At 74.2% G+C, this 56,433-nt stretch carries 47 protein-coding genes and 5 riboswitches (2 of these 52 running past the window's edge); of the genes, 31 read left to right on the plus strand and 16 right to left on the minus strand.

What is annotated here, in order from left to right; all coding sequences use genetic code 11:
* The 4 genes from ACIP4P_RS00600 to ACIP4P_RS00615 form a co-directional block, all read right to left on the minus strand.
* Positions 1 to 171 carry the 5' end (the start) of a hypothetical protein gene (locus tag ACIP4P_RS00600; RefSeq protein WP_400913239.1) on the minus strand. The gene continues 723 nt to the left of window position 1, outside the view, so the window shows 171 of its 894 coding nt (coding positions 1-171); it begins with the start codon at positions 169 to 171; its stop codon lies beyond the left edge, outside the window.
* Positions 172 to 1,641, minus strand: coding sequence for a phenylacetate--CoA ligase family protein (locus ACIP4P_RS00605; protein WP_400913241.1), 1,470 nt, complete (start codon positions 1,639 to 1,641; stop codon positions 172 to 174).
* A 317-nt stretch (positions 1,642 to 1,958) separates the two neighbouring features.
* Positions 1,959 to 3,569, minus strand: a complete 1,611-nt coding sequence (locus tag ACIP4P_RS00610) for a carboxylesterase/lipase family protein (protein WP_400913244.1) — start codon at positions 3,567 to 3,569, stop codon at positions 1,959 to 1,961.
* 169 nt (positions 3,570 to 3,738) lie between these two features.
* On the minus strand, positions 3,739 to 4,944 hold the full coding sequence (locus tag ACIP4P_RS00615; RefSeq protein WP_400913246.1) for an alpha/beta hydrolase family protein: 1,206 nt from the start codon (positions 4,942 to 4,944) through the stop codon (positions 3,739 to 3,741).
* A 111-nt stretch (positions 4,945 to 5,055) separates the two neighbouring features.
* On the opposite strand from ACIP4P_RS00615, the gene ACIP4P_RS00620 reads away from it, so the two are divergent.
* The gene (locus ACIP4P_RS00620; protein WP_400913248.1) at positions 5,056 to 5,715 is read left to right on the plus strand and encodes a TetR-like C-terminal domain-containing protein; all 660 of its coding nucleotides are present in this window, start codon (positions 5,056 to 5,058) and stop codon (positions 5,713 to 5,715) included.
* Positions 5,716 to 5,750: 35 nt separating this feature from the next.
* Here ACIP4P_RS00620 and ACIP4P_RS00625 read toward each other — a convergent pair whose 3' ends face one another.
* Positions 5,751 to 7,277 carry an FMN-binding glutamate synthase family protein gene (locus ACIP4P_RS00625; protein ID WP_400913250.1) on the minus strand — a complete coding sequence of 509 codons (1,527 nt, stop codon included), beginning with the start codon at positions 7,275 to 7,277 and terminating at the stop codon, positions 5,751 to 5,753.
* A gap of 182 nt (positions 7,278 to 7,459) precedes the next feature.
* A complete protein-coding gene (locus ACIP4P_RS00630; protein ID WP_400913252.1) occupies positions 7,460 to 8,689 on the minus strand; it encodes a hypothetical protein in 1,230 nt (409 codons plus the stop codon).
* 187 nt (positions 8,690 to 8,876) lie between these two features.
* Between ACIP4P_RS00630 and ACIP4P_RS00635 the strand changes: the two genes are divergently transcribed.
* From ACIP4P_RS00635 to ACIP4P_RS00645, 3 genes are all read left to right on the plus strand, one after another.
* The gene (locus ACIP4P_RS00635) at positions 8,877 to 10,340 is read left to right on the plus strand and encodes an MFS transporter (protein ID WP_400913255.1); all 1,464 of its coding nucleotides are present in this window, start codon (positions 8,877 to 8,879) and stop codon (positions 10,338 to 10,340) included.
* On the plus strand, positions 10,340 to 10,792 hold the full coding sequence (locus ACIP4P_RS00640) for a MarR family winged helix-turn-helix transcriptional regulator (protein ID WP_400913257.1): 453 nt from the start codon (positions 10,340 to 10,342) through the stop codon (positions 10,790 to 10,792). The genes ACIP4P_RS00635 and ACIP4P_RS00640 overlap by 1 nt, the downstream gene beginning before the upstream one ends.
* A 232-nt stretch (positions 10,793 to 11,024) precedes the next feature.
* Positions 11,025 to 13,790, plus strand: coding sequence for a M4 family metallopeptidase (locus tag ACIP4P_RS00645; protein ID WP_400913259.1), 2,766 nt, complete (start codon positions 11,025 to 11,027; stop codon positions 13,788 to 13,790).
* A 102-nt stretch (positions 13,791 to 13,892) separates the two neighbouring features.
* Here the strand turns inward: ACIP4P_RS00645 and ACIP4P_RS00650 are convergent, their stop codons facing one another.
* Both ACIP4P_RS00650 and ACIP4P_RS00655 read right to left on the minus strand, forming a co-directional pair.
* Complete coding sequence (locus ACIP4P_RS00650) at positions 13,893 to 14,768, minus strand: universal stress protein (protein ID WP_400913261.1); 876 nt, start codon at positions 14,766 to 14,768, stop codon at positions 13,893 to 13,895.
* A 39-nt stretch (positions 14,769 to 14,807) separates the two neighbouring features.
* A complete protein-coding gene (locus ACIP4P_RS00655; RefSeq protein ID WP_400913264.1) occupies positions 14,808 to 15,371 on the minus strand; it encodes a MerR family transcriptional regulator in 564 nt (187 codons plus the stop codon).
* 103 nt (positions 15,372 to 15,474) lie between these two features.
* Between ACIP4P_RS00655 and ACIP4P_RS00660 the strand changes: the two genes are divergently transcribed.
* Together ACIP4P_RS00660 and ACIP4P_RS00665 are read left to right on the plus strand one after the other, a co-directional pair.
* Positions 15,475 to 16,704 carry a CynX/NimT family MFS transporter gene (locus ACIP4P_RS00660; RefSeq protein WP_400913266.1) on the plus strand — a complete coding sequence of 410 codons (1,230 nt, stop codon included), beginning with the start codon at positions 15,475 to 15,477 and terminating at the stop codon, positions 16,702 to 16,704.
* A 121-nt stretch (positions 16,705 to 16,825) separates the two neighbouring features.
* On the plus strand, positions 16,826 to 17,335 hold the full coding sequence (locus tag ACIP4P_RS00665) for a carboxymuconolactone decarboxylase family protein (protein WP_400913267.1): 510 nt from the start codon (positions 16,826 to 16,828) through the stop codon (positions 17,333 to 17,335).
* A gap of 60 nt (positions 17,336 to 17,395) precedes the next feature.
* Here the strand turns inward: ACIP4P_RS00665 and ACIP4P_RS00670 are convergent, their stop codons facing one another.
* Positions 17,396 to 18,067 (minus strand): TetR/AcrR family transcriptional regulator, encoded by a 672-nt coding sequence (locus ACIP4P_RS00670; RefSeq protein WP_400913269.1) that lies wholly within the window; start codon positions 18,065 to 18,067, stop codon positions 17,396 to 17,398.
* A 68-nt stretch (positions 18,068 to 18,135) separates the two neighbouring features.
* On the opposite strand from ACIP4P_RS00670, the gene ACIP4P_RS00675 reads away from it, so the two are divergent.
* Both ACIP4P_RS00675 and ACIP4P_RS00680 read left to right on the plus strand, forming a co-directional pair.
* Positions 18,136 to 19,584 carry an MFS transporter gene (locus ACIP4P_RS00675; protein WP_400913270.1) on the plus strand — a complete coding sequence of 483 codons (1,449 nt, stop codon included), beginning with the start codon at positions 18,136 to 18,138 and terminating at the stop codon, positions 19,582 to 19,584.
* The gene (locus ACIP4P_RS00680) at positions 19,581 to 19,973 is read left to right on the plus strand and encodes a cupin domain-containing protein (protein ID WP_400913271.1); all 393 of its coding nucleotides are present in this window, start codon (positions 19,581 to 19,583) and stop codon (positions 19,971 to 19,973) included. The genes ACIP4P_RS00675 and ACIP4P_RS00680 overlap by 4 nt, the downstream gene beginning before the upstream one ends.
* A 69-nt stretch (positions 19,974 to 20,042) precedes the next feature.
* On the opposite strand, the gene ACIP4P_RS00685 is transcribed toward ACIP4P_RS00680, so the two are convergent.
* Positions 20,043 to 21,152, minus strand: a complete 1,110-nt coding sequence (locus ACIP4P_RS00685; RefSeq protein ID WP_400913272.1) for a HoxN/HupN/NixA family nickel/cobalt transporter — start codon at positions 21,150 to 21,152, stop codon at positions 20,043 to 20,045.
* Between the two features lie 218 nt (positions 21,153 to 21,370).
* A riboswitch (cobalamin riboswitch) is annotated at positions 21,371 to 21,616 on the plus strand.
* A gap of 160 nt (positions 21,617 to 21,776) precedes the next feature.
* Here ACIP4P_RS00685 and metE point away from each other — a divergent pair.
* Complete coding sequence (metE, locus tag ACIP4P_RS00690; protein ID WP_400913274.1) at positions 21,777 to 24,092, plus strand: 5-methyltetrahydropteroyltriglutamate--homocysteine S-methyltransferase; 2,316 nt, start codon at positions 21,777 to 21,779, stop codon at positions 24,090 to 24,092.
* Between the two features lie 65 nt (positions 24,093 to 24,157).
* Here metE and metF read toward each other — a convergent pair whose 3' ends face one another.
* The gene (metF, locus tag ACIP4P_RS00695; RefSeq protein ID WP_400913275.1) at positions 24,158 to 25,075 is read right to left on the minus strand and encodes a methylenetetrahydrofolate reductase [NAD(P)H]; all 918 of its coding nucleotides are present in this window, start codon (positions 25,073 to 25,075) and stop codon (positions 24,158 to 24,160) included.
* A gap of 122 nt (positions 25,076 to 25,197) precedes the next feature.
* Between metF and folP the strand changes: the two genes are divergently transcribed.
* The gene (folP, locus tag ACIP4P_RS00700; RefSeq protein ID WP_400913277.1) at positions 25,198 to 26,124 is read left to right on the plus strand and encodes a dihydropteroate synthase; all 927 of its coding nucleotides are present in this window, start codon (positions 25,198 to 25,200) and stop codon (positions 26,122 to 26,124) included.
* Here the strand turns inward: folP and cobF are convergent.
* On the minus strand, positions 26,097 to 26,858 hold the full coding sequence (gene cobF / locus ACIP4P_RS00705) for a precorrin-6A synthase (deacetylating) (protein ID WP_350518408.1): 762 nt from the start codon (positions 26,856 to 26,858) through the stop codon (positions 26,097 to 26,099). The genes folP and cobF overlap by 28 nt on opposite strands.
* A 183-nt stretch (positions 26,859 to 27,041) precedes the next feature.
* Positions 27,042 to 27,166: riboswitch (cobalamin riboswitch) on the plus strand.
* Positions 27,167 to 27,202: 36 nt separating this feature from the next.
* On the opposite strand from cobF, the gene ACIP4P_RS00710 reads away from it, so the two are divergent.
* Genes ACIP4P_RS00710 through ACIP4P_RS00720 form a run of 3 tightly spaced genes read left to right on the plus strand, consistent with a single transcriptional unit; the run spans position 27,203 to position 29,090 of the window.
* Positions 27,203 to 27,421: a CbtB-domain containing protein gene (locus tag ACIP4P_RS00710; RefSeq protein ID WP_400913280.1), complete on the plus strand. Its 219-nt coding sequence runs from the start codon at positions 27,203 to 27,205 to the stop codon at positions 27,419 to 27,421.
* A gap of 26 nt (positions 27,422 to 27,447) precedes the next feature.
* Positions 27,448 to 28,320 (plus strand): CbtA family protein, encoded by an 873-nt coding sequence (locus ACIP4P_RS00715; protein ID WP_400913282.1) that lies wholly within the window; start codon positions 27,448 to 27,450, stop codon positions 28,318 to 28,320.
* 29 nt (positions 28,321 to 28,349) lie between these two features.
* Positions 28,350 to 29,090, plus strand: coding sequence for a (2Fe-2S)-binding protein (locus ACIP4P_RS00720; RefSeq protein ID WP_400913284.1), 741 nt, complete (start codon positions 28,350 to 28,352; stop codon positions 29,088 to 29,090).
* 63 nt (positions 29,091 to 29,153) lie between these two features.
* Here the strand turns inward: ACIP4P_RS00720 and ACIP4P_RS00725 are convergent, their stop codons facing one another.
* The 3 genes from ACIP4P_RS00725 to aceA form a co-directional block, all read right to left on the minus strand.
* Complete coding sequence (locus tag ACIP4P_RS00725) at positions 29,154 to 30,020, minus strand: 3-hydroxybutyryl-CoA dehydrogenase (protein WP_400913286.1); 867 nt, start codon at positions 30,018 to 30,020, stop codon at positions 29,154 to 29,156.
* A 118-nt stretch (positions 30,021 to 30,138) separates the two neighbouring features.
* Entirely contained in the window at positions 30,139 to 31,749 is a 1,611-nt protein-coding gene (aceB, locus tag ACIP4P_RS00730) for a malate synthase A (protein WP_400913287.1), read from the minus strand.
* A 181-nt stretch (positions 31,750 to 31,930) separates the two neighbouring features.
* A complete protein-coding gene (aceA, locus tag ACIP4P_RS00735) occupies positions 31,931 to 33,223 on the minus strand; it encodes an isocitrate lyase (protein WP_400913288.1) in 1,293 nt (430 codons plus the stop codon).
* Between the two features lie 338 nt (positions 33,224 to 33,561).
* Here aceA and ACIP4P_RS00740 point away from each other — a divergent pair, with 338 nt between their 5' ends.
* From ACIP4P_RS00740 to ACIP4P_RS00795, 12 genes are all read left to right on the plus strand, one after another.
* Complete coding sequence (locus ACIP4P_RS00740; RefSeq protein WP_400913290.1) at positions 33,562 to 34,965, plus strand: short-chain fatty acyl-CoA regulator family protein; 1,404 nt, start codon at positions 33,562 to 33,564, stop codon at positions 34,963 to 34,965.
* A gap of 185 nt (positions 34,966 to 35,150) precedes the next feature.
* Entirely contained in the window at positions 35,151 to 35,885 is a 735-nt protein-coding gene (locus ACIP4P_RS00745; protein WP_400913292.1) for a hypothetical protein, read from the plus strand.
* A gap of 91 nt (positions 35,886 to 35,976) precedes the next feature.
* Entirely contained in the window at positions 35,977 to 36,741 is a 765-nt protein-coding gene (locus ACIP4P_RS00750; RefSeq protein WP_400913293.1) for a YcnI family protein, read from the plus strand.
* A 92-nt stretch (positions 36,742 to 36,833) separates the two neighbouring features.
* Positions 36,834 to 37,020: riboswitch (cobalamin riboswitch) on the plus strand.
* A 203-nt stretch (positions 37,021 to 37,223) separates the two neighbouring features.
* On the plus strand, positions 37,224 to 38,723 hold the full coding sequence (locus tag ACIP4P_RS00755) for a CoA-acylating methylmalonate-semialdehyde dehydrogenase (protein WP_400913296.1): 1,500 nt from the start codon (positions 37,224 to 37,226) through the stop codon (positions 38,721 to 38,723).
* A gap of 20 nt (positions 38,724 to 38,743) precedes the next feature.
* Positions 38,744 to 39,874 carry an acyl-CoA dehydrogenase family protein gene (locus ACIP4P_RS00760; RefSeq protein ID WP_400913297.1) on the plus strand — a complete coding sequence of 377 codons (1,131 nt, stop codon included), beginning with the start codon at positions 38,744 to 38,746 and terminating at the stop codon, positions 39,872 to 39,874.
* Positions 39,874 to 40,947: an enoyl-CoA hydratase/isomerase family protein gene (locus tag ACIP4P_RS00765; RefSeq protein WP_400913298.1), complete on the plus strand. Its 1,074-nt coding sequence runs from the start codon at positions 39,874 to 39,876 to the stop codon at positions 40,945 to 40,947. The genes ACIP4P_RS00760 and ACIP4P_RS00765 overlap by 1 nt, the downstream gene beginning before the upstream one ends.
* Positions 40,944 to 41,846: a 3-hydroxyisobutyrate dehydrogenase gene (gene mmsB / locus ACIP4P_RS00770; RefSeq protein ID WP_400913299.1), complete on the plus strand. Its 903-nt coding sequence runs from the start codon at positions 40,944 to 40,946 to the stop codon at positions 41,844 to 41,846. Before ACIP4P_RS00765 ends, mmsB begins: the two co-directional genes overlap by 4 nt.
* Positions 41,843 to 42,643: an enoyl-CoA hydratase gene (locus ACIP4P_RS00775; protein WP_400913301.1), complete on the plus strand. Its 801-nt coding sequence runs from the start codon at positions 41,843 to 41,845 to the stop codon at positions 42,641 to 42,643. The genes mmsB and ACIP4P_RS00775 overlap by 4 nt, the downstream gene beginning before the upstream one ends.
* A gap of 173 nt (positions 42,644 to 42,816) precedes the next feature.
* The gene (locus ACIP4P_RS00780) at positions 42,817 to 44,247 is read left to right on the plus strand and encodes an alkaline phosphatase family protein (protein WP_400913303.1); all 1,431 of its coding nucleotides are present in this window, start codon (positions 42,817 to 42,819) and stop codon (positions 44,245 to 44,247) included.
* Between the two features lie 141 nt (positions 44,248 to 44,388).
* Positions 44,389 to 45,147, plus strand: a complete 759-nt coding sequence (locus tag ACIP4P_RS00785) for an adenosylcobinamide amidohydrolase (protein WP_400914403.1) — start codon at positions 44,389 to 44,391, stop codon at positions 45,145 to 45,147.
* Positions 45,148 to 45,159: 12 nt separating this feature from the next.
* Entirely contained in the window at positions 45,160 to 45,780 is a 621-nt protein-coding gene (locus tag ACIP4P_RS00790) for a TMEM175 family protein (protein ID WP_350518393.1), read from the plus strand.
* A gap of 54 nt (positions 45,781 to 45,834) precedes the next feature.
* Entirely contained in the window at positions 45,835 to 46,218 is a 384-nt protein-coding gene (locus tag ACIP4P_RS00795; protein WP_400913305.1) for a nuclear transport factor 2 family protein, read from the plus strand.
* A gap of 112 nt (positions 46,219 to 46,330) precedes the next feature.
* On the opposite strand, the gene ACIP4P_RS00800 is transcribed toward ACIP4P_RS00795, so the two are convergent.
* Complete coding sequence (locus ACIP4P_RS00800; protein WP_350518391.1) at positions 46,331 to 47,749, minus strand: prenyltransferase/squalene oxidase repeat-containing protein; 1,419 nt, start codon at positions 47,747 to 47,749, stop codon at positions 46,331 to 46,333.
* 124 nt (positions 47,750 to 47,873) lie between these two features.
* A riboswitch (cobalamin riboswitch) is annotated at positions 47,874 to 47,952 on the minus strand.
* A gap of 86 nt (positions 47,953 to 48,038) precedes the next feature.
* Positions 48,039 to 48,193, plus strand: a riboswitch (cobalamin riboswitch).
* A gap of 131 nt (positions 48,194 to 48,324) precedes the next feature.
* Between ACIP4P_RS00800 and ACIP4P_RS00805 the strand changes: the two genes are divergently transcribed.
* The 6 genes in view from ACIP4P_RS00805 to ACIP4P_RS00830 are tightly spaced (at most 47 nt apart) and all read left to right on the plus strand, a layout consistent with a single transcriptional unit that may run on beyond the window.
* Entirely contained in the window at positions 48,325 to 51,141 is a 2,817-nt protein-coding gene (locus tag ACIP4P_RS00805; protein WP_400913307.1) for a prenyltransferase/squalene oxidase repeat-containing protein, read from the plus strand.
* Positions 51,138 to 52,238 (plus strand): hypothetical protein, encoded by a 1,101-nt coding sequence (locus tag ACIP4P_RS00810; RefSeq protein ID WP_400913309.1) that lies wholly within the window; start codon positions 51,138 to 51,140, stop codon positions 52,236 to 52,238. The genes ACIP4P_RS00805 and ACIP4P_RS00810 overlap by 4 nt, the downstream gene beginning before the upstream one ends.
* Complete coding sequence (locus ACIP4P_RS00815) at positions 52,235 to 53,431, plus strand: CbiQ family ECF transporter T component (RefSeq protein WP_400913310.1); 1,197 nt, start codon at positions 52,235 to 52,237, stop codon at positions 53,429 to 53,431. The genes ACIP4P_RS00810 and ACIP4P_RS00815 overlap by 4 nt, the downstream gene beginning before the upstream one ends.
* Complete coding sequence (locus ACIP4P_RS00820) at positions 53,428 to 55,071, plus strand: ABC transporter ATP-binding protein (RefSeq protein WP_400913312.1); 1,644 nt, start codon at positions 53,428 to 53,430, stop codon at positions 55,069 to 55,071. The genes ACIP4P_RS00815 and ACIP4P_RS00820 overlap by 4 nt, the downstream gene beginning before the upstream one ends.
* Positions 55,068 to 55,910: an ECF transporter S component gene (locus ACIP4P_RS00825; protein WP_400913313.1), complete on the plus strand. Its 843-nt coding sequence runs from the start codon at positions 55,068 to 55,070 to the stop codon at positions 55,908 to 55,910. Before ACIP4P_RS00820 ends, ACIP4P_RS00825 begins: the two co-directional genes overlap by 4 nt.
* Positions 55,911 to 55,957: 47 nt before the next feature.
* On the plus strand, positions 55,958 to 56,433 hold the start of the coding sequence (locus ACIP4P_RS00830; RefSeq protein ID WP_400913314.1) for a peptidase. The gene runs 604 nt beyond the window's last position; 476 of the gene's 1,080 nt are visible here — the first part of the coding sequence; it begins with the start codon at positions 55,958 to 55,960; its stop codon lies off the right edge, out of view.

Here is a 56,433-nt window from a genome sequence, read left to right on the forward strand (position 1 = left end):
CAGCAGCGGGGCGACCACCACGCCGACGCACAGCACGGCGATGTCGCCGCCGGTGTACACCCCGACCGGCGGCCGGGGCATCCGGACCCGGGCGAGGTACCCGGCCGCGACGGCGGTCACGGCGGCGACGGCGGCGCTCAGCGCGGCCAGCGCGAGGGGGTCGACGTCCATTCAGTGCCTCCCGGTGCCGGGCTCGCCCGTGCTCTCGAAGCTGTGCTCGCGCAGGTCGGCGCGGACCGGGGTGGTCGGCGGCAGGGTGGCCCGGTCCTCGTGCAGCACGATCGCGGACAGGCGCAGGCCGGCGGTGGCGGCCCGTTCCTCCAGTCGGCCGAGCAGGCCGGTCGCGGGCAGCCGGGGGACCAGCAGGTGGAGTCGGGCGGGGCCGTCGGGCCCGTCCGGCCCTTCGGTGAGGGCGTACCGGGCGGGCAGCGGCACCTCCGGTTCGGCCTCCACCAGGTCGAGCACCGCACGGGTGGTGACGACGGTGCTGAGCGGGCCGTTCCAGCGGCCGAGGATCTCGGAGGTGGCGGGCAGGTGGGCGAGTTCGCAGTCCGGTGGTCCGTCCGGGAGGCGGACCAGGTCGCCGGTGGCGTAGCGCAGCAGCAGGGTGCACTCGCGGTAGGGCACGTACGGGGTGTGCACCACGGTGCCGGTCCCGCCGGGCGCGGTCGGCTCCCAGGTGACCGGGTCGAGCACCTCCAGGTGCCCGAACTCGGTGGTGTGGTGCAGATGGCCCAGGCTGCAGGGGGTGGCGCCCGAGGGCAGGATCTCCGTCATCAGGTACCCGGAGGAGACGGCCGCGCCGAACACCTCCTCGGCCCGGCGGCGCAGCGGGGCGGACAGCACCTCGCCGCCGACGCTGATCGACTGCAGGCCGAAGTCCCCGGGGTGCCGTCGGTGGTGCTCGGCCTCCTGGACCAGCGCGGCCAGGTAGGAGGCGGAGGTGGTGAGGTGGGTGATCCGCGGGTCCTTGCCGGGCAGGCCGAGCGGGGCGGCCAGTCGGTCGAGGGCCAGCACCGGGTCGATGGTGCCGAACTGGACGAAGCCGGCGCCGGTGCGGGTGGTCGACTCCTCGGCGTAGACCAGGGGCAGGGTGGCGCGGGAGCAGCCCGCGTAGGCGAGGGTGTGGCGGGGCCGCAGGCCGAGGCCGAGCACGGCGGAGATGGTGCTGAACGCGATCGCGCCGTCGATCTCGTCGCGGGAGAACCAGACCGCGGTGGGGGTGCCGCTGGTGCCGGTGGTGAGTGCCAGCAGGGCGGGGGCGGCGGCGTCCGAGACGAAGTCGGTGGGGCGGGCGCGCAGGGCCTGTTTGTGGGTGACCGGGACGCGGGACCAGTCCTCGGGCTCCAACGTACCTGGGTCGATGCCGAGTTCGGCGAACTGCCGGCGATAGTGGGCGGTGTGCCGGGCAGCGGTCCGGGCGGTGGCGCGCAGACTGCGCCGGGTCACCTCGCGGCGCAGCTGGGGGTCCACGTGCCCGGCCCGGCCGGGCAGCAGCGCGGAGTCCTCGCCGGGTTCACCGAACTCGGCGATGGTGGCGACCAGATCGCGGGCGAGCCGCTCCAGGTCCCGTGGACGGATCCGACGGTTCGTCAGAATTGCTGCGCCGTAGCGCAGTTGGCTCATTGCGGTCGCGAACACGGGCATGCTCCCCGGGCCAGGGTCGGACAGGACACCACCCGGTCCTGGCCCGGGTTCGGCCAGGTCAGGCCATGTGCAGGAACATCGCCGCGGTGAGGGTGCTGAAGGCGTACTTGAGGTAGTGCTTGACCATGCTCGGTTCCTCCTTCGTGCGGGCGCACGACCGGTCCGGCCGGGCGCGCTGCGGTGTCGTCCGCGGCCGTGACGTGGCCGGCGGGCAGCCGCAGTCTAGGGGCGGACCGGGCGTGCGGAACAGCCCATGTGCATGGGTAATTCTCCGGCGATTCATTTCAGTTGCCGGATTGAGGAACCGCCGCCTAGAAAGCCCAGTCCGGGAAGTCGTAGGCGTCCCAGAGCGCGCGCTCGTCGTCGTGCGGTGCGTACTGGACGGTCGGTTCGAGGTCCCAGATCCGGGTCGCCCGGGCGTCCGGGGTGTAGGCCGGCCAGCCCGGCTCGCCGCAGCGGGCGAAGTCCGTCCAGGCCCCCATCATCCGGTCGGACAGCCGGGTGAGCGCGGGCCGCTGCTCGGCGACGGTCGCGGCGCCGCGCGGGAACGCGCCCAGGTCCAACCCGCCGAACACGAAGGGCAGTTCCAGGGTGTGCGCGGCCCCGAGGTTCTGCGCGGCCGGCAGCCCCGGGACGTACGGGACGTGCCAGTCGAACTGGTAGACGTGGGTGGGCCGCCAGTGGGACTGCGCCTCGGCGAGCCGCAGGGTGGGCACCCGCTCGGTCTGGTCGGTGAGCATCGCGTTGACCACCCGGCCCTCGGCCAGGCCCGGCCGGTTCGCCGCGTAGTGGTCGTACATCTGCTGCTTGCGGTCGGCGAGCACGGCGGGCAGCGTCCGGTAGGCGCTCAGCGGCAGGTCCAGCACCGCGGGGTTGAACAGCGCCCAGTAGTCGGTCTCGTTCTCGTTGCTGCCGGCCATCACGTCGACCTCGCGGGCGCTGCCGGCCGCGATCCGCTCCACCACCGGTCCGGGCACCAGCGAACCGTCGATGTACGGCCCGAAGAACACGGCCGCGGCCGGCCCGGACAGCCCGCCCTGGGCCTGCTGCTGGAGGTCCAGGAGCTGCCGGGTGGTCAGCCGGTCGAGGTCGGCGACCGAGGTGATGCCGCCGGTCGTGAAGACGTGCTGGGCGGTGCGCCGCGCGGAGTCCGCGGTGTGCACCAGGTAGCCCGGCCCGCTCTCGATGATCGCCCGCCGGAACAGCCGCTCCGGGTGGTCGCCGGCCAGGGTGGCGCTGATCGAGACGGCGCCCGCCGACTGCCCGAAGACGGTGACGTCCGAGGGGTCCCCGCCGAAGCCTGCGATGTGCCGGTGGACCCACTCCAGGGCGGCCCGCTCGTCCCGCAGGCCGTTGTTCCCCGAGCCGGCGTAGGCCGGGTCCAGCCCGCCGAGCTCCGTCCAGCCCAGGATGCCGAGCCGGTAGTCGAGGTTGACCACCACCGCGTCGCCGCGCACGGCCAGCCGGCCGCCGTCGTACACCGCGTCCTCGGCGGAGCCCAGTTCGTCCGCCCCGCCGTGCAGGAACACCATCACCGGCTTGGGCCCGCCGCCGGTGCGCGGCGCCCAGACGTTCAGGTGGAGGCAGTCCTCCACGCCCTCGCCGCCGGCGCTCAGGTCCTCCGGGCAGCCGGGCTTGGCCTCGGTGGCCGCCAGGGTTCCCCGCCAGGGCGCGGCCGGCTGCGGCGGCCGGAACCGGTTCGCCCCGGTCGGGGCCGCCGCGTACGGCACCCCGAGGAAGGCGCAGCGGCCGTCCTGCGCCACGCCCCGCACCCGGCCCAGCGAGGTCACGGCGCGGCAGCCGGGCCCGTCGAGGCCTTGCCCCCGGGCCTCCTGGGCCTGCGCCGTGCCGATCGTCGGGGCCAGCGCCAGCAGCGTGGCCGCGGCCGTGGCCGCCCATCTCTTCACCATGTGCGCGTGCACGTTCCGTCGCTCCTCCGCGTCCGCCCGCGCGGCCCCGGGCGGGGCCGCACTCAGGCGTGTCCGCCCCAGCCTGGTCCGTGGGCTGACGCCGTGTCATAGGCGCGCGGGTGGAGCTTGCCGGTCTCCACCCGGGGATGGAGGCGGGTGGAGACCGGCGGCCGGCGGTGGCTCAGGCCTTCGGGGTGAGCGTGTCGTCCAGCCAGTCGAAGGCGACCTGCTGGAACCGTGCCATGGCCCCCATGTGGCAGTGCTCGCCGGCGCCCTCGGCCTCGGGGAGGGTGACCAGGGTGCGGGGGCAGGTGAGCGCGGCCTCGACGAGTTGCGGCTGGCCGTGGAAGAACTGGTCGTCCTCGGCCTCCAGGATCAGGGTGGGGCACTCGATGAGCCCGGCGACGCCCTCCAGGGTGTAGTCGACGGTCCGGCGGATGTAGTCCGACGCCGACGCGGCGCCGAAGGTCCACACCCCGTTGCGCAGCGCCCAGCGGAGCTGGGTGCTCACCTGCATCAGCAGGGCCAGTACGGGCTCGGAGAGGTCGTCGCGCCCGGCCTCGATCCACTCCCGCAGGAACGGCGGCATCATGCGGGCGTGGGCGTCGTGGTAGTCGTACAGGCCGTCGTCCAGGACCAGCGCGGCCAGCCGGTGCTCGTGGGCGGCGGCGCGGGCGGTGAGGTAGCCGCCGAGGCTGTAGCCGAGCAGGGCGATCCGGTCGGGGTCGATCTCGGGCCGGGTGAGCGCGTAGTCGACCACCGGGGTGACCACGGCCTCCCAGTCCGGGCGGAAGAACAGGCCCTGCTCGCGCAGCGCGGCGCCCTGGCCCGGGCCGTCGTAGGCCAGCACGTTGTAGCCGCGGCGCAGCGCGGCCGCGCCGACGACGAACCAGGCCTCCTCCAGGGTGGAGTCGAAGCCGCTGGTGAAGACCAGGGTCGGCCGGGGGAGGCCGGAGTCGTCGACCAGGAAGAGGTAGCCGGGCAGGGTGGTGTCCTGGTACGGGATGCGGACGGCCTCGACGGGGGTGTCCAGCAGGCCCGCGGCGGTGGCGAAGGTCTCCCGGGAGGCCGCCGAGAGCGCCTTGGCCTCGGGGTCGTTGGCGGGGTCGTCGCGGCGGTAGAACTCGGCGGTGCGGTAGTAGTTCGAGGCGCGCAGCAGGGCCTCGCGGGCACTGACCCGGTGGCCGGCGGTCAGGGCGTCGGTGCCGATGGCGTGGACGCGCTGCGCGGTCCGCCGCCACTGGCGCAGCCAGGCGTCCTCGTCGCCCTCGGGGATGCTGCGGAGGGTGGTCAGGACCTCGCCCAGGTCGGCGCCGCCGTCGTTGGCGAAGCCGGCCGCGCGCAGCGCCTCGAAGGAGAACGACTCGTCCTCGTACAGGAATCGCATGGTGCACCCCAGACCATTTGTCGAGACGGAACCGTTCCGTCTCGTCTTGGGTTCGACGATAGACCTCGTCCAGTCGAGACGCAAGCGTTCCGTCTGAGGTAGGTTCGGGGCATGCCCAGCTCTTCCGCGCCCCCGCCGCCGACCTCGCCGTCGACCCCGCCGCCGACCCCCGCCCCCGACCGCCCGTCCGGGCGCCGGCTCCCCGGCGGGCCGGTGCTCCAGGACTCGGTGACCGCGGCGATCGCCGCCGCCTTCTTCGAGGAACTGGCGGCCACCGGCTACGCCCGGCTGTCCCTGGAAGCGGTGGCCAAGCGGGCCGGCGCGGGCAAGGCGGCCATCTACCGCCGCTGGGCCTCCAAGCTGGAGATGACCGTCGACCTGGTCACCGCCGTCGCGGTCGACGCCTCCGGGCCCGCCGACACCGGGACGCTGCGCGGCGACGTGCTCGCCTTCCTCACCGAGGTCGACGCGGCGCTGCGCCAACCGCTCCCGGCCCGGATCATCCCGGACCTGATCGCCGAGGGGCACCGCACCCCCGAACTGGCCGAGGCGCTGTTCACCGCCGTCCGCGACACCCGGCGGGGCAAGGCCGTCGAGCTCCTGGAGCGGGCGGTCGACCGTGGCGAACTCCCCGCCGACGTGGACCGCGGGCTCGCGCTCGACCTGCTGGCCGGCCCGCTCTACTGGCGCCTCGCGGTCGTCCACACCCCGACCGCCCCGGACCACCTGGACCGGCTCACCGACAAACTGATCGCGGCCTTCCGCGCCTGAGGCACGGAAGGCCGCGATCGGCGGGGCCGGGTGGGTCAGGCGGTCGGCCGGCCCGTCATCAGGGCGGTGATGCCGGCGGCGAGCTCCGGACCGAGCTCGCCCCAGCCGTCCTTGTAGCCGTACACGCCGCCCAGCGTGCGGGCCTCGTAGTCGCCGTTCATGATCTCGATGTCGTCCGCCGTGATCAGGCCCGGGTGGGCGACGCCGACCGCCGACGAGACCTTCAGCAGCTCCTTGCGCAGGGTGCGCAGGTAGACGGCGGCCCGGGTGGACTTGGAGGCCGGGTCGAGACCGCGGGCCAGCCACGGGTTCTGGGTGGCTATGCCGGTGGGGCACTTGTCGGTGTGGCACTTCTGCGCCTGGATGCAGCCGATCGACAGCATCGCCTCGCGGGCCACGTTGATCATGTCGACGCCCAGCGCGAAGGCGACCGCGGCGTTCTCGGGCAGGCCGAGCTTGCCCGAGCCGATGAAGGTCAGCTCGTCGGTCAGCCCCAGCTCGGCGAAGGTGCCGTAGACCCGGGAGAAGCCCATCCGGAACGGCAGCGACACCGAGTCGGCGAACATCCGCGGCGCCGCGCCGGTGCCGCCCTCGCCGCCGTCGACCGTCACGAAGTCGACGCCCCGGTCGCCGCGCGCCATCAGCCGGGCCAGGTCCTGCCAGAAGCCCAGCTCGCCCACCGCGCTCTTGACCCCGACCGGCAGGCCGGTCTCGGCCGCGATCAGCTCGACGAAGTCCAGCATCGAGTCGACGTCGTCGAACGCCGAGTGCCGGGACGGCGAGGCGCAGTCCTGGCCGACCGGGATGCCGCGGATCGCGGCGATCTCGGGGGTCACCTTGGCGCCCGGCAGCATCCCGCCCAGCCCGGGCTTGGCGCCCTGGGAGAGCTTGATCTCGATCGCCCGGACCGGCGCCCCGGCGACGACCTCCTTGAGCTTGTCCAGGTTGAAGGTGCCGTCCTCGTTGCGGCAGCCGAAGTACGAGGTGCCGAGCTGGAGCACCAGGTCGCCGCCCTGGCGGTGGTACGGCGAGAGGCCGCCCTCGCCGGTGTTGTGCAGGGTGCCGGCCTCCGCCGCGCCCTTGTTGAGCGCCGTGATGGCCGCGCCGGAGAGCGAGCCGAAGCTCATCGCCGAGATGTTCACCACGCTGGCGGGCCGGAACGCCTTGGCGCGCCCGCGCGGACCGCCCAGCACCTTGGCCGAGGGCAGCGGGGCCTGCGGGTCGTGGGCGTCGGGCAGGGCGCCGGCGAAGGTGCGCTGCTTGACGTAGGCGTGCCCCTGGACGTGCGCGGCGTCGACCTCCGTCCCGAAGCCGAAGTAGTTGTTCTGCTCCTTCGCCGAGGCGTAGATCCAGGTGCGCTGGTCGCGGCTGAACGGGCGCTCCTCCTCGTTGGAGGTCACGATGTACTGCCGCAGCTCCGGCCCGATCGTCTCCAGCAGGTACCGGGCGTGCCCGAGCACCGGGAAGTTCCGCAGCAGGGCGTGCTTCTTCTGCATGAGGTCACGGGCGGCCAGAAGCGCCACCGCTGTCGCGGCGGCCGCCCCGATCTTCCGGGCTTGCATGGAGGTTCCTCCTCGGTGCACGGCCCCATCGCCGTCGGTGGGGCCGTCGTGTCGTGCCGGGCGTCGGTCGACGGGCCGTCCGCAGGGTGGGCGTCGGTCCGTCGAGGAATGCGAACCGATCGTAAGAGGCCCCCCTGACCGCGCTGCGGTCAGGGGGGCCTCGGGGCTCCGGCGGCGGTGGCTCAGGCCGTGTAGCGGGTCGTGCGGTAGCCGCCCTCGGCGGTGCGGTCCACTTCCGCGGCGTCCCAGGTGTGGGGCGTCGCCAGCTTCCACTTGGCCCGCAGAACCGCGTGCTCCGCGCGGTTCCTGGTCACGTACCACTGGCCCATCCGGCACCAGGCCAGCGGCTCGTCGGCCTCGGTGGCCACGGCCCGGACCAGCTGGGTCGCGTGCCGGGCCACCTCCGACTCCAGGTACTGGTTCATCCGGTAGGTGGCCTGGTCGCCGTGCTGGAACATGGCGTAGTCGGAGCCGGCCCGGGTGTGCAGCCGGCCGTGCTCCAGGGCCACGCTGCCGCTACGGGTGACCTGCTCCCGGGAGTTGTCGGCGATCCCGGCGTTGAGCCGGTTCAGCAGCTTGGCCTTCTCCTGGGTGGCCTCCGGGATCTGGCCGCCCCCGCCGCCCTGGGCGGAGTACACCTCGTGCAGGTCGTAGTCCCCGGTGTAGAGGTACTTCTTCCACTGCGGGTCGGTCTTCAGGGTGACCATCGCCGGCCCGCCGCCCGGCGCGTCCATGTCGAGCGGCACGTACTGCTCGCCGTCGGCGCCCGTCCGCACGATCCCGGCGGGCACGGCCGGGGGCGGGTTGTCGATCCGCACCCCGGTCAGGCCCTGGGCGCCCCAGTGGCCGACGAAGCCGCTCAGGTCGTTGGCGTCCAGCCAGCTCAGGATGGCCGCCGGGTCGCCCTGGACCTGCCCGGGGCCGGTGCCGTACTTCTTCTCGACCGAGCCCGGCTTGATCGACTTCTCCAGGATGGTGTGCGGCTTGGCCTTGGCCCCCTCGGCGATCCGCCGGATCGAGTACTCCCCGGTCTCCCGGACGGCGATGGTGTACTTGTGCTTCTTGCACACCGCCGAGATGGCGTCCCAGTGCTCCTGCCACACGATGTCCTGGAGGTCGGCGGCCCGTCCGCCCGGTGCGACGCTCCGACCGTCGAACCTGCCGGCCTCCGTCTTGGCCAGCACGTTGCTCTCGGTCAGCGCCCGCTGCACCACCGCGCCGCCGCCCGGACCGCCCGCCACCCGTTGGAGCGCCCGGCCGGTCGCCGCGTTGCCGACGGTGCGCTGCAGGTCGGTGGCGGACCGCGGGGTCCCGACTCCGGCCTCCGGCCCCACCCGGGCGGCGGTCCGCCGGGTCGGACCCGCCTCGCGCGGGGACGGCCCGGTGGTCTCCTGCGGTTTCCTCGCCTGCATGCCGACGCCTCCTCCTCGGTTCCCTTCGGCCCCGTTATATCGGGAGTTCGCCGGGAGGAGGAGGGCGTGTCCGGACGTGCCTGGTCAGGGCACGGGTGCGGTCCGTCCCCGCCGCGGAGTGTTGTCACCCGATTAGTTGTAGGTGCACAATGATGACAACAACACAATTAACTCCGGGAGTGCCCCCATGCCCGATGCCGCCCGGCCACGGCCGTGGCTCGTCCTCGCCATCTGCTGCCTGAGCCTGCTGATGGTCAGCCTCGACGTCACCATCCTGAACGTGGCCCTGCCCGCCATCCGGAGCGACCTGCACACCTCGGTGTCCGGGCTGCAGTGGACGGTCGACGCCTACACCCTGGTGCTGGCCAGCCTGCTGATGCTGTCCGGCTCGACCGCCGACCGGATCGGGCGGCGCCGGGTGTTCCGGATCGGGCTGGTGGTGTTCAGCGCGGCCTCCCTGCTGTGCAGCCTGGCCCCCGGGCTCGGCTGGCTGATCGCGGCCCGGATGCTCCAGGCGGTCGGCGGATCGATGCTCAACCCCGTCGCCATGTCGATCATCAGCAACACCTTCACCGACTCCCGCCAGCGCGCCCGCGCGATAGGCGTCTGGGGCGGTGTCGTGGGCATCAGCATGGCCGCCGGTCCGATCATCGGCGGGGCGCTGGTGGAGTCGGCCGGCTGGCGCGCGATCTTCTGGATCAACGTCCCGGTCGGCCTCGCCGCGCTCTTCCTGACCGGCCGGTACGTCCCGGAGTCGCGGGCGGCCCGGCCGCGCCGGGTGGACCCGGTCGGTCAGCTGCTGGTCGTGGTGCTGCTCGCCGGGCTCACCTACGCGATCATCGAGTCGCCGCAGCTCGGCTGGACCTCGCCGGTGGTGCTCGGTTGCGCGGCGGCGGCCGTGGTCGCGCTGCTGGGCCTGCTCCGCTACGAGCCCCGGCGCACCGACCCGCTGATCGACCTGCGGTTCTTCCGCTCCGCGCCGTTCGCGGGCGCCACCGTGATCGCGGTCGCCGCCTTCGCCGGACTCGGCGGCTTCCTGTTCGTCAGCTCCCTCTACCTCCAGGACGTCCGGAAGCTCGAACCGCTGCACGCGGGGCTGTACATGCTGCCGATGGCCGTCATGGCGCTGGTGACCGGGCCGCTGTCCGGCCGGATGGTGGCCGCCCGGGGGCCGCGCGTGCCGCTGCTGCTGGCCGGGACGGCCCTGAGCGCGAGCGCCGTGCTCCAGGCGGTCGGCTACTCCGAGCACCTGCCGGCCGGCCTGCTGGTCCTCGCGTTCCTGCTCTTCGGCATCGGATTCGGCCTGGTCAACGCGCCGATCACGAACACCGCCGTGTCCGGGATGCCGCGCGCGCAGGCGGGCGTGGCGGCGGCCGTCGCCTCCACCAGCCGACAGGTCGGCCAGTCGCTGGGCGTGGCCGTGATCGGCGCCCTGATGGCCGGCGCGGCCCACGCGGATCCGGCGGCCTTCGTCGGGGCGGCGCGGACGGCCTGGTGGATCATCGCCGGCTGCGGGGCCGTGGTGCTGGTCGCCGGTACGCTCACTTCCGGCCGCTGGGCCCGGGCGACGGCCGAGCGCGCGGCGGCCCGGCTCGCCGCCGAGGAGATCGGCGAAGGGACCAGGACGGCGAAGGAGAGGGTGGACGTCTGATGGAGCGTTCTCTCGGCGGCGGACACCCGGAGGGGCGCGGGGTCGACCCGGAGACGGCGGGCCGGGTCTGGCAGGGCATGAGCGCCCTCGTGCTGGAGCGCCACAACCGCCGCAAGGCCGTCTCCGACGCCCTCGGCATGAGCTTCGGTCGGGTCAAGGCCCTGCGCCGCCTCGCCGGCGGCCCGCTCACCCTGCGGGAACTGGCCGAACGCCTGACCTGCGATCCGCCGTACACCACCGTGATCGTCGACGACCTGGTGCGGCGCGGCCTCGCCGAGCGGATCACCAACCCCGCCGACCGGCGCTCCAAATTGGTCCACCTCACCGAGGAGGGCGAGGCGAAGGCGGCGCTGGCCACCGGGATCCTCACCACCCCGCCGGAGGCCCTGCTCGCGCTGCCGCCGGAGGACCTCCGCGCGCTCGACCGGGTGCTGGCGAAGCTCCTGGGCTGACCCTCCGTGGGCCCTGTGGGCCCCGGTGTGCCGGGGGGCGCCGTCGGTCGCGGCCCGTGGGTCGGTCGAACTACATATTCAGTCTATCGACATATGCAGAGAAGTGGCCTATGGTCGTCGCATGGCGGGCGGCCGGCTCCGGAGAACGGACGAGTCGTGGGGTGGGAGCCCGCCGCACCCGTGTGGTCCGGCGTACGACCGGACCCCCCGTTTTCCCGAGGGAGGACCCGCAGTGCACCACCGTTCCCGTACGCCCAAGCTGCTCGGCGCCGCCGTGGCCGTCGTGCTGGGCCTCGGCGTCGGCGTACCGCCGGCGTTCGCCGGACCGCCCGGGGAGCTGACGGCCGAGGCCGACCCCGTGCCCCGCCTGGTCGCCGGTACGGACACCGCCGCGCCCCAACTGGTCACCGGCGTCGACGAGTCGGCTCCCGGCGCCGACCCCGCCGAGGCGGCTCGCGCCCACCTCGCCGCCCACCGGGACCGGTACGGGGTCGACCCGGCGGAGCTCGTCGCGACCGGCGTGCAGCGCTCGTCGGACGGCCGTCGCACCGTCCGCTTCGAGCAGCGGCACGGCGGTGTGCCGGTCCTCGGCGCCGCGTACCTGGTCCACCTGGCCGGGGAGGGCGACGCCCAGCGCGTCGAGTCGGTCGGCGGCAAGTACTTCACCGGCCTGACCGCCCCGACCGCCCAGACCGTCCCGGACGAGGCGCTGCGCGGCCTCGCGCTCGCCTCGGTCGAGGACGGCCCGGCCCGCACGGGGGCCACCGCCGAGGACGGCGGACTGGTCGTGCTGCCCGGCGGGGCCGGCCGACTGGCCCGGCACTTCACGGTGCGCGGCACCGACCGGACGGTCTGGGACGGCAAGGCCCGCAAGGTCTACCTGGACGCCACCACCGGCGCGGTCGCCCTCGCCGAGACCACCGGGGTCGCGGACACCCCGCAGACCCCCGCGGCCGCACCCGCCGCGCCCGCGCCCACTGCCGGGCTCGAACCCGCCGTCGGCACCGCGCCGGACGTCCACGGCAACCGGGTCAAGGTGAACATCGCCCGGCTGCCGGACGGGACCTACCAACTGATCGACCTCACCCGCCCGAGCGTCCTGACCGTCTACGACGCCGGCGGCCGGGACGAGATGGACCTGCCCGGCCGACTGCCCGGCAACCTCCACCCGGTCAGCTCGCCGACCCCGGACTTCCCGGACTCGCTCGCCGCCACCGGCGCCGCCGAGGCGCAGCGCAACGCCGCCGCCGTCTACGACTTCTACCGCGACCGGCTCGGCCGCAACGGGATCGACGGCAACGGCGGCCCGATCGACGCCGTGGTGAACGTGACCAGCGGGGGCAAGGGCCTGACGAACGCCTACTGGAACGCCGGGCGGATGACGTACGGGAGCGGCGACGACAAGTACTACCCGTTCGCCGTGGCGCTCGACGTGGCCGGCCACGAGATGACGCACGGCGTCGTCCAGTACACCGCCAAGCTCGCCGACCGGGACCAGCCCGACGCCCTCAACGAGGCCCTCGCCGACTACTTCGGCAACGCCGTCGAGGACACCGCACTCGACATCCCGATGACCGACCCGCGCGCCCCCCTGCTCGGCGAGAGCCTCTGCCGCACCGGCACCCAGGAGGCCTGCGCGACGCGCCGCCTGGACACCGGCCGCAGCACCCTGAAGGATTACGTCGGCTTCCCGGCGGGCTTCGCCGACGGCTCGCACGACAACTCGGCGATCATGAGCGGCGCGCTCTGGGACATCCGGCGCACCCTGGACCCGCTGCTCGCCGACCGACTGGTCTACCGGGCGCTCTCCGAGTACCTCACCCCGCTGGACACCTTCGTCGACACCCGCAACGCGGTGCTCGCCGCCGGCCGCTCGCTCGGCCTCACCCGGGCCCAACTCCACGCGGTGACCGCCGCGTTCGACGCGCACGGGATCAAGGAGGGCTGGGAACACCGGATCGGCATGGACAGCCGGAGCCTGATGCGGTCGCTCACCGACGGCAGCCAGAGCCGGCCGGACGTCGTCGACGGCCGCTGGGTGATGGCCAGTGGCCCGACCGGCGTCGTCACCGGAACCCTCGGCCGCAACGCCGAGCCGGTCCGGCTCAGCCCGGCCGACGACAAGCGCTCGCACTACGGGCCCGCCACCGACGGCACCCTCGCGGCCTGGATCGCCCAGGGCGCGGCCGTCGGCGGCCCGCCGGAGATGAGCGTGCTGACGCGCCCGCTGGACGGCGGCGCCACGAACACCGTCTACAGCAGCAGTGGCCGGCTGGTCCAGGGCGTCCGGGTGTCCGGCGGGAACGTCGCCTTCCAGGCGTACGACTACCGCACCGGCGTGCACCAGCCGTGGCTCTCGGTGAACGGCGCGCAGGCCGCGCCGATCGCGCTGCCGGACGGCCACCACGGCGAGGGCGTCTCGCTGCGCGGCGACCTGCTCGCCTGGACGGAGCGGTGGCAGGAGGGCGGGCACACCGTCTACGCGCCCACCGTCTACTCGCTCTCCGCGGGCAAGGTCGTCGCCCAGTACGTCGCGGGCGGCACCGGCGGCACCGGCGGCACCGTTGCTACCGCGGGTACCGGGCTCAGGGCCGACCACGTGCTGCTGACCGCGGACCGGCTGCTCTGGCTGGAGACGCCGCTCGACGGGAGCCGCGGCACCTCGATCCGCTCCGCCGCCCTCGACGGCTCGGACGTGACCGACCTGCTGACCGGCAGCACCACCGAGCCGCGCCAGATCAACGAGCTGACCGCCTCGGAGAAGGCCGTCACCTTCGGCTACGCCTTCACCTGGCCGAAGGGCCGGCACGTCGTCAACAGCGACCTGCCGAAGCTCTGGCAGCTCCCGATCGACGGCGGCACCCCGGAACGCCTCTCCTGCAACCGGGGCGGCCAGTACATGCCGGTGGCCGACCGCGGCACCCGGGTGCTCTGGGCGGACGCCACGCCGGGCCGCACCGACCTGGTGGTGCGCGAGCGCCCGGCCGGCACCTGCTGACCGCACCCCGCCGAACTCCGGCGCTCCCGTCCGGCCGCTTCCCCCTGGCGGCCGGGCGAGGGCGCCGGTCCCGTCGGGCGGCCGCCGCGCGGGCCGGGGCCGTCAGCCGTACGGGACGACCGCGACCGGGCAGTGCACGTGGTGGATCGCGGCGTGGGCGACCGGGCCCAGGTGGTGGTGGCGCAGCGGCAGGTGCCGCAGCCGGCGGCCGACCACCAGCAGGGAGGCGCTCGCGGCCGCCTCGACGAGTTCGACGGCGGGCTTGCCGCGGACCAGGTCGGCGGTCACCTGGACCTCCGGGTGGTGGGCCCTCCAGGGGTCCAGGGCCTCGGCGAGGCCGTCCCACTCCACGCTGGAGAGCTCACCCTCCAGCCCGCCGATGGCGCCGTAGGCCATGTACTCGCTGCCGGCCGGCGGGGACCAGACGTGGACCACGCGCAGCGGCGCCGAGCGCAGGGCGGCGGCCCGGAAGGCGAAGGCCAGCACGTCGTCGGCGGGGTGGGCCAGGTCGATGCCGACGGTGACCGGGCCGGCCGGTTCGTCCTGCCCGGCGCGGACCAGCACCACCGGACAGGCGGAGCGGCGCAGCACCTCCTGGCTGACCGAGCCGACCAGGAAGCCGCGCAGGGTGCCCAGGCCGCGCGAGCCGAGCACCAGCAGGGCGGCGCGGTGCGAGGCGGCCTCCAGGGCCTCGACCGGGTCGGCGCTCACCGGGGCGGAGCCGACCGGTAGGTCGGGCACCAGGGCGCGCAGCGCGGACTCGCGCTCGGCGAGGTGGGCCAGGGCGCGCTGGTGGGCCTGGTCGCTGACGGCCGTGTCCCGTTTCGGGGCGGGCCAGGCCTCCAGGACTTCGAGCGGGACGCCGCGGCGCTGCGCCTCGTGGGCGGCCCACTCGGTGGCGGCGAGGCTCTCGGTGGAGCCGTCGAAGCCGACCACGACGGGGCCGGTGGCGGGCTCGGGTACGGAGGGTCCGGTCACGGCGCGCTCCTCGGGTTCGGCGGCGCCGGGCTGCGGCCGTTACCGGTCGCCGGGGCCGCCCTGGGTTGCCGCCCCAGTATCGGCGGTGGCCGGGCCCGGCGCCTCCCGGGGCCGCAGGGGCTGTCCGTCGGACGTCCGGACCGGCAGGAAGCCGTCGTCGAGCGGTTCGCCGGTGAGGGCGGCGTCCACCCGGGCGTGGATGTGGGCGAGGGTGGTCGGGCAGCCGAGCGGGTCGTCGCGCTCGCAGTTGAGCATGTGGGTCAGCACGGCCGCGGCGTGCTCCAGCCGGCGGGCCCGGTCGAGCATCCCGGCGCGCTGGGCGTGCAGCAGGGCCTTGCGGTCGGCGGCCTGCTCGCTGGCCAGTACGGCGGTGGTCCCGGCGACCGGGATCATCCCGTCCACGTGCCAGAGCTGGACCAGGGCGAGGCGTTCCAGGGCCTGCCGGTCGTAGTAGCGGACCCGGCCGCGGCGGGCGGTGGGGGCGAGCAGGCCGCACTCCTCGTAGTAGCGCAGCGCGGGAACCGAGAGCCCGAAGGCCGCCGCGACCTCGCTGATCGAGTGGAGTTCCGTCGTCTGGAGTCCCGTCGTCTGGAGTTCCGTCATCCCCTGCCCCTCCCCGGGCTTGCGCTCAAGCGCACTTGAGCGAGAACGCTTAGGCAAGCCTAACTTTCCAGAGGGTACGACGATACGAAGGGTGCGCCCGCCCATGCCACCGACGACCGCCGCAACGGTCAGCACCACCCCACCGACCCCGACCCCGATTTCGGCCCCGCCGTCGCCGTCGCACCGCACCCTGCCCGCCTCGGGTGCGCTGCTGGTCCTCGGCTTCGTCCTGGTCAGCCTCAACAGCCGGGTCGCCTTCGGCCAGATCGGCCCGCTCGCCCCGGTCGCCGGGTGGGGCGCCGGCACCGTCACCGTGCTCGCCCTGATACCCCCGCTCTGCATGGGCCTGTTCGCCCCGCTGGGCGCGCTGGCCCGGCGCCGGATCGGCGAGGAGCGGGGGCTGTTCTGGGCGAGCGTGCTGCTGGTCGGCGGCGCCGTGCTGCGGACGGCGGGGATGCCCGGGCTGTACGCGGGCACGGCGCTGGTCGCCGCCGCGGTGGCGGTGGTCAATGTGCTGATCCCGGTGTTCGTCCGGAAGCGGTTCGCCCCCCGGCGGATCGGCACCATGATGGGCGTCTACGCGCTGTCGATGGGGGGCGGCTCGGCGCTGGTCGCCGCACTGGTCGCGCCGGTGGCGAGTGCCTGGTCCCGGGAGGCCGCGATCGCGCTGGCCGTGGTCCCGGCGGTGCTCGCGGCGGCGGGCACGGCCCCGCAGCTGCGGGTCGCGCGGCCGGCCCCGGCCCCGGCCTCCGCCCCGGCGGCCCGCCGCCCGGTCGCCCGGACGGCGCTGGCCTGGAGCCTGACCGCCTACTTCGGCATCCAGACCCTGGTCTTCTACGCCACGCTGGCCTGGTTCCCCACCATCCTGGTCGACGCCGGTCTGAGCCGGACCACCGCCGGCACCGACCAGGCCGTGCTGATCCTCGGCGTCGCCGTCGGCGGCTTCCTCGCCCCCACCCTGGCCGCCGCCCGCCGCGACCAGCGCCCGCACATCCTGGGCGTGGTGGTGGTCTGCGTGCTCGGCCTGCTCGGGGTGCTGCTCGCGCCAGCCGCCGGGGCGCCGGTCTGGGCCGGGATCCTCGGCATCGGCATGGGCGGCGGACAGGCGCTGGCCGGGGTGCTGTTCACCCGCCGGGGCGCCGACCAGGACCACGTCGCCGCGCTGTCCACCATGGCCCAGGGCGTCGGCTACCTGATCTCAGCGCTCGGCCCCGCGCTGGTCGCCCTGCTGCACGGCGGCACCGGCTCCTGGGACGTCCCGCTGCTCGCCCTGGTCGGACTGCTGCTGGTCGGCGCGGTGTTGAGCCTGCGGGCCGGGCACGACCGGGCATGACCGGATGCCCGTCGCGGGCGGCGCGGGCGGCGCGAAAAAATATTCTCCGTCGTGACGTCACACTCGGGCGCCGGGGTCCGTCGGGTCAGGGAAAGCACCGATCACCCGAGAGGACAGCACGATGACCACCACCCGTTCGATCACCGCCGAGATCCCGTCGCGCCCCCGGATGGCCACCGACCCGGCGCAGCTCGTCCCCGAACTCGCCGACGTCTCGGCCGCGTTGTTCCGGGCCGTCGGCAACCGTTCGATCCCGCGCGGTACCGTCAGCCTGGTCCAGCTGCGGGCCGGACAGATCGTCGGCAGCACCTACCTGACCGTCCTGCACACCGGATTCCTGCGCAAGGCCGGTGAGTCGGAGGAGCGGATCACCTCGGTGGCCACCTGGCAGGACTCGCCGTACCTGACCGCGGCCGAGCGGGCGGCCCTCGCCCTGGTCGAGGCCGTGCTCCAGCCCAACCCGTACGGCGAGCGGGTGTCGGACGAGCTGTACGCGGCGGCCGCCGAGCACTACGACGAGAAGGCGCTGGCCACCCTGATGCTGGCGATCGGCCAGATCGGCTTCTTCACGGCGATCGCGCTGATCGCCAAGCCCGTCCCCGGGAAGGCGTTCTCCGACCCCTGGGCCTGAGCCCCGTCGCTCCTCGAACCGGCCCGCCGAGCACCTCGTTCGGCGGGCCGGTTCCGCGTTTCAGCCTGCGGCGAGGAGGCCGGTGACCAGGGCGTTCAGCCCGTCTCCGTAGGCGTCCTGGGCGGTCACCGGCTCCCAGCGGCCCGCGACCTGTGCCAGCCGGGGGTACTCCGCCGGGTCGAGGGCGGCGAACACCTGCTCCCGGTAGGTCGGGCGGTCGTCCCCGGCGCGGCGCTCGGCCGCGGTGGCGCGGACCACGATCTCGCCGGTGGTGTAGTACCAGATCGCCCGGTAGCCCTGCGCGGCGCGCTCCGGGCTCAGGCCGCAGTCGACCAGTCCGTCGACGATCCGCTCGACGTACCACAGGGCGTGGGTGGAGAACAGGTCGTCGGCGGCCAGCACTTCGACGATCCAGGGGCAGGCGGCGAGCGCGTCGTGGATCGCGGTGGCCGCCGCGAGGACCCGTTCGCGCGGGTCGGCCGGCAGCTCCACCGGCCGCAGCGCGCGGGCGGCGTAGTCGTCCAGCAGCAGGACGAGCAGCTCCTCCTTGTTGCGCACGTGGTGGTAGAGCGCCATCGGCGTGCTGCCGATCTCGCCGGCCAGGCGGCGCATGGTCAGTTTCCCGACGCCCTCCTCGGCCACGATCCGCCGGGCCGTCCCGACGACCTCCTCCCGGGAGATGCGGGGCGGTCGGCCGGTGGCCTTGCGGGGGGTGGGGGAGGGCTGCTGCATGCCCCCATCATCCCCCGTCGGTCTCCCGCGCCTCGACAGCGGGGAGCCTTCGGGAGTAGTTTCCTTACATGTACAAAAACTCACGAGGGCGCCCCGGCCGGGTGCTCGCGGCGGTCACCGTTGCCCAGTTCGTCTTCGCCCTGGACATGTCGGTGGTCAACGTCGCCCTGCCCGCGGTCCGCGACGCACTGGGCTTCTCCCTGCTCGACCTGTCCTGGGTCGTGCACGGCTACGCGCTCACCTTCGGCGGACTCCTGCTGCTCGGCGGCCGCGCCTGCGACCTGTACGGGCGGCGCCGGCTGCTGATGCTGGGCCTGGCCGTGTTCGGACTCTGCTCGCTGGTGGGCGGACTGGCCCAGCAGCCCTGGCAGTTGGTCGCCGCCCGGGCGGGCCAGGGCCTGGGCGCCGCGGCGGCGGCCCCGGCCGCGCTCGCGCTGCTCACCATCACCTTCCCCGAGGGCCCCGGGCGGGTCCGCGCGCTCGGCGTGTGGAGTGCGGCCAACGCCGCCGGGGGAGCGCTGGGCGTACTGGCCGGGGGAGTGCTGACGGAGTACGCGAGTTGGCGCTGGGTCATGCTGGTCAACCTGCCGATCGTGGCCGCGGCCCTCGCGCTGCTCCCGGCCGGGTCGGGCGAGCCGGAACGGCCGGGCCCGCGCGGGCGGTTGGACGTGCTCGGCGCAGCCCTGGCGACCGGCGGGGTCGGGCTGCTGGTGTTCGGGGTCGTCCGCACCGACGCCCAGGGCTGGGGTGCCCCGGCCACGGTGGCCACGCTGGCCGCCGCGGTCGCCCTGCTGGCGGGCTTCGTGCTCGCCGAACTCCGTTCCCCCGCACCGCTGTTGCGGCTCGGCCTGCTGCGCAGCCGCTGGGTCGCCGGGGCCAACCTGCTGGTGTTCCTGGCCGCCGCCGGCCAGTTCGCGGCCTTCTACTTCGTCTCGCTCCACCTCCAGCAGGTGCTCGGCCTGGGCGCCGCCGCCACCGGCGCCGCCTTCCTGCCCTTCACCGCCGGACTGATCGCCGGGACGGTGCTGGCGACCTGGGTCATCGCGCGGCGCTCGCCGCGGACGGCCCTGGTGCCCGGCGCCGTCCTGGCGGCCGTCGGCCTGGGCTGGTTCGCCCTGATCGGCCCGGACGGCACCTTCCTCACCGACGTCCTCGGCCCGTCCCTGGTCACCAGCCTCGGCACCGGACTGGTGCTGGCCCCGGTAGCGGCCGCCGCGACCACCGGTGTCGCCCCCCGCGAGGCCGGTGCGGCCTCCGGCCTGCTCAACAGCTCGCGTCAACTCGGCGGCTGCGTCGGCCTGGCGGTGCTCGCCACCCTCGCCGCCCACTGCACCGGGTCGGCCACCGACCCGGCCGCCCTCGACGACGGGTACGCCCTCGGCCTGGCCGCCGGTGGGGTGCTGTTCGCCCTGGCGGCGGTGGTCGCGATCACCGTGCTGCCCCGTCGCCGGCCGGAACCGCCGGTCCTCCGTCCCACCGCTTCCGCGCAACCCCTCCTGGAAGGAACCCACTCGTGACCACCACCCCCATCACCGCCGTCGACCTGTTCGCCTCGGCGCTGCAGATCCGCCCCGACGGCGACGTCCGGGCCGCCGAACGCCGGATGAGCGGCGGGGACGCCGACACCTGGCAGGTCGCCACCTTCCACGTGGAGACCGACGCCGACGTCCACGGCGACCACTGGGAGATGCACCCGGCGGCGGACGAGGCGGTCTGCTGCCTGTCCGGCGGCGTCCGGGTGTACTTCCGCCCGGTCGAGGACGGCGCAGAGGAGGAGACGGTACGGCTGCCGGCCGGCAGTGCCGTCGTCGTCCCGCGCGGCCGCTGGCACCGGCTGGAGCTGGACGCCCCCAGCGACCTGATGTCGATCACCCTGCGCGGTGGGACGAAGCTGGAACGGCGCTGACCGATACGGGGACGGGCCCGGCGGACAGCACGTCCGCCGGGCCCGTACGCATCGTGTGCGCGTCGTGGGTCAGCCGTCGGCGTCGACCCGGGCGGCCCAGCGCTGCTCGACGTTGCTGAAGCGCCAGTAGGCGAGGGCGCAGGCCCAGACCACCACGAACATGCCGACCAGCAGGTAGCCGACGTTGTCCAGGCTGATGTCGGATATCCAGCCGGTGACCGGGTCGGTGAGGTCGAGCTTCTCGTGCAGCACGCTGACCAGCTCGATGGTGCCGATGACGAAGGCGACCGCGATGGAGAGCCCGGTGATGGTGAGGTTGTAGTAGACCTTGCGGACCGGGTTGGAGAACGCCCAGTGGTAGGCGAAGTTCATGAAGGTGCCGTCGAGGGTGTCGAACAGGCTCATGCCGCAGGCGAACAGCAGCGGCAGGCAGATGATCGCGTACCAGGGCAGGCCGGAGGCGGCGCCGGAGCCGGCCATGGCCATCAGGGCGACCTCGGTGGCGGTGTCGAAGCCGAGGCCGAACAGCACGCCGACCGGGTACATCTGGCCGGGGCGGCGGATCGACTTGGTGAGCCGGCCGAGGATGCGGTTCATGAAGCCGCGCTCGTCGAGGTGCTTCTCCAGCTGCTTCTCGTCGAACTGCCCGGCCCGCATGGCCTTGTAGACCCGGTAGATCCCGGCGAGCGCGAACAGGTTGAGCGCGGCGATCAGGTAGAGGAAGGTGCCGGAGACGCTGGTGCCGATGACGCCCAGCCACTGGTGGGTGGTGGACTGGTCGTCCACCAGGGTGCCGACGATCTGGGCGCCGCCGGCCACCAGGGCGGCCATCGCCATCACGATGGTGGAGTGGCCGAGCGCGAACCAGAAGCCGACCGACACCGGCCGCTGGCCGTCGGCCATCAACTTGCGGGTGGTGTTGTCGATCGCGGCGATGTGGTCGGCGTCGAAGGCGTGCCGCATGCCGAGGGTGTAGGCGGTGATGCCGAGTCCGACGCCGAAGGTCTGGGTGCCGATGGTGTAGTGGTTCGGGGCGATCAGCACGAACAGCATGCCGAAGGCGACGACGTGCATCGCGATGATCACGCCGAGCAGGGCGGCGGTGCGGACGGTGTCCCCGCGCTGCCAGCGGGGCGGCAGCGGCAGGGCGGATGACGGCGGTTCTTCGGTGAGGGTCATGCGTGCAGGCCTTTCCAGCTCCTCGATGGGGGCGCCCCCCGGGGAACGCGGGGAACACCGTAGGGGCTCGCTCGTTCCATCGACAAGCGTTCGCAGCTGCGAAAAGGTTGCAATAACGCAAAACCGGGACTTCGGGGACGAAGCGCCGCCGGGGTGACGTCGTCTCACCATGCGGACGATTGAGTGATTCTCTGGCCCGGCCCAGCGGGATTGCCTCTAGGGTGGCCGGTACAGCTGGTTCGCCCCGTCCGCCAGGCGGGGCGTCGTAAGAGGGAACCCGGTGAAGCCGTCCGATCGGCCATTCCGGGACTGCCCCGCAGCGGTGAGCGGGAACGACCGCCGTCATACGCACTGGACCCGGGACGGGTCTGGGAAGCGACGGCCAGTAGGTGTCCGACCTCCGTCTCCACGGAGGACGGTCGTGCCCGCGAGTCCGAAGACCTGCCCGCTGTCCGTGCGCGACCGTGTTCGCGCGCGGCCTTCCGGTGACCTCGAGGGCGGGTCGGCGTACATACCAGGCGGAGCCGTACCCGGGTACGGGCGGTCCGTCCGGTTCGTCACCCCTTCGCGCCTTCGTGCCGTCTCCGGGCACCATGAGGAATCAGGCTCGCGAAGGAGAGTCCCTTGACAGCGAAGTCCGCAGCCGCGGCGACCGTGGCGACCGCTTACGGCTACCCCCGACAGGGCCGTAACCGGGAACTGAAGAAGGCGATCGAGGGGTACTGGAAGGGCGCGGTCACCGCCGAGGCGCTCCAGGCCACCGCCGCCGAACTGCGCCGGGAGAACTGGGCCGCGCTCGCCGAGGCAGGCGTCGGCGAGGTGCCGACCGGTGACTTCTCGTTCTACGACCACGTGCTGGACGCCTCGGTGGCCGTCGGCGCCGTCCCGGCCCGGCACCGGGAGGCGGTCGACGCCGACCCGCTGGACGGCTACTTCGCGATGGCGCGCGGCAACCAGGACGTCGCGCCGCTGGAGATGACCAAGTGGTTCGACACCAACTACCACTACCTGGTCCCGGAGTTGGGCCCGGACACCGCCTTCGCGGCGAACCCGGCCAAGCCGGTCGGCGAACTGCGCGAGGCGCTCGCGCTCGGCCACACCGCCCGGCCGGTGCTGGTCGGCCCGATCACCTACCTGCTGCTCGCCAAGCCCGCCCCCGGGGTGGCCGAGGACTTCCAGCCGATCACCCTGCTGGACCGGCTGCTGCCGGTCTACGCCCAGCTGCTGGCCGAGCTCAAGGCCGCCGGTGCCGAGTGGGTGCAGCTGGACGAGCCCGCCCTGGTGCAGGACCGCACCCCGGCCGAACTCAACGCCGCCGCCCGCGCCTACCGTGAGCTCGGCGCCCTCACCGACCGGCCCAAGCTGCTGGTGGCGAGCTACTTCGACCGCCTCGGCGACGCCCTGCCGGTGCTCGCCAAGGCCCCCGTCGAGGGCCTGGCCCTGGACTTCACCGGCCCGGCCGCGGGCAACCTGGACGACCTCGCCGCGGCCGGGGGCCTGCCCGGCAAGCGCCTGGTCGCGGGCGTCGTCGACGGGCGCAACATCTGGATCAACGACCTGGAGAAGTCGCTGGCCACCCTGGCCACCCTGCTCGGCCTCGCCGAGCGGGTCGACGTCGCCCCGTCCTGCTCCCTGCTGCACGTGCCGATCGACGCCGCCGCCGAGCGCGACATCGACCCGCAGATCGCCCGCTGGCTCGCCTTCGCCAAGCAGAAGGCCGCCGAGGTCGCACTGCTGGCCCGCGGCCTGCGCGAGGGCACCGGCGCGATCACCGCCGAACTCGCCGCCAACCGCGCCGACCTGGCCTCCCGCGCCAACTCGCCGATCACCCACGACCCGGCCGTGCGCGCCCGCACCGCCGCCGTCACCGAGGCCGACGCCCGCCGCGCCCAGGCCTACCCGCAGCGGGCCGAGGCCCAGCGCGCCCGGCTCGCCCTGCCGCTGCTGCCGACCACCACCATCGGCTCCTTCCCGCAGACCACCGAGCTGCGGGTGGCCCGCGCCGACCTGACGGCCGGCCGGATCGACGGTGCGGCCTACCGGGAGCGGATGGAGGCCGAGGTCCGCGAGGTGATCGCCTTCCAGGAGAAGGCCGGCCTGGACGTCCTGGTGCACGGCGAGCCCGAGCGCAACGACATGGTCCAGTACTTCGCCGAGCAGCTCACCGGCTACCTGGCCACCCGGCACGGCTGGGTCCAGTCCTACGGCACCCGCTACGTGCGCCCGCCGGTGCTGGCCGGGGACATCTCCCGCCCGCACCCGATGACGGTCGACTGGTTCCGCTACGCCCAGGACCTCACCGAGCGCCCGGTCAAGGGCATGCTCACCGGCCCGGTCACCATGCTCGCCTGGTCCTTCGTCCGCGACGACCAGCCGCTCGGCGAGACCGCCCGGCAGGTCGCCCTCGCCCTGCGCGACGAGGTCGCCGACCTGGAGGCGGCCGGCGCCGCGGTCGTCCAGGTCGACGAGCCGGCCCTGCGCGAGACCCTGCCGCTGCGGGCCGACGCCCGCCCGGCCTACCTGGACTGGGCCACCGAGTCCTTCCGGCTCGCCACCTCCGGCGTCCGGGCGGACACCCAGATCCACACCCATATGTGCTACGCCGAGTTCGGCGCGATCATGACCGCGATCGACGAGCTCGACGCGGACGTCATCTCCCTGGAGGCGACCCGTTCGCACATGGAGGTCGCCGGAGAGCTGGCCGGGGCCGGCTACCCGCGCGAGGTCGGCCCGGGCGTGTGGGACATCCACTCCCCGCGCATCCCGAGCACCGAGGAGGCCGTCACCCTGCTGCGTGCGGGCCTCGCGGCGATCCCGGCCGAGCGGCTCTGGGTCAACCCGGACTGCGGGCTGAAGACCCGCGGCTGGACCGAGACCCGCGCCTCGCTGGACAGCCTGGTCGGCGCCGCCCGGCACCTGCGGGCCGAGCTGGCGGGCTGAGCACCGGGAAGGGGCGGGGGCGGCACCAGGTGCCGCGCCCGCCCCTTCCCGCCCTCCGGGTCCGCTCAGCCCGACCGCGGCAGCCCGAGGTGCTGGTAGATCTCGGTGGTGACCGTGGAGAAGTTCATGGTCATGAAATGCAGTCCCGGTACGCCCTCGGCCATCAGCCGGCGGCACATTTCGGTGGCGTGCTCGATTCCGATCGAGCGGACCGCGGCCGGGTCGTCCCGGTGGGCGAGCATGCGCGCGGAGAATTCCGCCGGAATGTCCGCGGTGCTCAGGGTGGGAATGCGTTCGAGTGACCGGACGGTGGTCACGGGCATGATTTCCGGAATCACCGGAATGTCGCACCCGGCGTCCGCCAGCCGGTCACGGAACCGGAGGTAGCTGTCCACCTCGAAGAACATCTGGGTGATCGCGTAGTCCGCCCCGGCACGCCACTTCGCGACGAAGTGGCGGATCTCGGAGTCCCAGTCGGGCGACCGCGGGTGCCGTTCCGGGAAGGCGGCCACCCCGACGCAGAAGTCCCCGGACTCCTTGATCAGCCGCACCAGGTCGGCGGCGTACTCCACCCCGTCCGGGTGGCGGGTCCAGCTGCCCAGCGGGTCGCCCGGCGGGTCGCCGCGCAGCGCCAGGATGTTGCGTACGCCCTGGTCGGCGTAGTGGCCGAGGATGTTCCGGAGCTCGGCGACGCTGTGGTCCACGGCGGTCAGGTGGGCGGTCGGGGTGAGCGTGGTCTCCTGGGCGATCCGGCCGGTGACGTTCACCGTCCGCTCCCTGGTGGACCCGCCGGCGCCGTAGGTCACCGAGACGAAGGTCGGGGAGAGTGCCTCCAGCCGGCGGATCGCATTCCACAGTCCGGCCTCCGCCTCGGCGCTCCGGGGCGGCATGAATTCGAACGAATAGGACCGCTTTCCGGTGGCAAGGAGATCGCGGACGGTCGCCGCCCGGTCGGTGCGCGTGGAGGGTGTCCCGAGTGTCATGGCAGGACAGTAGCGGGTCGGCCGGAATGATGTTCCAGGAAGTCCACAGTGTGATACGAGATCGTCCGCAAGTGAAATCGGAGGCGTTCGGGAAAGCCTTCGGTAGGCGGCACAATAGGAGCATGGAAAGACATTCGTACACACTTCCCGGACTGCCCGACTGGGGCCGGTGCGCGGTGCTGGGAATTCTCAACGTCACCCCGGACTCGTTCTCGGACGGGGGCCGCTGGCTGGACCCGGGCCGGGCCGTGGCCCACGGGCTGGAGCTGGTCGCGCAGGGGGCCGACCTGGTGGACGTGGGCGGCGAGTCGACCCGGCCCGGGGCGCGGCGGGTGCCGGTCGAGGAGGAACTCGCCCGGGTGCTCCCGGTGGTGCGCGGACTGGCCCGGCAGGGGGTGACGGTCAGCATCGACACCATGCGGGCCGAGGTCGCGGAGGCCGCGGTGGACGCCGGGGCCCGGATCGTCAACGACGTCAGCGGCGGCCGGGCCGACGACCGGATGGCGAAGGCGGTCGCCCGGGCCGGGGTGCCCTTCGTGGTCATGCACTGGCGGGGCCAGTCCGCCGGGATGGACGGACTGGCCGACTACCGGGACGTGGTGACGGAGGTGGTGGCCGAGGTGGGGCGGCAGCTGGACGCCGTGGTGTCGGCCGGGGTCGACCCGGCCCAGGTGATCGTCGACCCCGGCCTCGGCTTCGCCAAGGGGCGCGGGGACGACCTGGCGCTGCTCGCCGCACTGGACGCCTGGGCCGTGCTCGACCGGCCGCTGCTGGTCGCCCCCTCCCGCAAGCGCTTCCTCGGCGAGCTGCTCGCCGACCCGGCCACCGGCGAGCCGCGCCCGGCCGGGGAGCGGGACGCCGCCACCGCGGCGGCGGCCGTGCTGGCCGCCGCCCAGGGGGCGTGGGCGGTGCGGGTCCACGAGGTGCGGGCGACCGCGGACGCGGTACGGCTGGAGGCGGCCCTGCGGGCGTCCCGGTCGCCGGTCGGTCAGGGCCGCTTCCGGCCGGATCCGCCGGTCGGTCAGTCCTCGGTGCGGCGCAGCAGGTAGGTGTCCATGATCCAGCCCTTGCGCTCGCGGGCCTCCTGGCGCAGCCGGGCGATCTCCGGGGCGGCCTCGGCGAGCGGGCCGGAGACCAGGATCTCGTCCGGGCCGCCCAGGTAGGCGCCGTAGTGCACGTGCACGCCCTCGGGGTCGAGGCCGGTGAAGGCCGCCTGCCCGTCCAGCATCACCACCGCGTCCTCGCTGCCGGGGCCGAAGCCCTCGGCGGCCAGCCGGCGGGCGGTGGTGATCCGCACCGGCCGGCCGACCCGGGTGAGGGTGGTGCGGTGCTGGGCGGCGAGCACCGAGACGCTGCTGATCCCGGGCACCACCCGGTACTCGAAGGCGTCCGGCTCGGCCGCCAGCACCTCGTCCAGGACGGCGGTCACGCTGTCGTACAGGCTCGGGTCGCCCCAGACCAGCAGGGCACCGGTCTCGTCCGGGCCCAGGTGCTCGGCGACCAGCCGGGCGACCAGTTCGGCCCGGCGGCGGCGCCAGTCGTGGACCGCCTCGGTGTACGCGGGGGTGGTGCGGTCGCGCTCGGCGTCCGGGACCTCGACCACCCGGTGGCCGGGACGGCCGTGCTCCTCGATCATCCGCCGGCGCAGGTGCATCAGGTCCTGGCGCTGCTGGTTCTTGTCGAGGAGGAGGAAGACGTCGGTGCCGGCGAAGGCCTTGACCGCTTGGAGGGTGAGGTGGTCCGGGTCGCCCGCACCGATACCGATGACGATGATCTGCCGCATACCGTGATTCTGCCGGACACCGCCGGACGGATCGTCGGCGGACCGCCCCGAGCCGCGGCGACCGGTGCCCGTGCGAACGCCGTCGGCCGTGCCGGACACGGCCCGTTCACGAGGACGTGACCTTCCGCACGCTGGGCTTTCGAGCGGTTGGAGGCGATTGACGGCCCCCCGGGGCGGGCCTAACCTACCGGACGTAGTGATGGCGTAAGGAAGCCGGTGGGACTCCGGCACGGTCGCGCCACTGTGAGCGGAACCGCCCCCGGGCGGGCCCGCGAGTCAGATACGGCGCCATCACCTCTGCCCCAACGAGAACGGGACGCACGATCCCCGAAGGAGGCTCAACTGTGAGCACCAGTATGCCCGGGCCCTCCGCCCTGCCCGTCCCGGTCGTGGTGCCGGCGTCCAAGGCCGTCGCCTGGCTGGTCGTCACCGCCCTCATCGCGCTGGCCGTCTACTACTTCATCGGCGTCGACCAGGGCGCCTACTCCGTGTTCGGCAAGGACATGCACATCCACGAGTTCGTCCACGACTCGCGGCACTTCCTCGGCTTCCCCTGCCACTGACGACCGGAAGCAGCGAACAACCCCACATGGAGAAGAGACTCATCCTGCGCGGCGTCCTCGCCGGCGCAGTGGCCGGCCTGCTCGCCTTCGTCTTCGCCCGGATCTTCGCCGAGCCGCAGATCAACGCGGCGATCGAGTACGAGAGCGGACGCGACGACGCGCAGGGACTGCTGGACAAGGCCGCCGGGCTGCCGATGGACATGGGCGGACCGGACATCTTCAGCCGCACCGTCCAGGCCAACGTCGGCATCGGCGTCGGCATGATCCTGTTCGGCACGGCGATGGGCGCGCTGTTCGCGATCGCGTACACCGTCTGCCTGGGCCGCACCGGCCGGCTCCGCCCGCGCACCCTGGCGATGCTGGTGGCGCTCGGCGGCTTCCTCGGCCTGTACTTCGTGCCCTTCATCAAGTACCCCGCCAACCCGCCGGCCATCGGGCACCCGGAGACCATCCGGGACCGCGGCAACCTGTACCTGGGCATGGTCGTCTGCTCGATCGTGTTCCTGGTCCTGGCGGTCTGGCTCGGCAAGCGCCTCCAGGCCCGGTTCGGGAACTGGAACGCCACCCTGCTGGCGGCCGGCGCCTTCGCGGTGGCGATCGGCATCGTCATGGCGGTGCTCCCCTCGCTCGGTGAACTCGCCGACAACGTCCAGCAGTTCGGTCACCACGCGACGGAGACCCCGCTGCCGCTGACCGACGACAAGGGCGCCATCGTCTACCCGGGCTTCCCGGCGGACACCCTGTTCGAGTTCCGCTTCTACTCGGTGGCCGCGCAGCTGCTGCTGTGGGGCACGCTCGGCCTGCTCTTCGGGCCGATGGCCGAGCGCCTGCTCAAGAGCCGCGCCGAGGCCGCGGCCGCCCCGGCCGAGGCCGGGCCCGAGCCGGTCGGCGCGGTATGACGCCGACGTCCCCGACGTCCCCGAGGGCCGTGACGCCACAGCGCGTCGCGGCCCTCGGGCCGTTCTTCGCGTTCGAGGCCCACGGCGCCGACGGGCCGGTGGAGCCGTGGCGGTCGATGGCCGAACTCCTCGACCGGCCAGGGGCGTTGGCGGAGCGGGTGGCCGGTTCCCGGGGCCACCTGGCGGCCGCCGGCGGGCAGCCGTTCGAGGCGGTGGAACTGCGGGTGGCCGCCTCGGTGACCCAGCTGGGTCTGGTCGCCCGGGTGCTCTCGCCCGCGTTCGGCGTCGCCGTCCTGGACGGGGCACTGTTCGGCTACGGCCTGCGGGAGGCCCGGTGGCAGCCGACTCCCGGCGGGCTGTTCCCGCTGTCGCTGCCCGCCCGGGCGCCCGTCCCGGTCGCCGAACCGGCCGTGCTCGCCGAGCGGTTCGCGGCGGAGGTGCTGGACGGGCCGGTCCGGGAACTGACCGAGGCCTTCGCGGAGTTCGGGGTCCCGCCGCGGATCCGATGGGGCAACGTCGCGTCGGCGGTCAACGGTGCGGCCGCGGCCGTGGTCCGTGCCTCCCCGCAACTCGGGGTACGAGCACGGGAGTTGGCTGCCCGACTGCTGGACCTGCCACCGCTGCGCGGGGCCGGCACGGTGGCCGCGGACGGCACCGGCTTCCGTCGCCGCAGCTGCTGCCTGATCTACCGGGCCGCACCGGACCGGGCGGGCGGGCTGTGCGGGGACTGCGTCCTCAGCGCGCCACCGGGCGTCCGGGACAAGGCCTGATCAGGACCTCGGAACGCACCGGTGCCCCGGCCCTCCGCGACGGAGGCCGGGGCACCGGCGGGCTCAGTGTGTTGCGTGGGGGTGGAAGCCGCGGCCGGACTTGCGGCCCAGCTGGCCGGCTTCGACCATCCGGGAGAGCAGCGGCGGCGGGGCGTACAGCGGCTCCTTGTACTCCGCGTACAGGGACCGGGCGATCGCCTCGACGGTGTCCAGGCCGATCAGGTCGGCGAGCTGCAGCGGGCCCATCGGGTGGGCGCAGCCGTGCACCATGCCGGCGTCGATGTCCGCCGGGGTGGCGTGCCCGGCCTCGGCCATCCGGATCGCGGACAGCAGGTAGGGCACCAGCAGGGCGTTGACCACGAAGCCGGCCCGGTCCCGGGAGCGGACGACGTGCTTGCCGAGGGTGTCGCGGGCGAAGCCCTCCACCCGCTCCAGCACCGCCGGGTCGGTGTGCAGCGAGGACACCAGCTCCACCAGGGGCATCACCGGGGCCGGGTTGAAGAAGTGCAGCCCGAGCACGTGGGAGGCCCGGCCGGTCGCGATGCCCAGACGGGTGATCGGGATCGCCGAGGTGTTGGTGGCCAGCACCGCGTCGTCGTCGGCGAGCACCTTGTCCAGGGTGGTGAGCACGTCGTTCTTCACCGCCTCGTCCTCGACGACGGCCTCGACCACCAGCTGGCGGTCCGCGAGCGCCTCCAGGTCGTCGGCGAACAGCAGGTGCGCCCAGGTGGACTCGCGATCGGTCGGGTCGATCCGGCCGCGGTCGACGGCGCGGTGCAGGGAGCGGTCGATCCGGCCGCGGGCGGCCCGGAGCGCGGTCTGGTCCTTCTCGCACACGATGGTGTCCAGGCCGGCCCGGGCGAAGACCTCGGCGATGCCGGAGCCCATCTGTCCGGCGCCGACGACGGCTACCCGTCGGATCTCGTTCATGGCTGCCTCCGTACTGGGCGGGTGGTCGCTGTGCGGGCGGCCACCCGCCGGGGTGGTCGGTTGCGGCGCGGTCGGTCAACCGCGCGGGCGGTTCGGGTCGCGGTCGCCGCAGGGGCGGTCAGGCCGCGGTGCGGATGCGGACCAGGTGGCGGGCGTACGCCTCGGTGGTGAGGAAGGCGGGCAGCTCCTCGCCGAGCGCGGTCTCCTGGAGGATCCGCACGGCGTTGTCGAGCAGGTCGGGCTCGACGCCCTCGGCGAGCAGGGCGGCCCGCTCCCGGTCGATCAGCCGGCGCACCAGGTCGGCGGTGGCGAGCGAGCCGCCGGTCAGCCGGGTGCAGTGGTGCTGCCACTGCCAGATCTGGCAGCGGGCGATCTCGGCGGTGGCGACGTCCTCCATCAGGCCGAACACGGCGACGGCGCCGGAGCCGCCGAGCCAGGCGGTGAGGTAGCGCAGGGCGACGGCGACGTTGGCGCGCAGCCCCTGGTCGGTGGGCAGGCCGACGGACAGCCGGTGCACGCCCAGCAGGTCGTCGGCGGTGACCTCGACGTCCTCGCGGGTGCGGTCGAGCTGGTTCGGGCGGTCGCCGAGGACCGCGTCGAAGGCGGTGCGGCAGGTCTCCACCAGGCCGGGGTGGGCGACCCAGGAGCCGTCGAAGCCGTCCCCGGCCTCGCGCTCCTTGTCGGCCCGGACCTTGGTCAGGGCGACCGCGTTGGCCTCGGCGTCGCGCTGCGGGATGGCCGCGGCCATCCCGCCGATGGCGTGGGCTCCGCGCCGGTGGCAGGTGCGCACCAGCAGCTCGGTGTAGGCGCGCATGAAGGGCTGGGTCATGGTGAGGGTGGCGCGGTCCGGCAGCACGTAGCGCGGGCCGTGCTGGGCGAAGTTCTTGATCAGGCTGAACAGGTAGTCCCACCGGCCCGCGTTCAACCCGGCCGCGTGGTCCCGGAGTTCGTAGAGGATCTCGTCCATCTCGAAGGCCGCGGTGATGGTCTCGATCAGGACGGTCGCCCGGACCGTGCCGTACGGGATGCCCAACTCGGCCTGGGCGAAGGTGAACACCTCGTTCCACAGCCGGGCTTCGAGGTGGTTCTCCAGCTTGGGCAGGTAGAAGTACGGGCCGCTGCCGAGCTCGATCTGGCGGCGGCCGCAGTGGAAGAGGTAGAGGCCGAAGTCGACCAGCGCGCCGACCGCGGGGCGGCCGTCGACCAGCAGGTGGGCCTCGTCCAGGTGCCAGCCGCGGGGACGGACCACGATGGTGGCGGGGGTGTCGCCGACCCGGTAGCGCTTGCCCTCGGGGGTGGTGTCGTCGATCCGGCGCTCGATCGCGTCGACCAGGTTGAGCTGGCCGCCGATCAGGTTGTGCCAGGTGGGGGAGGTGGCGTCCTCGAAGTCGGCGAGCCACACCTTGGCCCCGGAGTTGAGCGCGTTGACGGCCATCCGGCGCTCGGGCGGGCCGGTGATCTCCACCCGGCGGTCGTGCAGGCCCGGTCCGGCGCCGGCCACCCGCCAGTCGGCGTCCGCCCGGACGGCGCGGGTGTCGGGGCGGAAGTCCAGGGTGCCGCCGGCCGCCAACTCGGCGCGGCGGCGGTCCCGTTCGGCGAGCAGCTCGGTGCGTCGGGCGGCGAACCCGTCGTGCAGCCGGGCGAGGAAGGCGAGGGCCTCGGGGGTCAGGATCTCCTCGAAGCGGTCCTCGTGTTCTCCGAGGACCTCGACGCGACTGGGCTGGCTCATCCGGATCTCCAGGAAGCAGGCGGGAAGCATGGGGGTTGGTGAAGGGCCCGGCGGCCACGTCCCTCAACGCGACCGCCGGGCGGGTGGGCGGGCCGGAGCCGGAGTCAGCTGCTCCGTGGGTGTCGGCCCGCCCGGGGTGGCGCGTTCCGGTGGGCCCGCTCGACCCGCCGGACGGCCTGGCTCAGTGGAACTGCTCGGCCTCGGTGGAGCCGGTCAGGGCGAGGGTCTCGGCGTTCGGGTTGAGTGCGGTGGAGACCTGGTCGAAGTAGCCGGTGCCGACCTCACGCTGGTGCTTGACGGCGGTGTAGCCGTCCGGCGCGGCCGCGAACTCGGCCTCCTGGAGGTCGACGTAGGCGGTCATGCCGTGCTCGGCGTAGCCGCGGGCGAGTTGGAACATCGAGTGGTTCAGCGCGTGGAAGCCGGCCAGCGTGATGAACTGGAAGCGGTAGCCCATCGCGCCCAGCTCGCGCTGGAACTTGGCGATCTGGTCGTCGTCCAGCGCGGCCTTCCAGTTGAAGGACGGCGAGCAGTTGTAGGCGAGCATCTTGTCCGGGTGCTCGGCCTTGATCGCCTCGGCGAACTCGCGGGCCTGCGCCAGGTCCGGGGTGCCGGTCTCCACCCAGATCAGGTCGGAGTACGGGGCGAAGGCGAGACCGCGGGAGATCACCGGCGCCATGCCGGGCTCGATCCGGTAGAAGCCCTCGGCGGTGCGCTCGCCGGTGCAGAAGCGGGCGTCGCGCTCGTCCACGTCGGTGGTCAGCAGGTTGGCGGCGAGCGCGTCGGTGCGGGCGACGATCAGGGTCGGCACGTCGGCGATGTCGGCCGCCAGGCGGGCCGCGTTGAGGGTGCGGATGTGCTGGGCGGTGGGCACCAGCACCTTGCCGCCGAGGTGGCCGCACTTCTTCTCGGAGGCGAGCTGGTCCTCGTAGTGGATGCCCGCGGCGCCGGCCGCGATCATGCCCTTCGTGAGCTCGAAGGCGTTCAGCGGGCCGCCGAATCCGGCCTCGGCGTCGGCGACGATCGGCACCAGCCAGTCCGGGCCGTCGTTGCCCTCGGCGGCGTCGATCTCGTCGGCGCGCAGCAGCGCGTTGTTGATCCGACGCACCACCTGGGGGACCGAGTTGGCCGGGTAGAGGCTCTGGTCGGGGTAGGTCTGGCCGGCCTGGTTGGCGTCGGCGGCGACCTGCCAGCCGGACAGGTAGATCGCCTGCAGCCCGGCCTTGACCATCTGGACGGCCTGGCCGCCGGTGAGCGCGCCGAGGGCGTGGATGTAGTCCTGCTCGTGCAGCTGGCGCCACAGCCGCTCGGCGCCGCGCCGGGCCAGGGTGTGCTCCTCGCGGACCGTGCCGGACAGGCGGACGACGTCGGCCGCGGTGTAGGTGCGCTCGATGCCGGCCCAGCGGGGGTCGGACGCCCACCGGGCGGCCAGCGCCGCCGCCTGCTGCTCCTGCTGCTGCCGAACGGACTGGGTCATGGTGATCCAACTCCCGGGGATGCTGTGCGAAGGATGTGAGGCACCTCTCACCGGGGTGGTGAGAGGGCGGCCGGGTGGAACCGGGCAGCGGTGAGGCACCGCGGGACGTGGTCGCCCGGACAGCGGTCCGAGGCGTTGACCTGCGCTTTCGGTGCTGTGCTGTGCGCCTCCCGGCCGCAGTGATGACTCTGGCACTGAGTGCCACCCGCCGTCATCGATGGAGCGGTGCCAATTTCTGCGAAGCCGACCCGGCGAATCGGCGAAGGTTGCGAAGGCTCGCCCGGGGTCGTCCTGGCTACACTGCGTCCCAGCAGGTCGGCGCGGGGAGGGACGGGACGATGGGGAAGGCCTTCGCGGGCGCCAGGCTCCGGCGGCTCCGGCAGGAACGGGGACTGAGTCAGGCCGCGATGGCCCGGCTGGTCGACCTCTCGCCCAGCTACCTCAACCAACTGGAGCACGACGCCCGGCCGTTGACCGTCGCCGTGCTGCTACGGCTGACCGAGGCGTTCGGCGTCGAGGCCGGCTACTTCGCCCCGCCGGACAGCGCCCGGCTCACCGCCGAACTGCGCGACGCCCTCGGCGAGGAGCTCGCGGCCGGCCGGATCACCCCCGGCGACCTCGACGAGGTCGCCGCCCGACTGCCCGCCGTGGCCCGGCTGTTGACCGACCTGGGCCGCGGGCGCCGGGCCCAGGCCGAGCAGCTCGCCGTCCTCGCGGGGGACCGGGGGCCCGCCGCCGATGCCCGGACACCGCACGAGGAGGTCCGCGAGTTCTTCTACCGCCGCCAGAACTACGTCCATGAACTCGACACTGCCGCCGAGGAGCTGGCCGGCGAGATCGGGCTCCGGCGGGGTGAGGTCCGGGCCGTGCTGGCCGAGCGGCTGGCCTCGGCGCACGGAGTCCAACTCGCCTCCGGCGGCGAACAGTTGCACCAGTACGACCCGCGGGCGCGGATCCTTCGGCTGTCCGACCGGCTGCGCCCGGGCCAGCAGGCCTTCCGGCTGGCCACCCAGCTCGGCTACCTGGAGCACGACGCCCTGCTCTCCGAACTCGCCGCCCAGGACAGCCCGGAGGGCTCCGCGGCGCACTCGCTGACCCGGATCGGGCTGGCCAACTACTTCGCCGCCGCCCTGGTGCTGCCCTACGCCGCCTTCCACGCCGAGGCCGAGTCCGCCCGCTACGACATCGAGCACCTCGCCGACCACTTCGGCGTCGGCTACGAGACGGTCTGCCACCGGCTCAGCACCCTGCAGCGCGCCGGACTGCGCGGGGTGCCGTTCTCCTTCGTCCGGGTCGACCGGGCCGGGAACGTCTCCAAGCGGCAGTCCGCCACGCCCTTCCACTTCTCCCGCACCGGCGGCACCTGCCCGCTGTGGAACGTCTATGACGCCTTCGCCGCCCCCGGCCGGGTGCACGTCCAGGTCGCCGCCATGCCGGACGGCCGCCGCTACCTCTGGACGGCCCGCGCCGTCACCCGCGCACCCGGCGGCTGGGGGCGGCCCGGCAAGACCTTCGCCATCGGCCTGGGCTGCGAGCTCCGGCACGCCGGTCGGCTGGTCTACTCCACCGGCCTGGACCTCGGCGACGAGGCCGCGGCCACCCCGATCGGCCTGGGCTGCAAGGTCTGCGAACGCCCGGCCTGCGCCCAGCGCTCGGCCCCGGCCATCGGCCGGCCGTTGGCGGTGGACGAGCACACCAGCACGTTCATCCCGTACTCCGTGCGGGCCGACCGGGAACCGTAGGCCCTCCGGTCGGGAACCGTAGGCCCTCCGGTCGGGAACCGTAGGCCCTCCGGTCGGGAACCGTAGGCCCTTCGGCCGGGAACCGTAGGTCCCTCAGGTCGGCCCCGGGTGCCAGGTGTCGAAAAGGCCAAGAAACCGGGGAGCCCGGGAGGGCCGTAAGACGGGGGTGTCATGATGGCGCCGCCATGACCGATCCGGATACCGAGTCCGCGCCGCCGGTGCGCGCCGCCGCCCTGGACCTTCGCGTGCTGCGGGCGCTGCCCTTCGCGACGGTCTGCGTCGTGCTGGCCGCCGCCGGGCACGTGCTCGCCTCCGGGGACCCGGTTCCACCGGGGGCCCTGCTGTTCGGCTGGGCGCTGGTCGGGGCGGTCGCGGTGTCCGGTGCGCGCCGGGAGCGGTCGGCGCGGGCGATCACCGGCGGACTGGCCGGCGGCCAGGCGGGCCTGCACGTGCTGTTCCACGTGGCCGAGGCCCCGCGCCGGGCCCCGGTGCGGGCCGGGATGGCCGACATGCCGGGGATGGGCGCCCACTCCGGCGCCGCCGCGCCGCACGCCGCGGTCGCGGCGGCCCACCTCGGCTTCTGGTGCCACGCCCCGCTGGCCGGGCTCAGCACGCCGATGCTGCTGGCGCACGCCGTCGCGACGCTCGTCGCCGGGTGGTGGCTGCGCCGGGGCGAGGCCGCGGTGTGGGCGCTGGTCCGGCACACGGCCCGGACCGCCGCCGCGGCCGGGCGGGCCGGGGCGGCCCGGTTCCTCGGTGTGCCGGGCCTGTTCGCGGCGCTGCGGGACGGGCTGGACGGCCGCTCCGGCGCGGGCGCGCTCTGCCGGGCCACCGGTCCGGACCGCTCGGGTCGGGCCCGGTCGGGGGTGCTCCGGTACGTGGTGGTCAGGCGCGGTCCGCCGTGGTGTGCGGCCGGCTGACCGGGTTCCCCGGGGCACGGCCGCCCGTCCCCGACCCCTGACCGACCGCCGCACGCCGCGCGCGTGCCCTCCCCTGGAGAACACCCGACCCATGAGGACTTCCGCCGTGCTCCGCCTCGCCGCCGCCTCCGCCGTGGCGGCCGCGACCGTACTGGCCGCCGCCACCACCGCCTCCGCGCACGTCATCGTGGACCCGTCCAGCGTCCCGAAGAACACCACCGACCAGACCTTCGCGTTCCGGGTGCCGAACGAGGACGACAACAACAGCACGGTCAAGGTGGAGATCGACTTCCCGACCGACCACCCGGTCCCGTCCGCCCTGGTGGCGCCGGTGCCGGGCTGGACCGACAAGATCACCACGACCAAGCTGGCCACCCCGATCCACACCGACGACGGTGACGTCACGGACGTGGTCTCGCAGATCGTCTGGACCGGCGGCCAGATCGCCCCCGGGCACTACCAGGACTTCACCGTCGAGTTCGGCGCCCTGCCCGAGGGCACCGACAAGGTGGTCTTCAAGGCCCTCCAGACGTACAGCGACGGCAATGTGGTGCGCTGGATCGAGGAGCCCCAGGCCGGCCAGCCGGAGCCGAAGAACCCGGCTCCGGTGCTCACCCTGACGGCGGCGACCGCCGACGACGGGGACTCCCCGAGTGCGGCACCCAGTGCCGCCGCGGGCGCCAAGCCGGCCCCGGCGGCTACCAGCGGCACCACCACGGCCGCCGCGGCGAGCAGCAGTGACTCGACCGCCCGCGGCCTGGGCATCGCGGGCATCGTGGTCGGCGTGCTCGGCACTGCGGCGGGTCTGCTGCTCGGCCGCCGCGGCCGCGGCGGTGACGCGGGTACCTCGGCCTAAGGGCCTGTCGAAGGCCGGTGCGGGAGGCAGGTCCTCCGGCACCGGCCTTCTGCTGCCGCCACTCGGGCGGCGGGGACCCTGGACTTACTAGGACGTCCAACTATATTCTCGGAGACAGGTCCGCGGTGTCAGGGAAGCCGGTGTGAATCCGGCACGGTCCCGCCACTGTGACCGGGGAGTTCGTCCTCACAGCGACGGCCACTGGCAGCCAGCCGGGAAGGCCTGGGGGCGGGCGTGGATCCGGGAGTCAGGATACCGGCCGCGGGTGTTCCGTGTTTTCCACGAGGATGGAGACGACACGCATGACTCCGGGCCGCTGTTCCCGCTCCGCTGCCGTGCTTCCGACCGTCGGGGCCCACCGCCCCTGACGGTCCGTCAACCACCGCCCGCCGCACCGGCGTACGACCGTACGCCCGGCCCCGCGGCGACGGCGGTGGGTGCTCCATTCCTCCTCTCCCCACCCGTGATGAGAGAAGGAACCGATGGTCCGAGAACTGACCCACTTCATCGGCGGCAAGCGCGTCGCCGGCACGTCCGGCCGCTTCGGCGACGTCTTCGACCCCAACACCGGCCGGGTCCAGGCCCGGGTGCCGCTGGCCGACCGCGCCGAGGTCGAGGCGGTGATCGCCGACGCCGCCCAGGCGCAGCCCGAGTGGGCGGCCTGGAACCCGCAGAAGCGGGCCCGGGTGCTGCTGCGCTTCCTGCAACTGGTCGACCGGGAGAAGGAGGAGCTGGCCCGGCTGCTCTCCGCCGAGCACGGCAAGACCGTCGCCGACGCCCACGGGGACATCCAGCGCGGCCTGGAGGTGGTGGAGTTCGCCGCCGGGATCCCGCACCTGCTGAAGGGCGAGTTCACCGACAACGCCGGCACCGGCATCGACGTCTACTCGATGCGCCAGCCGCTGGGCGTGGTCGCCGGCATCACGCCGTTCAACTTCCCGGCGATGATCCCGCTCTGGAAGGCCGCGCCCGCGCTGGCCTGCGGCAACGCCTTCGTGCTCAAGCCCTCCGAGCGGGACCCCTCGGTGCCGCTGCGCCTCGCCGAACTGTTCCTGGAGGCCGGGCTGCCGCCGGGCGTGCTCAACGTGGTCAACGGCGGCAAGGAGGCCGTGGACACCCTGCTGGAGGATCCGCGGGTGCAGGCGGTCGGCTTCGTCGGCTCCACCCCGATCGCCCAGTACGTGTACGCCACCGCGGCCGCGCACGGCAAGCGGGCGCAGTGCTTCGGCGGTGCCAAGAACCACATGATCGTGATGCCGGACGCCGACCTCGACCAGGCCGCCGACGCGCTGATCGGCGCCGGGTACGGCTCCGCGGGCGAGCGCTGCATGGCGATCTCGGTGGCCGTCCCGGTGGGGGAGGAGACCGCGGACGCCCTGGTGGCCAAGCTGGTCGAGCGGATCGGCGCGCTGAAGGTAGGCCGCTCGGACGACCCGGCGGCCGACTTCGGCCCGCTGGTCGGCGCGGACGCGGTCGAGCGGGTCCGCGGCTACCTGGAGATCGGCGTCCAGGAGGGCGCCGAACTGGTCGTGGACGGGCGGGACTTCCGGCTCGAAGGGCACGAGGACGGCTACTTCCTGGGCGCCTCGCTGTTCGACAGGGTGACGCCCGACATGCGGATCCACCGCGAGGAGATCTTCGGCCCGGTGCTCACCGTGGTCCGCGCCGCCGACTACGAGGAGGCGCTGCGGCTGCCCAGCGAGCACGAGTTCGGCAACGGCGTGGCCATCTACACCCGGGACGGCGACACCGCCCGGGACTTCGCCCGCCGGGTGAACACCGGCATGGTCGGCGTCAACGTGCCCATCCCGGTGCCGATCGCCTACCACACCTTCGGCGGCTGGAAGCGCTCCGCCTTCGGCGACCTCAACCAGCACGGCCCGGACTCGATCCGCTTCTACACCCGTACCCGCACCGTCACCTCCCGCTGGCCCTCCGGGGTCAAGGAGGGGGCGAGCTTCACCATGCCGACGATGGGGTGAACACCGTGCACGCAAGCGACTTGACGGAGGATCAGGTGGCGATCGCGGAGGCCGTGCAGGCCTTCGCCGCCGAACACCTGGCCCCGCACGCGGTGGAGTGGGACCAGGCCAAGCACTTCCCGGTGGACGTGCTGCGCAAGGCCGCCGACCTCGGTCTCGCCGGGGTGTACGTCCGCGAGGACGCCGGCGGCTCCGAACTCTCCCGGCTGGACGGCGTGGTGGCCTTCGAGGCGCTGGCCACCGGCTGCCCGTCCATCGCCGCCTACCTGTCCATCCACAACATGGTCGGCTGGATGGTCGACCGCTACGGCAGCGAGGCCCAGCGCCACCGCTGGCTGCCCGCGCTCTGCACGGCCGAACACCTGGGCAGCTACTGCCTGACCGAGCCCGGCGCCGGCTCCGACGCCGCCGCGCTCGCCACCCGGGCCGTCCGGGACGGCGACCACTGGGTGCTGGACGGCGTCAAGCAGTTCATCTCGGGCGCGGGCGCCGCGCAGCTGTACATCGTGATGGCGCGCACCGGCGGCCCGGGCCCCGGCGGGGTCTCCGCCTTCGTGGTGGAGCGGGACGACCCGGGGCTGTCCTTCGGCCCGAACGAGAAGAAGATGGGCTGGAACGCCCAGCCCACCCGCCAGGTGCTGCTGGACGGCGTCCGGCTGCCCGCCGACCGGCTGCTCGGCGGCGAGGGCGAGGGCTTCCGGATCGCCATGGCCGGCCTCAACGGCGGTCGGCTCGGCATCGCCGCCTGCTCGCTCGGCGGCGCCCAGAACGCCCTGGACCGGACCACCGCCTACCTCGCCGAGCGCGAGGCCTTCGGCGCCCGACTGCTGCACGCCCAGGCGCTGCAGTTCCGACTGGCCGACATGGCCACCGAGTTGGAGGCCGCCCGGGCCCTGGTCTGGCGGGCCGCCGCGGCCCTGGACCGGGGCGACCGGCGGGCCCCGCAGCTGTGCGCGATGGCCAAGCGGTACGCCACCGACACCGGCTTCGAGGTGGCCAACGAGGCGCTGCAACTCCACGGCGGCTACGGCTACCTGGCCGAGTACGGCATCGAGAAGATCGTCCGCGACCTGCGGGTGCACCAGATCCTGGAAGGGACCAACGAGATCATGCGCGTCATCGTGGCCCGCGGCCTGATCGGGGCCGCGTGATGACCGGGAACGACATCGACGAGGTCCTGGTCCACCGGGAGGGGCGGGCCGGCCTGATCGTCCTCAACCGCCCGGGCGCCCTCAACGCCCTCACCCACGGCATGGTGCGGCGGATCTCGGACGCCCTGGACGCCTGGGAGGACGACGGGAAGGTCGACACCGTCGTCGTCACCGGGGCCGGCGAGCGCGCCTTCTGCGCCGGCGGCGACATCGTGGCCATCCACCGCGCCGCCACCGGCGGCGACCCGGGCGCCGTCGAGGAGTTCTGGCGCGACGAGTACCGGCTGAACGCCCGGATCGCCCGCTACCCCAAGCCCTACGTCGCCGTGATGAGCGGCATCGTGATGGGCGGCGGGGTCGGCGTCTCGGCCCACGGCAGCGTCCGGATCGTCACCGGGACCACCCGTATCGCCATGCCGGAGGCGGGCATCGGCTTCGTCCCGGACGTCGGCGGCACCTATCTGCTCGCCCTCGCGCCCGGCGAGCTGGGCACCCACCTGGCCCTCACCGCGGGCTCGGTCGGCGCCGCGGACGCCCTGCTCTGCGGGCTCGCCGACCACTTCGTCCCCGCCGAGCACCTCCCGGCGCTGCTCGACGACCTGGCCGAACTGCCCGTGCACGACGCCCTGGAACGCCACGTCGCACCCGCGCCGCCCGGCGACCTGGAGGCCCAGCGCCCGTGGATCGACGCCTGCTACGCGGCCGGCACCGTCGAGGAGATCCTCGACCGGCTGCGGGACAGCGGCGAGCCGGAGGCCAAGCAGGCCGCCGACCGGATCGCCGTCAACTCCCCGAGCGCGGTCAAGGCCACCCTGGCCGCGCTGCGCCGGGCCCGGGCGCTCGGCCCGCTGGAGGCGGTGCTCGACCAGGAGTACCGGATCTCCTGCGCGGCCCTGGCCACCCCGGACCTCGCGGAGGGCATCCGCGCCCAGGTGATCGACAAGGACCGGGCGCCGAAGTGGCGCCCGGCCACCCTGGGCGAGGTCGAACCCGCCACCGTGGCCCGCTACTTCGCCCCGCTCGGCGAGCGCGAACTCGGCCTCGCCACCACCACACCCCTGGAGCGCTGGTGACCCTCGACATCGGATCCCTCGACATCGGATTCGTCGGACTCGGCAACATGGGCGGCCCGATGGCCGCCAACCTGGTCAAGGCCGGACACCGGGTGACCGGCTACGACCTGGTGCCGGAGGCGCTGCGGCAGGCGGAGGGGGCCGGCGTCCGCGCGGCGGCCTCCGCGGCCGAAGCGGTGCGGGACGCGCAGGTGGTGATCAGCATGCTCCCGGCCGGCCGGCACGTGCTCGCCGCCTACGCCGAGCTGCTGCCCGCCGCCCGCCCGGACACCCTCTTCGTCGACTGCTCCACCATCGACGTCGCGGACGCCCGGACGGCGCACGAGCTGGCCGTGCGGGCCGGGCACCGCGCCGTGGACGCGCCGGTCTCCGGCGGGGTGGTCGGAGCCACCGCCGGGACCCTCACCTTCATGGTCGGGGCGACCGAGCCGGACTTCGCGGACGTACGGCCGGTCCTGGAGGCGATGGGCCGCAAGGTGGTGCACTGCGGTGCGGCCGGTGCCGGGCAGGCCGCGAAGATCTGCAACAACATGATCCTCGGCATCTCGATGATCGCCGTCAGCGAGGCCTTCGTCCTCGGCGAGAGCCTCGGCCTCAGCCACCAGGCGCTGTTCGACGTCGCCTCGACCGCCTCCGGCCAGTGCTGGGCGCTCACCAGCAACTGTCCGGTCCCCGGCCCGGTGCCGGCCAGCCCGGCCAACCGGGACTACGCGGCCGGGTTCGCCGCCGCCCTGATGGCCAAGGACCTCGGCCTGGCCGCCGGGGCCGCCGAGGCGGCCGGCCTGCCCACCGAACTCGGCCGCAGGGCAGCCGAGTTGTACGCGGACTTCGCGGCGGCCGACGGCGCCGGCCTGGACTTCTCGGCGATCATCACCACCCTCAAGGAGAACCGCGCATGACCGCTGGCGAGACGGTGTACGAGACGGCGTACGAGACGATCCGGGTCGAGCGCAAGGGCCGGGTCGGGGTGATCACCCTCGACCGGCCCAAGGCGCTGAACGCCCTGAACACCCGGCTGATGACCGAGGTCGTCGAGGCGGCGACCGCGTTCGACCGGGACCGGGAGATCGGCTGTCTGCTGGTCACCGGCTCGGAGAAGGCCTTCGCGGCCGGGGCCGACATCAAGGAGATGCAGTCGCTGGAGTTCGTCGACGCCTACCTGGGCGACTGGTTCGCCGCCTGGGACCGCTTCGCCGCGCTGCGCAAGCCGGTGGTCGCCGCGGTCGCGGGCTACGCGCTGGGCGGCGGCTGCGAGTTGGCGATGATGTGCGACGTCCTGCTGGCCGCGGACACCGCGAAGTTCGGGCAGCCGGAGATCAAGCTCGGGGTGATCCCGGGCATCGGCGGCTCGCAGCGGCTGACCCGGGCCATCGGCAAGGCCAAGGCCATGGACCTGTGCCTGACCGGCCGGATGATGGGCGCCGAGGAGGCCGAGCGGGCCGGGCTGGTGGCCCGGATCGTCCCGGCCGACCAGCTGCTCACCGAGGCGCTGGCTACTGCCGAGACCGTCGCGGCGATGTCCGCCCCGGCGGCGGTGATGCTCAAGGAGAGCGTGAACCGGGCCTTCGAGACCACCCTCGCCGAGGGCGTGCGCTTCGAACGCCGGCTGTTCCACTCGGTGTTCGCCACGGCGGACCAGAAGGAGGGGATGGCGGCCTTCGCCGAGAAGCGCCCGCCGAAGTTCGAGCACCGCTGAGGCCCGCCGCTCCTGGCCGCCGCGGGGTGGCCAGGGGTGCTGGCGGGTACCTGACATTCCTTGACTGTTCATCCCTCACCTCCCCTGTCCGGAGACTCCGGTGGGAAGACCGTCGGTGAACCGGTGCGGTGGCATCCGGCACCCGCACCGGCACGACGGAGAGGGTGAAGCTGATGTCCGGAATGACCCGACGGAGGCTGCTCGGATCGGCGGCCGGCGTGCTGGGATCGGCGGCGGCGATGAGCCTGCTGCCGCCGAGCGTCCAGCGGGCGGTGGCGGCGGGCGTGCCGAAGGCCGGTTCGCTGCGGGACGTCGAGCACGTGGTGCTGCTGATGCAGGAGAACCGTTCCTTCGACCACTACTTCGGCACGCTGGCCGGTGTCCGCGGCTTCGCGGACCCGGACGCCCTGCGGCTGGAGAACGGGCGCTCCGTGTTCTACCAGCCCGACGGCGAGAACCCGGACGGCTACCTGCTGCCGTTCCGCCTGGACACCGGCACCACGAGCGCCCAGGCGATCCCGTCCACCAGCCACGCCTGGGCGGTCCAGCACCAGGCGTGGAACGGCGGGAGGATGGACCAGTGGCTGCCCGCGCACCGGGCCGCCGACGGCGTCAACGGCCCGTACGTGATGGGGTACTACACCCGGGAGGACATCCCCTTCCAGTACGCCCTCGCCGACGCGTTCACCGTCTGCGACAACTACTTCTGCTCGGTCCAGGGGCCGACCTGGCCCAACCGGCTGTACTGGATGACGGGTTCGATCGGCGCCGACGGGGGCCAGGGCGGCCCGATCATCCAGAACTCCGCGCCCGAGCCGCTGACCTGGAAGACCTACGCCGAACAGCTGGAGACCGCCGGCGTCAGCTGGCAGGTGTACCAGGAGGCCGACAACTACGGCATCAACATGCTCTCGCTCTTCAAGAGCTTCCAGCAGGCCAAGCCTGGCAGTGCGCTGCACCGCCGAGGCATGACGACCCGCCCGGCCGGCACCTTCGAGGAGGACGCGCGCAACGACCGGCTGCCCGCCGTCTCCTGGATCCTGCCGACCAGCTACCAGTCCGAGCACCCGGACTACCTGCCCGCCGCCGGCGCCGACTACGTCGCCGCCAAGATCGAGGCGGTCGCGTCGAACCCCGCGGTGTGGGCCAAGACGGTGTTCATCCTCAACTACGACGAGAACGACGGCCTGTTCGACCACGTGCCGCCGCCGGTGCCCCCGGCCGGGACGCCGGGCGAGTTCGTCGACGGGCTGCCGATAGGCGGCGGCTTCCGGGTGCCGTGCCTCATCATCTCGCCCTGGACGGTGGGCGGTTGGGTCGCCGACGAGGCCTTCGACCACACCTCGGTGCTGCGGTTCCTGGAGCGGTTCACCGGAGTCCGCTCGGCCACCCTCACCGACTGGCGCCGCCGCACCTTCGGCGACCTGACGTCGGCCTTCCAGTTCGACGCCGGCCGGCACCCGGCCCCGCCGCTGCCGCCGACCGCCGAGCAGCTCGACCTGGCCGAGTACGAGGTGGCCAACTACCCGGCGCCCACCTTCCCGGGCGGGGGACAGCCGTTCCCCGTCCAGGAGCCCGGCACCCGCCCGCGCCTGCCGCGCTAGCGCTCGGCCCACCCGGCCGGAGGCGGGTGCCCGCCGGTCGGCCCGGGCCGGGGGCGCGGTAGCGTGCCCGGTCGAGGGAGGTCGGTCGTGGACGGATGGCAGGACGGACGGCGGGACGGACGGCAGGACGGACCGGTCCGGGTGGGCCGGTCCGCGCGGGTCGAGGACGGCGCCTGCCGCCACCTGCTGGTGTGGCGGGCCGGGCCGGGCTGGCGGATGGTCAGCAGCGCGGTGCTCGGCGGCGGGCTGGGCGAACGGTCCTGGGTGCTGAACGCCCAGGTCCGGCCCGGCTACGCGCGGATGGACCCGGCCGAACACCTGGCCGAGCTGGCCGCCGCCGAGGGCCTGACCGGCTCCGGCGTCGGGCTGATGACGGCGGCCGAGGTGGACGACTGCACCTGGGCCGAGGACGAGGGCGTCACCGCCGTGGTCACCGCCGGGATCGGTGTCCCGGTCTGGGCGGCCGACCCCGCCGCCCGGCCGGCCGCCCACCGGCCCGGCACGATCAACATCCTGGCCGTGGTGCCGGCCCCGGTCGCCGACGCCGGGTTGGTGAACCTGCTGGCCACCGCGACCGAGGCCAAGGTGCAGGCGCTGCTGGACGCCGGGTACGACTGCTCCGGCACCCCCTCGGACGCGGTCTGCGTGGCCGTCCGGACCGACGGCGGCGCGGCCGACCCCTTCGGCGGACCGCGGTCGGTCTGGGGCGCCCGGCTGGCCCGGGCGGTCCACCGGGCGGTGCAGGCCGGCGCCGAACGGGACCGGGCCCGCCGCGCCCTCGGGGCGCCCGTGCCGCACCCGGCCTCCGTCCCGCCCTGCCGGGTGCCGGACCTGCTGGCCGGGCCCGATGCCGCTCCGCCGGCCCCGGCGTTGCGCGGACGGGTGCCGCAGCCCGGCTGAGATGCTCTGCCGGTGGAGACGACGGACACCGGCCGGATCGAGGCGTTCAGCGACGGGGTCTTCGCGATCGCGATCACCCTGCTGGTGCTGGAGATCAGGATCCCGCAGGCGCACGGGGCGGCGGAGCTGTGGCGGGCGCTCGGCGCCCAGTGGCCGTCCTACTTCGCGTTCGTGGTGAGCTTCCTGGTGATCGGTGTGGAGTGGGTGAACCACCACACCCTGTTCCGGCACCTGGCCCGGGTCGACCGCACCCTGATGTTCCTCAACCTGCTGCTGCTGATGCTGGTCTCGGTGCTGCCCTTCCCGACCGCCCTGGTCGCGCAGAACCTGCGGAACGGCTCGGCGGCGAACGTGGCCGCGGCCGTGTACGGCGCGGTGATGGTCGGCCAGGCGGTGCTGTTCAGCCTCTTCTGGAATTACGCCACCCGCACCGGCCACTGCTTCGACGCGCGGGTGGACGTGCCGGCCGCCCGGGCCGCCCGCTGGCGGTTCGAACTGGGCCTGGTGGTCTACCCGCTGACCGTCGCCCTGGCCTTCTTGTCCGCCCCGGCGGCCCTGGCCGTGCACGGGCTGCTCGCCCTCTACTACGGCTTCAACCAGGTGCGGGTGCCGCTGCTCGACCGGGCGGGCTGACCGGATGGTGGAACCACGGGCGGGGAGGGCCGGTTGTCGTTACCGTCCAGGGGCATGGACCACGACTTCGACCGCAACTTCAACCACGAATTCGGCACCCGCTTCGCCCGGGACTGGGCGGACGCCTGGAACGCGCACGACCTGGAGCGCATCCTCGCCCACTTCACCGAGGACGTCGTCTTCGCCTCGCCCCGGATCCTCGAACTGATCGGCGACCCGTCCGGCGAGGTGCGCGGCAAGGAGGCCCTGCGGGTCTACTGGGCGAAGGGCCTGAAGCACCTGCCCGATCTGCACTTCACCGTCGAGGACGTCCGGGTCTCGGTCGACACCCTCGTCATCAACTACCGCAACGAGCGCGGCCGGGCCGTCGCCGAGGTGCTCAGCTTCCGCGAGGGCCGGGTCTGCCGGGGCTTCGGCGCGTACGGCCCCGAGGCCTGAGCCGGTTGCCGGTTGCCGGTTGCCGGTTGACGGGTGACCGACGGCGGACGGACCGACGGCGGACGGACGGCGGCCCCGGACGTTCCCGGGGCCGCCGTCCGCACGGGGTACGTCAGCTGCCGTAGCGCAGCGAGACGGTGTCGCCGAGGTTGACCACGGCGGTGCGGTCGGCGGTGATCGAGGCGCCGCCGTCGGTCGACAGCAGCCAGCTCGAAGTACCGCTGTTGGCAACGCCGTTGAGCGAGGTGATCGGACCGGCGACGCCGCTGGCCGGGGTGACCGCCGTGACGCAGCCGGCCGGGCTCGCGGTGGCGGCCGCGTCGAGCACGTCGCCGAGGGTCGCGGTGCTGCCGGTGGGGGTGATGGTGACCGCGCAGGGGCGCGGGTTGCCGGTGCCGTCGTCGACGATCAGGGCGATCCGGGCGGCGGTGCCCGGGGTGAAGCCGGAGGTGGCCACGAACTGCGGCTCGCCCGCGGTGACCGGGGTGGGCGGGGTGGCCGTGAAGCCGCCGCCGGCGACCGCGCGCAGGCCGTCGACCGAGGCGTAGGCGCTGGGCGAGGTGTCGGTGGGCTGGTAGCGGAAGCCGCCGCCGGGGTTGAACTGCTGGGAGATCAGGAAGTCCACCGGGGTCTTCTTGAACGGGGCGGGCGAGGTGAAGTCCGTGCCCTGCGGGTCGAAGCCGCAGGCGATCAGGCCGGAGACGGCCCAGCCGTTGGAGTCGGTGTTCACCCCGTACATCGCGTTGAACGCGCCCGAGGTGGCCATCTTGGCCTTGAGGAAGCCCTTCGCGGCGAGCACCGCCGGGTCGGTGTTGGCCACCCCGCCGACGCACAGCGAGGCCATCGACGCGCCGGTCATGTCGACGTCGCTGGGCTGGCCGAGGGCGTTCGGGTCGCCCGCGGCCTTGCTGTAGTTCCAGCCGCCGTCGGTGTGCTGGTTGGCACGCACCACGGCGGTGGAGGCGTCCAGCAGCGGCTGGGGCACCCGCTGGGCGCCGGCCTGGGTGCGGGCGCCGCCGAGGGCGAGCAGGGCGAAAACGGTGCCGTTGAAGTTTGCGGCGGGGCCGTAGTAGCCGGGCGTGGACGTCTGCCAGTAGGAGACGGCGTCGGCGATCAGGTTGCGGCCGGGGCCGACCCGGGCCGGGTCTATGCCCGCCGCGTAGGAGTTGAGGATGCCGCGCTCGTAGTCGGTGACCACCGGGCTGGCGTTCGGCCAGGTCGGGGCGGCGAGCTGGTTGCGGTAGACCAGGCGGGCGTTCTTGGTGGCGTCGCCGCCGGGGGTGACGTCGGCGGCGGCGGTCCCGGCCGCGGCCAGGGCGCTGAACGCCCACTCGTTGGACAGTCCGCTGCCCGCGTAGCCGCCGTCCGCGCCCTGGAGGCTGCGCAGGTAGGCGACGCCGTTGGTGACGGAGGTGCTGATCTGGGTCGGGCTCGCGGTGGCCTGGGCCGGGACGGCGGTGGCGAGCGCGGTGCCGGCCGCGGCCAGGGCGGCGACGGCGGTGGCGAGGCCGCGGTGGAGGGTGCGGGTCATGGAAGGGCTCCTGGGGGGTGAGGGGCCCCGACCGTGCCCGGTGCGTCGGCGGTTTCGGCGTCGGCGCGAGGGCGGCCGACGCCCGGATCGCGTGGACGGACTTCCGCGGAACAGTGCGGCCGCCGGGCATCCGGGCTCGCGGGGGAGGCAGTGCCGCCCCGCACACCGTTGCGCGTCAGCCCCGGATTTCCACCGGGTTCCCCCGCTCGGCCGAGCCGGGACCTTACCGCATCGAATTCGAACGAGCCGTGACGTAGACGATATGACGAATCGTTGACCTCGCTGGTCCGGCCATGGTCTGATGAAGCGTTTTTCCTCCAGGGGAGTCAGGGGAAGCCGGTTCGAATCCGGCGCTGTCCCGCAACCGTGTGCCCGTACCGACGAGTTCAGTCGACTCGTCCCGGCGGGCGAGCCGGAATGCCTGCGCCATGGAGTACGCACGAGCGTCGTCGAGGACTGCGACGCGGTACGGCCCACCCCTGCCCCGGGGTGCCCTGCTGCGCACCCGTGTCCCCGCCGACGCCGCAGTCGACAGGGGAGTTCGTTCCGTGCCGGTCCACAGACACCGTCCCACCGTGTGGCGGCGAGGAACCGCCGCCTCCGCGGCCGCCGCCGCGCTCGCGCTGACCGCGGGCAGCCTGGCCCTGGTGGCCCTGCCCGGGACCGCCGCCCACGCGGACCCGCTGGAGCAGTGCACGGCGACCTCCGGGGCCGTCGTCGCGGTCGACTTCGGCCCGTTCGGCGGCGGCGTGGTCCGCGGCTGCGACGCCCACCCCACCACCGGGATGAACCTGCTGCACAACGGCGGGTTCAGCACCGCCGGCACGGCGCACGACGGCCCCGCCTTCGTCTGCCGACTCGGCAACCCGGCCTTCCACGACGGCACCCAGTACCCCACGCCGGACAAGGAGTCCTGCGTCAACACCCCGCAGGCGACCGGCTATTGGTCGTACTGGATCGCCCCGGTCGGCCAGGACCACTGGTCGTACGCCACGCTCGGCGCGATGTCGCAGAAGCCCGCGCCCGGCGAGGTCGAGGCCTGGGTGTACGGCGGGACGGACGTCGGCGGCACCACCGGCTCCCCGACCTTCACCCCGGACTCGGTCCGGGCCAAGGGCGGGTCGCCCACGCCCACGCCGACCCCCACGCCCACCCCCACGCCGACCGCGACCGGTACGCCGAAGCCCCCCAAGGCCGACCTGCCCGCCGCGGCCCGCTGGCTGGTCGCCCGGCTGACCGACGGCGACCACGTGTACGACCCCTCGGCGAAGGCGGTGGACTACGACGCCACCACCGACACCGCCTTCACGCTGGCCGCGGCCGGCGGGCAGGACGACACCCTGCGCAAGATCGTCGCCTACCTGGCCGCCCACACCGACCAGTACGCCTTCCCGGGCGGCCCCGAGGCGGCCCCCGTCCCCCGGGCCGTCGCCCAGCTGGCCCTGCTCGCCGAGATCACCGGCGGGGACCCGCGCGCCTTCGGCGGACACGACCTGATCGCCGCGCTCACCGACCACGTCTGCACCGCCCAGGGCAAGCTCGGCGCCTGCACCGCGGCCGGGGACTTCGAGGGCGCGACCTATCCCGTCAACCAGGCCCTCGCCCTGCTGGCCCTCGCCCGCTCCGGCACCGCCCTGCCGCCCACCGCCGTCACCCGGCTCACCTCCGCCCAGTGCGCCGACGGCGGCGTCTCCTCCGTGATGATCGCCCCCGGCGACCACTGCGACGGCGACCCGGGCACCACCGCGCTGACCGCGCTCACCCTGCGCCGGGCCGGCGCCGCGCCCGACGCCGTCAAGCGCGCCGACGCCTGGACCGCCGCCCAGCAGAAGCCCGACGGCGGCCTCTGGCCGTACTCCTGGGCCGGCGCGAGCGACACCTACACCACGGCGCTGGCCGCCCAGGCACTGAAGGCGGCCGGCCGCACCGACGCCGACGCGGCCGCCACCGGCTGGATCGCCGCCCGGCAGCTGCCCTCCGGGGGCTTCACCACCGACCCGGCCGCCACCGACGCGGACCCCACCGCCACCGGACAGGCGGTGCTCGCCCTGGCCGGCACCGACCTCGCCGCGCTCGACCACGACCTGCACCGGAAGCCCGACCTGGCCAAGGGCTCGGCCTACCTCACCGACCCGACCCGGCTGATCGGCGGCCAGTACTACGAGGGCTTCCCGGGCTTCGCCGACTTCGGGCTGACCATCGACGGCGCCTTCGCCCTCGCCGCCACCGGCAGCGACGACAAGGCACTGGGCCGGATCGCCGACTTCCTCGACCAGCACGGCAAGGACGGCAACGGCCGGACGGTGGACGACTGGACGAACGTCGGTACCGAGTTCGCCGGCGGCGGCTCGATCGGCAAGACGGCGCTGCTCGCCGAGGTGGTCGGCCGCGACCCGCGCGCCTTCGGCGGCCAGGACCTGATCGCCGCGCTCGCCGCCATCATCTGCACCGCGCCCAGCCAGGCCCCCGACACCGCCTGCGCGGCCCAGGGCAACTACCGCTACGCGACCTCGGTGTTCTCCCAGTCGCTCGGCATCATCGCCCAACTCCGGGCCGGGGACGGCGCCCACGCCACCGAGCCGGTGCGCTACCTGACCGGCCTCCAGCACGCCGACGGCTCCTGGCCGAGCCTGATCCCGGCCAAGGGCGACTCCGACGTGGACAGCACCGCGATGGCCGCGATGGCCCTCGACCTGCTCCCCGACGACCCGGCCGCCCGGCAGGCCGTGGACCGCGCGGTCGCGTGGATCGCGGGCAAGCAGCTCGCCGACGGCGGCTTCCCGGGCGCCTCCGGCGACTCGACCAACTCGACCGCCCTGGCCGTCCAGACGTTCTCGCTGCGGGCCGGGCAGTACGGTCCGGCGATCTCGCGGGCCCGGGACTTCCTGGCCGGGCAGCAGAACACGGACGGCGGCTTCAACGTCGCGGCGGCCGGGCAGCGCGGCTCGGACGTCCGGGCCTCGACCCAGGTGCTGGGCGGGACGGTCGGCACGTCCTTCGGGACGCTGAAGCGGCCGGTGGCGGCGGGGACGCCGCAGCCGAGCGGGTCGCCCTCCGCGACCGCCTCCCCGACCTCCACCGGCTCCCCGACCTCCACTGGGTCCCCGACCTCCGGCGCGAGTTCGACCGGCACCCCGGCGCCGACCGGGACGTCCGGGGCCTCCGCGCCCGGCGTGACCGACGCGCCCCCGGCGGGCGCCGGTGACGGCGGGGCACCGGGCGGCGAGGTCCGGCCGGTGGTGGCCGACGCCGCCGCCCCGAACGGCTCCGGCCTGGCCCACACCGGCAGCGACGCCGCCCTCCCGGCGCTGCTCGCCCTGGCCCTGCTGCTGGCCGGCGGCACCGCCGTCGCCGTCTCCCGCACCCGCCTCGGCCAGGGGCGGCACCGATGAGCCGCCGACAGGGCCTGGCGGCCGTGCTCGGCGCGCTCTCGCTGATCGGCACCGCGCTGCTCGGCACGGCCACCCCGGCCGCCGCCGCACCGTTGCCACTGGACCAGTGCACGACCACCTCCGGCGTGATCCTGGCGATCGACTTCAGCAAGTGGGGCGGTCCGGTGCTGCGCTCCTGCGGCACCACGCCGACCACCGGCTACGAGCTGCTCAACCAGGGCGGCTGGCACACCACCGGCACCGGCCACGACGGCCCGGCGTTCATCTGCCGGATCGGCTTCAGCGGGTACCTGGGCGGCAAGCAGTACCCGACCGCCGACCAGGAGAAGTGCGTCCTCACCCCGCCGGCCAAGGCCTACTGGTCGTACTGGCACGCCGACCCGGGGGACACCGACTGGAGCTACAGCCAGCTCGGCGCGATGAGCTACCACCCCAATCCGGGCAGCGTGGACCTGTGGATCTTCGGTGAGACCAACGACGCCCTGACCATCGGGCGGCCGACCATCCCGGTGGACTCCCTACGGGCCCACAACACCGCGCCCGGCGGTTCGACCACCGGCGGCTCCGGTTCCGGCGGCGGCTCGGGCAACGGCTCCAACGGCTCCAACGGCGGTGGCGGCGGCTCGGGTTCGGGCGGCGGAACGGCGGGCGGCTCCGGTTCCGGCTCCGGTGGCTCGACCACCGGCGGTTCAGCGTCGGGAGGCAGCGGCCACGGCTCCGGCTCCGCCCCGCAGCCCGGCGGCGGTGCCCGGCAGCCCGCCCCCGGCCGGGCCCCCGCCCCGGGCGGCACGGCGGCCCCGGCCGACGGCACCCCGGAGCCGACCCCGGACGCGCCTGCCTCCGACCAGCCGACGACCCCGGCCGCCACCCCCGAGGGGACACCCACCCCGACGGACCCGCCCACGCCGACCGACACCCCGTCGGCCACCGCGACCTCGGCGAGCCCGACCACCACCGTGGTCGACGCCGCCCCCACCGCGGACGCCCCGCACGACTCCGGCTCGGTGCTGCCGCTGGCGATCACCGTGGCGGTCGCCCTCGGCCTCGGCGGCGCCGCCGCGCTGACCGCCCGCCGGCGCCGCCGAAGGGACCGGTGACGGTGACCACCGCCGCCCCGCCCCGGCGGCCGACCGACGCCATCGGCATCGGCGGCCGCCGGGCGCCGCGCACCCTGCACCCGGCCGCCTGGTGGGCCTGGGCGCTCGCCCTCGCCACCGCCGCCAGCCGCACCACCAACCCGCTGCTGCTCCTGCTGGTGCTGGCCGTGCTCGGCTACGTGGTCACCGCCCGCCGCACCGACGCGCCCTGGGCCCGCGGCTTCGGCTACTACCTGTGGCTGGCCCTGGTCGTGGTGGCGATCCGGGTGCTGTTCCGCTGCGTCTTCGCGACCGGTGTCACCGCGAGCGACCACGTGATGTTCACCCTCCCGCACATCCCGACCCCGGCCTGGTACGCGGGCATCGAGATCGGCGGCCCGGTCTCGCTGGAGGCGGTGCTCTCCTCGGCCTTCGACGGGCTGCGGCTGGCCTGCCTGATCTGCTGCATCGGCGCGGCCAACACCCTGGCCAACCCCAAGCGCGCGCTGCGGGTGCTGCCCGGCGCGCTGTACGAGCTGGGGGTGGCCGTCACGGTCTCGGTGAGCGTCGCGCCGCAGCTGGTGCAGAGCGTCCAACGGGTCGCCCGGGCCCGGCGGTTGCGGGCCGGCGCGGGCAAGGGGGTGCGCGCGCTGCGCGGCATCGTGGTCCCGGTGCTGGAGGACGCGCTGGAGCGCTCGCTGAAGCTGGCCGCCGCGATGGACTCGCGCGGCTACGGCCGCTCGGGCACCGCCACCCGCGGCTCCCGGCGGGCCACCGGCGCCCTGATGCTGCTCGGCATGGCCGGGCTCTGCGCTGGAGCGTACGGCCTGCTGGACGGCACCGCGCCCGGCTTCCTCGGCCTGCCCGCCCTGCTGGTCGGCGCCGCGCTCTGCTGCGGGGGACTGGCCCTCGGCGGCCGCCGGGTGCGCCGCACCAGCTACCGGCCGGACCGCTTCCGCGCCGCCGAGTGGGGGGTGACCGGCTGCGGGGTGCTCGCCGCGGCCACCCTGTTCGGCACGGTCGGCTACGACCCGACCGACCTGGTCCCCTCGCTGCACCCGCTGAGCTGGCCCGCGCTGCCGGCGGTGCCGGCCGTCGCGGTGCTGCTGGCGGGCGCGGCCGGGCTGATCGCCCCGCCGCAGGACCGTCCGGTACCGCCGACCGGACCCATGGCACCCGTTGACAAGCACCAGCCCGCCGAGGTTACGCAGTGATCCGTTTCGACCACGTCGGCGTCCGCTACCAGGGCGCCGCCGAACCCGTACTGCGCGACGTCGACCTGCACGTGCCCGAGGGCGAACTGTGCCTGGTGGTCGGCCGCACCGGCGTGGGCAAGTCCACCCTGCTCGGCGCCGTCAACGGGCTCGTCCCGCACTTCACCGGCGGCACCCTGCGCGGTCGGGTCACCGTGGCCGGCCGGGACACCGCCGACCACCCGCCGCGTGAACTCGCCGATGTGGTGGGCGTGGTGGGGCAGGACCCGGTGGCGGGCTTCACCACCGACACGGTGGAGGAGGAACTCGCCTACGCGATGGAGCAGTTGGCGATCCCGCCGGAGACCATGCGGAAGCGGGTCGAGGAGACCCTCGACCTGCTCGGGCTGGCCGAGCTGCGCCACCGCGCGCTGCACGAGCTCTCCGGCGGCCAGCAGCAGCGGGTCGCCATCGGCTCGGTGCTCACCGCCCACCCGCGCGTCCTGGTGCTGGACGAACCCACCTCCGCCCTGGACCCGACCGCCGCCGAGGAGGTGCTCGCCGCGATCACCCGGCTGGTGCACGACCTCGGGGTGACCGTCCTGCTGGCCGAACACCGGCTGGAGCGCGTCGTCCAGTACGCCGACCGGGTCGTCCACCTGCCCGGCGACGGCACCGTGGTGCACGGGCCGCCCGCCCAGGTGTTCGCCGAGGCCTCCGTCGCACCCCCGGTGGTCCACCTCGGCCGGCTGGCCGGCTGGCGGCCGCTGCCGCTGTCCGTCCGGGACGCCCGCCGGGCCGCCGCGCCGCTCCGGGAGCGGCTCGCCGACGTGCCCGTTCCCCCGCCGCGCCGGGCAGCGGTGGCGGGGGAACGGGTGCTGGAGGCACGGAAGGTGGTGGTCCGGTACGGGCCGGTGACGGCCGTCCGGGAGGTCGGTCTGGAGCTGCGGTCCGGTGAGGTCACCGCGCTGATGGGCCGCAACGGCTCCGGCAAGTCCTCGCTGCTCTGGGCCCTCCAGGGCTCCGGGCCCCGCCAGGGCGGCAGCGTCCAGGTCACCGGCCCGGCCCGCGGTGGCCGTCCCGGGAAGGGCGGCGACCCCAAGAAGCTCTCCGCCGCCGACGCCCGCCGACTGGTCGGCCTGGTCCCGCAGACCCCCACCGACCTGCTCTACCTGGAGTCCGTCCGGGACGAACTCGCCCAGGCCGACCGGGAGTCCGGCACCGAGGGCCCGACCGCCCGGGAGATCCTGGACCGGCTCGCCCCCGGCATCCCGGACCGCAGCCACCCCCGGGACCTCTCCGAGGGGCAGAAGCTCGCCCTGGTGCTCGCCGTCCAACTCGCCGCCGCACCCACGGTGGTGCTGCTCGACGAGCCCACCCGGGGCCTGGACTACGCCGCCAAGGAGGCGCTGGTGCGGATCGTCGACCAGCTCGCCGCCGAGGGGCGCAGCGTGGTGATCTCCACCCACGACGTGGAGTTCGTCGCCTCGGCGGCGGACCGGGTGGTGGTGCTCGCCGAGGGCGAGGTGGTGGCCGACGGCCCGACCGCCGAGGTCGTCACCGCCTCTCCGACCTTCGCCCCGCAGGCGGCCAAGATCCTGGCTCCGCTGCCGTACTTGACGGTCCATCAGGTCGGCGCGGCACTGGGGGAGGTCCGATGAGTGCGGCGGCCGCCGTCCGGATCCCGGCCCGGGCCGGGATCGTCGTCGCGCTGGCCGGCTTCATCGGCCTGGTCGCCTTCTGCTGGCCGTTCGTGGTCGCCCCCGGCAAGTTCGGCTCCGCGTACGCCCCGCCGCTGATCTTCGGCGCGCTGCTGGTGCTGGTCATCGCGGTGGTGATCGCCGAGATCTCGGCGGGCGGCATCGACGCCAAGGCGCTCGCCATGCTCGGCGTGCTGTCCGCCGTCAACGCCGGACTGCGGCCGCTGGGCGCCGGCACGGCGGGCATCGAGACGGTGTTCTTCCTGCTGGTGCTCGCCGGGCGGGTGTTCGGTCCTGGCTTCGGCTTCACCCTGGGCTGCACCTCGCTGTTCGCCTCCGCCCTGCTGACCGGAGGGGTCGGGCCCTGGATGCCCTACCAGATGTTCGGCTGCGCCTTCGTCGGCATGCTCGCCGGGCTGCTGCCGAGGGCGCGCGGGAAGTGGGAGATCGCGCTGCTCGCGGGCTACGGCTCGGTCTCCGGCTACCTGTTCGGCTTCCTGCTCAACCTGTCCTTCTGGCCGTTCTCGCTCGACCCGAAGAGCTCCATCGCCTACCTCCCCGGCCTGCCGTTCACCGAGCAGTGGCACCGCTACCTGCTCTTCGACCTGGCCACCTCGCTCGGCTGGGACACCGGCCGGGCCGTCACCACCTTCGTCGCGATCCTGGTCGTCGGCCCCGCCGTGCTGACCGTCTTCCGGCGGGCCGCCCGGCGCGCCAACTTCGAACCCGAGGTGCGGTTCGAGGCGACGGCGGGGGAGCCGGCCACCGGCCCCGATCCCCGCACCGCGGCCCGCACCTGAGAAACCGTCGAGCCGTCCTCCTCCCCTCCCGCCCCGGAAAGGCAGCCATGCCCCTGAGAACCCGCTCCCTCGGCCTGCTCGCGATACCCGCCCTGCTGCTCTCCGCCGCCGCGCCCGCCCTCGCCGACGCCCCGGCCGCCGCCGACACCCCCGCCCCGGCGGCGCACGGCAGGACGACGTTCCGCCCCGACGCCGCCGCGGCCGGCTGGCTGGCCCGCCAACTCGTCGACGGCGACCACCTGGTGACCGTCTACAACGGCACCTCCTACCCCGACCAGGGCCTCACCGCCGACGCCGTGCTCGCCTTCGCCGCCGCCGGCGGCTCCGACCAGGCCGCCGCCCGGGCCACCGCCTGGCTCGCGAAGCCGGAGAACCTCACCGGCTACCTCGGCGACGGCACCACCTCGGCCTACGCGGGCGCCACCGCCAAGCTGCTGCTCACCGCCGAGGTGCGCGGGGCCGACCCGACGGCCTTCGGCGGCGTCGACCTCCCGGCCCGGCTGCGCTCGCTGCTGACCCCGAG

Source organism: Kitasatospora sp. NPDC089509, assembly GCF_044749365.1.
Classification (GTDB): domain Bacteria; phylum Actinomycetota; class Actinomycetes; order Streptomycetales; family Streptomycetaceae; genus Kitasatospora.

Bases quoted from the DNA above. Each gene is read 5' to 3' on its own strand.
- ACIP4P_RS00615 (WP_400913246.1), bottom strand. From the start codon at position 4,944: ATGCGATTCCTGTACGAGGACGAGTCGTTCTCCTTCGAGGCGCTGCGC.
- ACIP4P_RS00620 (WP_400913248.1), top strand. From the start codon at position 5,056: ATGCCCAGCTCTTCCGCGCCCCCGCCGCCGACCTCGCCGTCGACCCCG.
- ACIP4P_RS00625 (WP_400913250.1), bottom strand. From the start codon at position 7,277: ATGCAAGCCCGGAAGATCGGGGCGGCCGCCGCGACAGCGGTGGCGCTT.
- ACIP4P_RS00630 (WP_400913252.1), bottom strand. From the start codon at position 8,689: ATGCAGGCGAGGAAACCGCAGGAGACCACCGGGCCGTCCCCGCGCGAG.
- ACIP4P_RS00635 (WP_400913255.1), top strand. From the start codon at position 8,877: ATGCCCGATGCCGCCCGGCCACGGCCGTGGCTCGTCCTCGCCATCTGC.
- ACIP4P_RS00640 (WP_400913257.1), top strand. From the start codon at position 10,340: ATGGAGCGTTCTCTCGGCGGCGGACACCCGGAGGGGCGCGGGGTCGAC.
- ACIP4P_RS00655 (WP_400913264.1), bottom strand. From the start codon at position 15,371: ATGACGGAACTCCAGACGACGGGACTCCAGACGACGGAACTCCACTCG.
- ACIP4P_RS00660 (WP_400913266.1), top strand. From the start codon at position 15,475: ATGCCACCGACGACCGCCGCAACGGTCAGCACCACCCCACCGACCCCG.
- ACIP4P_RS00665 (WP_400913267.1), top strand. From the start codon at position 16,826: ATGACCACCACCCGTTCGATCACCGCCGAGATCCCGTCGCGCCCCCGG.
- ACIP4P_RS00670 (WP_400913269.1), bottom strand. From the start codon at position 18,067: ATGCAGCAGCCCTCCCCCACCCCCCGCAAGGCCACCGGCCGACCGCCC.
- ACIP4P_RS00675 (WP_400913270.1), top strand. From the start codon at position 18,136: ATGTACAAAAACTCACGAGGGCGCCCCGGCCGGGTGCTCGCGGCGGTC.
- ACIP4P_RS00685 (WP_400913272.1), bottom strand. From the start codon at position 21,152: ATGACCCTCACCGAAGAACCGCCGTCATCCGCCCTGCCGCTGCCGCCC.
- metF (WP_400913275.1), bottom strand. From the start codon at position 25,075: ATGACACTCGGGACACCCTCCACGCGCACCGACCGGGCGGCGACCGTC.
- folP (WP_400913277.1), top strand. From the start codon at position 25,198: ATGGAAAGACATTCGTACACACTTCCCGGACTGCCCGACTGGGGCCGG.
- cobF (WP_350518408.1), bottom strand. From the start codon at position 26,858: ATGCGGCAGATCATCGTCATCGGTATCGGTGCGGGCGACCCGGACCAC.
- ACIP4P_RS00715 (WP_400913282.1), top strand. From the start codon at position 27,448: ATGGAGAAGAGACTCATCCTGCGCGGCGTCCTCGCCGGCGCAGTGGCC.
- ACIP4P_RS00725 (WP_400913286.1), bottom strand. From the start codon at position 30,020: ATGAACGAGATCCGACGGGTAGCCGTCGTCGGCGCCGGACAGATGGGC.
- aceB (WP_400913287.1), bottom strand. From the start codon at position 31,749: ATGAGCCAGCCCAGTCGCGTCGAGGTCCTCGGAGAACACGAGGACCGC.
- aceA (WP_400913288.1), bottom strand. From the start codon at position 33,223: ATGACCCAGTCCGTTCGGCAGCAGCAGGAGCAGCAGGCGGCGGCGCTG.
- ACIP4P_RS00740 (WP_400913290.1), top strand. From the start codon at position 33,562: ATGGGGAAGGCCTTCGCGGGCGCCAGGCTCCGGCGGCTCCGGCAGGAA.
- ACIP4P_RS00745 (WP_400913292.1), top strand. From the start codon at position 35,151: ATGACCGATCCGGATACCGAGTCCGCGCCGCCGGTGCGCGCCGCCGCC.
- ACIP4P_RS00750 (WP_400913293.1), top strand. From the start codon at position 35,977: ATGAGGACTTCCGCCGTGCTCCGCCTCGCCGCCGCCTCCGCCGTGGCG.
- ACIP4P_RS00755 (WP_400913296.1), top strand. From the start codon at position 37,224: ATGGTCCGAGAACTGACCCACTTCATCGGCGGCAAGCGCGTCGCCGGC.
- ACIP4P_RS00765 (WP_400913298.1), top strand. From the start codon at position 39,874: ATGACCGGGAACGACATCGACGAGGTCCTGGTCCACCGGGAGGGGCGG.
- ACIP4P_RS00775 (WP_400913301.1), top strand. From the start codon at position 41,843: ATGACCGCTGGCGAGACGGTGTACGAGACGGCGTACGAGACGATCCGG.
- ACIP4P_RS00780 (WP_400913303.1), top strand. From the start codon at position 42,817: ATGTCCGGAATGACCCGACGGAGGCTGCTCGGATCGGCGGCCGGCGTG.
- ACIP4P_RS00795 (WP_400913305.1), top strand. From the start codon at position 45,835: ATGGACCACGACTTCGACCGCAACTTCAACCACGAATTCGGCACCCGC.
- ACIP4P_RS00800 (WP_350518391.1), bottom strand. From the start codon at position 47,749: ATGACCCGCACCCTCCACCGCGGCCTCGCCACCGCCGTCGCCGCCCTG.
- ACIP4P_RS00810 (WP_400913309.1), top strand. From the start codon at position 51,138: ATGAGCCGCCGACAGGGCCTGGCGGCCGTGCTCGGCGCGCTCTCGCTG.
- ACIP4P_RS00825 (WP_400913313.1), top strand. From the start codon at position 55,068: ATGAGTGCGGCGGCCGCCGTCCGGATCCCGGCCCGGGCCGGGATCGTC.